The 54,061-nt window shown below is 62.9% G+C and carries 57 protein-coding genes and 2 pseudogenes (1 of these 59 cut by a window edge); 27 read left to right on the forward strand and 32 right to left on the reverse strand.

What is annotated here, in order from left to right; all coding sequences use genetic code 11:
* Both dinB and ACZ89F_RS08895 read right to left on the reverse strand, forming a co-directional pair.
* Window positions 1-1,176 carry the 5' portion of a DNA polymerase IV gene (gene dinB / locus ACZ89F_RS08890; RefSeq protein WP_476091348.1) on the reverse strand. 72 nt of this gene lie to the left of the window's left edge, so only the first 1,176 of its 1,248 coding nucleotides appear in the window; its start codon is at window positions 1,174-1,176; its stop codon lies beyond the left edge, outside the window.
* A 123-nt stretch (window positions 1,177-1,299) separates the two neighbouring features.
* Window positions 1,300-1,716 carry a winged helix-turn-helix transcriptional regulator gene (locus ACZ89F_RS08895; RefSeq protein ID WP_476091349.1) on the reverse strand — a complete coding sequence of 139 codons (417 nt, stop codon included), beginning with the start codon at window positions 1,714-1,716 and terminating at the stop codon, window positions 1,300-1,302.
* A gap of 101 nt (window positions 1,717-1,817) precedes the next feature.
* Between ACZ89F_RS08895 and ACZ89F_RS08900 the strand changes: the two genes are divergently transcribed.
* Window positions 1,818-2,405 carry a dihydrofolate reductase family protein gene (locus ACZ89F_RS08900; RefSeq protein WP_476091350.1) on the forward strand — a complete coding sequence of 196 codons (588 nt, stop codon included), beginning with the start codon at window positions 1,818-1,820 and terminating at the stop codon, window positions 2,403-2,405.
* A gap of 15 nt (window positions 2,406-2,420) precedes the next feature.
* Here the strand turns inward: ACZ89F_RS08900 and ACZ89F_RS08905 are convergent, their stop codons facing one another.
* The 4 genes from ACZ89F_RS08905 to ada all read right to left on the reverse strand — a co-directional run bounded on the left by ACZ89F_RS08905 (window position 2,421) and on the right by ada (window position 5,181).
* Window positions 2,421-3,164 (reverse strand): 2OG-Fe(II) oxygenase, encoded by a 744-nt coding sequence (locus ACZ89F_RS08905; RefSeq protein WP_476091351.1) that lies wholly within the window; start codon window positions 3,162-3,164, stop codon window positions 2,421-2,423.
* Complete coding sequence (locus ACZ89F_RS08910) at window positions 3,161-3,715, reverse strand: methylated-DNA--[protein]-cysteine S-methyltransferase (protein WP_476091352.1); 555 nt, start codon at window positions 3,713-3,715, stop codon at window positions 3,161-3,163. Before ACZ89F_RS08910 ends, ACZ89F_RS08905 begins: the two co-directional genes overlap by 4 nt.
* 116 nt (window positions 3,716-3,831) lie before the next feature.
* A complete protein-coding gene (locus ACZ89F_RS08915; protein ID WP_476091353.1) occupies window positions 3,832-4,047 on the reverse strand; it encodes a hypothetical protein in 216 nt (71 codons plus the stop codon).
* A gap of 21 nt (window positions 4,048-4,068) precedes the next feature.
* Entirely contained in the window at window positions 4,069-5,181 is a 1,113-nt protein-coding gene (ada, locus tag ACZ89F_RS08920; RefSeq protein ID WP_476091354.1) for a bifunctional DNA-binding transcriptional regulator/O6-methylguanine-DNA methyltransferase Ada, read from the reverse strand.
* Between ada and ACZ89F_RS08925 the strand changes: the two genes are divergently transcribed.
* Complete coding sequence (locus tag ACZ89F_RS08925) at window positions 5,180-5,440, forward strand: hypothetical protein (protein ID WP_476091355.1); 261 nt, start codon at window positions 5,180-5,182, stop codon at window positions 5,438-5,440. The genes ada and ACZ89F_RS08925 overlap by 2 nt on opposite strands.
* 32 nt (window positions 5,441-5,472) lie before the next feature.
* Here the strand turns inward: ACZ89F_RS08925 and ACZ89F_RS08930 are convergent, their stop codons facing one another.
* Both ACZ89F_RS08930 and ACZ89F_RS08935 read right to left on the reverse strand, forming a co-directional pair.
* Window positions 5,473-6,540: a phosphatase PAP2 family protein gene (locus ACZ89F_RS08930; protein ID WP_476091356.1), complete on the reverse strand. Its 1,068-nt coding sequence runs from the start codon at window positions 6,538-6,540 to the stop codon at window positions 5,473-5,475.
* Window positions 6,541-6,828: 288 nt separating this feature from the next.
* Window positions 6,829-7,278 (reverse strand): ester cyclase, encoded by a 450-nt coding sequence (locus tag ACZ89F_RS08935; protein ID WP_476091357.1) that lies wholly within the window; start codon window positions 7,276-7,278, stop codon window positions 6,829-6,831.
* Window positions 7,279-7,633: 355 nt separating this feature from the next.
* On the opposite strand from ACZ89F_RS08935, the gene ACZ89F_RS08940 reads away from it, so the two are divergent.
* On the forward strand, window positions 7,634-9,730 hold the full coding sequence (locus ACZ89F_RS08940) for an EAL domain-containing protein (RefSeq protein ID WP_476091358.1): 2,097 nt from the start codon (window positions 7,634-7,636) through the stop codon (window positions 9,728-9,730).
* A 57-nt stretch (window positions 9,731-9,787) separates the two neighbouring features.
* Here the strand turns inward: ACZ89F_RS08940 and ACZ89F_RS08945 are convergent, their stop codons facing one another.
* Window positions 9,788-9,982: a hypothetical protein gene (locus ACZ89F_RS08945; protein ID WP_168992273.1), complete on the reverse strand. Its 195-nt coding sequence runs from the start codon at window positions 9,980-9,982 to the stop codon at window positions 9,788-9,790.
* 195 nt (window positions 9,983-10,177) lie between these two features.
* Between ACZ89F_RS08945 and ACZ89F_RS08950 the strand changes: the two are divergent.
* Window positions 10,178-10,603: pseudogene (locus ACZ89F_RS08950) on the forward strand (3-keto-5-aminohexanoate cleavage protein); the annotation flags it as partial.
* Window positions 10,604-10,607: 4 nt separating this feature from the next.
* On the opposite strand, the gene ACZ89F_RS08955 reads toward ACZ89F_RS08950, so the two are convergent.
* A protein-coding gene (locus tag ACZ89F_RS08955) for an IS630 family transposase (RefSeq protein WP_476091359.1) occupies window positions 10,608-11,556 on the reverse strand; the annotation gives its coding sequence in 2 pieces (ribosomal slippage) (window positions 10,608-11,219 and window positions 11,221-11,556; 948 coding nt in all).
* An 85-nt stretch (window positions 11,557-11,641) separates the two neighbouring features.
* Between ACZ89F_RS08955 and ACZ89F_RS08960 the strand changes: the two are divergent.
* A pseudogene (locus ACZ89F_RS08960) lies at window positions 11,642-11,950 on the forward strand (3-keto-5-aminohexanoate cleavage protein); the annotation flags it as partial.
* Here ACZ89F_RS08960 and ACZ89F_RS08965 read toward each other — a convergent pair.
* The 3 genes from ACZ89F_RS08965 to ACZ89F_RS08975 all read right to left on the reverse strand — a co-directional run bounded on the left by ACZ89F_RS08965 (window position 11,947) and on the right by ACZ89F_RS08975 (window position 15,925).
* Window positions 11,947-13,047, reverse strand: coding sequence for a serine hydrolase domain-containing protein (locus tag ACZ89F_RS08965; protein WP_476091360.1), 1,101 nt, complete (start codon window positions 13,045-13,047; stop codon window positions 11,947-11,949). The pseudogene ACZ89F_RS08960 and the gene ACZ89F_RS08965 sit on opposite strands and share 4 nt — an antisense overlap.
* Before the next feature lie 84 nt (window positions 13,048-13,131).
* Entirely contained in the window at window positions 13,132-14,736 is a 1,605-nt protein-coding gene (locus ACZ89F_RS08970; protein WP_476091361.1) for an ABC transporter substrate-binding protein, read from the reverse strand.
* 55 nt (window positions 14,737-14,791) lie between these two features.
* Window positions 14,792-15,925 (reverse strand): NAD(P)/FAD-dependent oxidoreductase, encoded by a 1,134-nt coding sequence (locus tag ACZ89F_RS08975; RefSeq protein WP_476091362.1) that lies wholly within the window; start codon window positions 15,923-15,925, stop codon window positions 14,792-14,794.
* A 133-nt stretch (window positions 15,926-16,058) separates the two neighbouring features.
* Between ACZ89F_RS08975 and ACZ89F_RS08980 the strand changes: the two genes are divergently transcribed.
* The 3 genes from ACZ89F_RS08980 to ACZ89F_RS08990 all read left to right on the forward strand — a co-directional run bounded on the left by ACZ89F_RS08980 (window position 16,059) and on the right by ACZ89F_RS08990 (window position 20,419).
* Window positions 16,059-16,676 (forward strand): helix-turn-helix domain-containing protein, encoded by a 618-nt coding sequence (locus ACZ89F_RS08980; RefSeq protein WP_476091363.1) that lies wholly within the window; start codon window positions 16,059-16,061, stop codon window positions 16,674-16,676.
* Between the two features lie 304 nt (window positions 16,677-16,980).
* Window positions 16,981-19,668 (forward strand): hypothetical protein, encoded by a 2,688-nt coding sequence (locus ACZ89F_RS08985; protein ID WP_476091364.1) that lies wholly within the window; start codon window positions 16,981-16,983, stop codon window positions 19,666-19,668.
* Between the two features lie 7 nt (window positions 19,669-19,675).
* On the forward strand, window positions 19,676-20,419 hold the full coding sequence (locus ACZ89F_RS08990) for a hypothetical protein (protein WP_476091365.1): 744 nt from the start codon (window positions 19,676-19,678) through the stop codon (window positions 20,417-20,419).
* A gap of 63 nt (window positions 20,420-20,482) precedes the next feature.
* Here the strand turns inward: ACZ89F_RS08990 and gcvA are convergent, their stop codons facing one another.
* Window positions 20,483-21,382, reverse strand: a complete 900-nt coding sequence (gene gcvA / locus ACZ89F_RS08995) for a transcriptional regulator GcvA (RefSeq protein WP_476091366.1) — start codon at window positions 21,380-21,382, stop codon at window positions 20,483-20,485.
* A gap of 127 nt (window positions 21,383-21,509) precedes the next feature.
* Here gcvA and ACZ89F_RS09000 point away from each other — a divergent pair, with 127 nt between their 5' ends.
* Window positions 21,510-22,214, forward strand: a complete 705-nt coding sequence (locus ACZ89F_RS09000; RefSeq protein WP_476091367.1) for an SDR family oxidoreductase — start codon at window positions 21,510-21,512, stop codon at window positions 22,212-22,214.
* 49 nt (window positions 22,215-22,263) lie between these two features.
* Window positions 22,264-23,322 carry a Gfo/Idh/MocA family protein gene (locus ACZ89F_RS09005; RefSeq protein ID WP_476091368.1) on the forward strand — a complete coding sequence of 353 codons (1,059 nt, stop codon included), beginning with the start codon at window positions 22,264-22,266 and terminating at the stop codon, window positions 23,320-23,322.
* A gap of 187 nt (window positions 23,323-23,509) precedes the next feature.
* On the opposite strand, the gene ACZ89F_RS09010 is transcribed toward ACZ89F_RS09005, so the two are convergent.
* On the reverse strand, window positions 23,510-24,115 hold the full coding sequence (locus ACZ89F_RS09010; RefSeq protein WP_476091369.1) for a DUF922 domain-containing Zn-dependent protease: 606 nt from the start codon (window positions 24,113-24,115) through the stop codon (window positions 23,510-23,512).
* A 126-nt stretch (window positions 24,116-24,241) separates the two neighbouring features.
* On the opposite strand from ACZ89F_RS09010, the gene ACZ89F_RS09015 reads away from it, so the two are divergent.
* Window positions 24,242-24,736, forward strand: a complete 495-nt coding sequence (locus tag ACZ89F_RS09015; RefSeq protein ID WP_476091370.1) for a hypothetical protein — start codon at window positions 24,242-24,244, stop codon at window positions 24,734-24,736.
* A 36-nt stretch (window positions 24,737-24,772) separates the two neighbouring features.
* Here ACZ89F_RS09015 and ACZ89F_RS09020 read toward each other — a convergent pair whose 3' ends face one another.
* The 3 genes from ACZ89F_RS09020 to ACZ89F_RS09030 form a co-directional block, all read right to left on the reverse strand.
* Window positions 24,773-24,967 (reverse strand): YjiS-like domain-containing protein, encoded by a 195-nt coding sequence (locus tag ACZ89F_RS09020; protein WP_476091371.1) that lies wholly within the window; start codon window positions 24,965-24,967, stop codon window positions 24,773-24,775.
* Between the two features lie 61 nt (window positions 24,968-25,028).
* On the reverse strand, window positions 25,029-25,565 hold the full coding sequence (locus tag ACZ89F_RS09025) for a hypothetical protein (RefSeq protein WP_476091372.1): 537 nt from the start codon (window positions 25,563-25,565) through the stop codon (window positions 25,029-25,031).
* An 85-nt stretch (window positions 25,566-25,650) separates the two neighbouring features.
* Entirely contained in the window at window positions 25,651-25,926 is a 276-nt protein-coding gene (locus ACZ89F_RS09030; protein ID WP_476091373.1) for a DUF4242 domain-containing protein, read from the reverse strand.
* Between the two features lie 148 nt (window positions 25,927-26,074).
* Here ACZ89F_RS09030 and ACZ89F_RS09035 point away from each other — a divergent pair, with 148 nt between their 5' ends.
* Window positions 26,075-27,799: a BTAD domain-containing putative transcriptional regulator gene (locus ACZ89F_RS09035; RefSeq protein ID WP_476091374.1), complete on the forward strand. Its 1,725-nt coding sequence runs from the start codon at window positions 26,075-26,077 to the stop codon at window positions 27,797-27,799.
* A 2-nt stretch (window positions 27,800-27,801) separates the two neighbouring features.
* Here ACZ89F_RS09035 and pdxR read toward each other — a convergent pair whose 3' ends face one another.
* Window positions 27,802-29,244, reverse strand: a complete 1,443-nt coding sequence (gene pdxR / locus ACZ89F_RS09040; protein WP_476091375.1) for a MocR-like pyridoxine biosynthesis transcription factor PdxR — start codon at window positions 29,242-29,244, stop codon at window positions 27,802-27,804.
* Between the two features lie 5 nt (window positions 29,245-29,249).
* Here pdxR and ACZ89F_RS09045 point away from each other — a divergent pair, with 5 nt between their 5' ends.
* From ACZ89F_RS09045 to ACZ89F_RS09055, 3 genes are all read left to right on the forward strand, one after another.
* On the forward strand, window positions 29,250-30,002 hold the full coding sequence (locus ACZ89F_RS09045) for a pyridoxamine 5'-phosphate oxidase family protein (protein ID WP_476091376.1): 753 nt from the start codon (window positions 29,250-29,252) through the stop codon (window positions 30,000-30,002).
* Window positions 30,003-30,289: 287 nt separating this feature from the next.
* Entirely contained in the window at window positions 30,290-30,742 is a 453-nt protein-coding gene (locus ACZ89F_RS09050) for an N-acetyltransferase family protein (RefSeq protein ID WP_476091377.1), read from the forward strand.
* Window positions 30,743-30,927: 185 nt separating this feature from the next.
* Window positions 30,928-32,127 carry an aminotransferase-like domain-containing protein gene (locus ACZ89F_RS09055; RefSeq protein WP_476097251.1) on the forward strand — a complete coding sequence of 400 codons (1,200 nt, stop codon included), beginning with the start codon at window positions 30,928-30,930 and terminating at the stop codon, window positions 32,125-32,127.
* Between the two features lie 16 nt (window positions 32,128-32,143).
* Here the strand turns inward: ACZ89F_RS09055 and ACZ89F_RS09060 are convergent, their stop codons facing one another.
* A complete protein-coding gene (locus ACZ89F_RS09060; RefSeq protein ID WP_476091378.1) occupies window positions 32,144-32,398 on the reverse strand; it encodes a hypothetical protein in 255 nt (84 codons plus the stop codon).
* Window positions 32,399-32,779: 381 nt separating this feature from the next.
* Between ACZ89F_RS09060 and ACZ89F_RS09065 the strand changes: the two genes are divergently transcribed.
* From ACZ89F_RS09065 to ACZ89F_RS09105, 9 genes are all read left to right on the forward strand, one after another.
* Window positions 32,780-33,208 carry a VOC family protein gene (locus ACZ89F_RS09065; protein ID WP_476091379.1) on the forward strand — a complete coding sequence of 143 codons (429 nt, stop codon included), beginning with the start codon at window positions 32,780-32,782 and terminating at the stop codon, window positions 33,206-33,208.
* Window positions 33,209-33,311: 103 nt separating this feature from the next.
* A complete protein-coding gene (locus ACZ89F_RS09070; protein ID WP_476091380.1) occupies window positions 33,312-33,929 on the forward strand; it encodes a C39 family peptidase in 618 nt (205 codons plus the stop codon).
* 24 nt (window positions 33,930-33,953) lie between these two features.
* Window positions 33,954-35,027, forward strand: a complete 1,074-nt coding sequence (locus tag ACZ89F_RS09075; protein WP_476091381.1) for a D-alanine--D-alanine ligase family protein — start codon at window positions 33,954-33,956, stop codon at window positions 35,025-35,027.
* 165 nt (window positions 35,028-35,192) lie between these two features.
* The gene (locus ACZ89F_RS09080; protein WP_476091382.1) at window positions 35,193-35,546 is read left to right on the forward strand and encodes an SPW repeat protein; all 354 of its coding nucleotides are present in this window, start codon (window positions 35,193-35,195) and stop codon (window positions 35,544-35,546) included.
* A 164-nt stretch (window positions 35,547-35,710) separates the two neighbouring features.
* Window positions 35,711-37,081 carry an NfeD family protein gene (locus tag ACZ89F_RS09085; protein ID WP_476091383.1) on the forward strand — a complete coding sequence of 457 codons (1,371 nt, stop codon included), beginning with the start codon at window positions 35,711-35,713 and terminating at the stop codon, window positions 37,079-37,081.
* Entirely contained in the window at window positions 37,078-37,842 is a 765-nt protein-coding gene (locus tag ACZ89F_RS09090) for a slipin family protein (protein ID WP_476091384.1), read from the forward strand. The genes ACZ89F_RS09085 and ACZ89F_RS09090 overlap by 4 nt, the downstream gene beginning before the upstream one ends.
* A gap of 137 nt (window positions 37,843-37,979) precedes the next feature.
* Window positions 37,980-38,414, forward strand: coding sequence for a hypothetical protein (locus ACZ89F_RS09095; RefSeq protein ID WP_476091385.1), 435 nt, complete (start codon window positions 37,980-37,982; stop codon window positions 38,412-38,414).
* A complete protein-coding gene (locus ACZ89F_RS09100) occupies window positions 38,414-38,680 on the forward strand; it encodes a hypothetical protein (RefSeq protein WP_476091386.1) in 267 nt (88 codons plus the stop codon). Before ACZ89F_RS09095 ends, ACZ89F_RS09100 begins: the two co-directional genes overlap by 1 nt.
* Before the next feature lie 67 nt (window positions 38,681-38,747).
* On the forward strand, window positions 38,748-40,736 hold the full coding sequence (locus ACZ89F_RS09105; RefSeq protein WP_476091387.1) for an AI-2E family transporter: 1,989 nt from the start codon (window positions 38,748-38,750) through the stop codon (window positions 40,734-40,736).
* A 94-nt stretch (window positions 40,737-40,830) separates the two neighbouring features.
* On the opposite strand, the gene ACZ89F_RS09110 is transcribed toward ACZ89F_RS09105, so the two are convergent.
* Both ACZ89F_RS09110 and ACZ89F_RS09115 read right to left on the reverse strand, forming a co-directional pair.
* A complete protein-coding gene (locus tag ACZ89F_RS09110) occupies window positions 40,831-41,412 on the reverse strand; it encodes a TetR/AcrR family transcriptional regulator (RefSeq protein ID WP_476091388.1) in 582 nt (193 codons plus the stop codon).
* 180 nt (window positions 41,413-41,592) lie between these two features.
* Complete coding sequence (locus ACZ89F_RS09115; RefSeq protein ID WP_476091389.1) at window positions 41,593-42,180, reverse strand: DUF308 domain-containing protein; 588 nt, start codon at window positions 42,178-42,180, stop codon at window positions 41,593-41,595.
* 235 nt (window positions 42,181-42,415) lie between these two features.
* Here ACZ89F_RS09115 and ACZ89F_RS09120 point away from each other — a divergent pair, with 235 nt between their 5' ends.
* Window positions 42,416-44,407 (forward strand): ABC transporter ATP-binding protein/permease, encoded by a 1,992-nt coding sequence (locus tag ACZ89F_RS09120; RefSeq protein WP_476091390.1) that lies wholly within the window; start codon window positions 42,416-42,418, stop codon window positions 44,405-44,407.
* A gap of 257 nt (window positions 44,408-44,664) precedes the next feature.
* Here ACZ89F_RS09120 and ACZ89F_RS09125 read toward each other — a convergent pair whose 3' ends face one another.
* From ACZ89F_RS09125 to ACZ89F_RS09135, 3 genes are all read right to left on the reverse strand, one after another.
* Window positions 44,665-45,099: an FKBP-type peptidyl-prolyl cis-trans isomerase gene (locus tag ACZ89F_RS09125; RefSeq protein ID WP_476091391.1), complete on the reverse strand. Its 435-nt coding sequence runs from the start codon at window positions 45,097-45,099 to the stop codon at window positions 44,665-44,667.
* A gap of 365 nt (window positions 45,100-45,464) precedes the next feature.
* Window positions 45,465-46,808, reverse strand: a complete 1,344-nt coding sequence (locus ACZ89F_RS09130) for a hypothetical protein (protein ID WP_476091392.1) — start codon at window positions 46,806-46,808, stop codon at window positions 45,465-45,467.
* Window positions 46,809-47,011: 203 nt separating this feature from the next.
* Window positions 47,012-47,422, reverse strand: a complete 411-nt coding sequence (locus tag ACZ89F_RS09135) for a hypothetical protein (RefSeq protein ID WP_476091393.1) — start codon at window positions 47,420-47,422, stop codon at window positions 47,012-47,014.
* An 864-nt stretch (window positions 47,423-48,286) separates the two neighbouring features.
* On the opposite strand from ACZ89F_RS09135, the gene ACZ89F_RS09140 reads away from it, so the two are divergent.
* On the forward strand, window positions 48,287-49,474 hold the full coding sequence (locus ACZ89F_RS09140) for a helix-turn-helix transcriptional regulator (protein WP_476091394.1): 1,188 nt from the start codon (window positions 48,287-48,289) through the stop codon (window positions 49,472-49,474).
* A gap of 159 nt (window positions 49,475-49,633) precedes the next feature.
* On the opposite strand, the gene ACZ89F_RS09145 is transcribed toward ACZ89F_RS09140, so the two are convergent.
* The 5 genes from ACZ89F_RS09145 to ACZ89F_RS09165 form a co-directional block, all read right to left on the reverse strand.
* Window positions 49,634-50,635 carry an aldo/keto reductase gene (locus ACZ89F_RS09145; protein ID WP_476091395.1) on the reverse strand — a complete coding sequence of 334 codons (1,002 nt, stop codon included), beginning with the start codon at window positions 50,633-50,635 and terminating at the stop codon, window positions 49,634-49,636.
* 174 nt (window positions 50,636-50,809) lie between these two features.
* Window positions 50,810-51,112, reverse strand: a complete 303-nt coding sequence (locus ACZ89F_RS09150) for a DUF982 domain-containing protein (protein ID WP_476091396.1) — start codon at window positions 51,110-51,112, stop codon at window positions 50,810-50,812.
* Between the two features lie 114 nt (window positions 51,113-51,226).
* On the reverse strand, window positions 51,227-51,562 hold the full coding sequence (locus tag ACZ89F_RS09155; protein WP_476091397.1) for a DUF982 domain-containing protein: 336 nt from the start codon (window positions 51,560-51,562) through the stop codon (window positions 51,227-51,229).
* Between the two features lie 50 nt (window positions 51,563-51,612).
* Window positions 51,613-51,798 (reverse strand): hypothetical protein, encoded by a 186-nt coding sequence (locus ACZ89F_RS09160; RefSeq protein ID WP_476091398.1) that lies wholly within the window; start codon window positions 51,796-51,798, stop codon window positions 51,613-51,615.
* Window positions 51,799-51,916: 118 nt separating this feature from the next.
* On the reverse strand, window positions 51,917-52,216 hold the full coding sequence (locus tag ACZ89F_RS09165; RefSeq protein ID WP_476091399.1) for a hypothetical protein: 300 nt from the start codon (window positions 52,214-52,216) through the stop codon (window positions 51,917-51,919).
* Window positions 52,217-52,487: 271 nt separating this feature from the next.
* Between ACZ89F_RS09165 and ACZ89F_RS09170 the strand changes: the two genes are divergently transcribed.
* On the forward strand, window positions 52,488-52,727 hold the full coding sequence (locus ACZ89F_RS09170; RefSeq protein ID WP_476091400.1) for a hypothetical protein: 240 nt from the start codon (window positions 52,488-52,490) through the stop codon (window positions 52,725-52,727).
* Window positions 52,728-52,799: 72 nt separating this feature from the next.
* On the opposite strand, the gene ACZ89F_RS09175 is transcribed toward ACZ89F_RS09170, so the two are convergent.
* Window positions 52,800-53,006, reverse strand: coding sequence for a hypothetical protein (locus ACZ89F_RS09175; protein WP_136621472.1), 207 nt, complete (start codon window positions 53,004-53,006; stop codon window positions 52,800-52,802).
* A gap of 673 nt (window positions 53,007-53,679) precedes the next feature.
* Complete coding sequence (locus ACZ89F_RS09180; protein WP_476091401.1) at window positions 53,680-53,844, reverse strand: hypothetical protein; 165 nt, start codon at window positions 53,842-53,844, stop codon at window positions 53,680-53,682.
* Between the last annotated feature and the right edge of the window lie 217 nt (window positions 53,845-54,061).

Here is a 54,061-nt window from a genome sequence, read left to right on the forward strand (position 1 = left end):
GTAGCCGACGGCCTGTTTGCCGAAGCGCTCGCGGATCTTGTCGATGGCGCGGTCGGCGTCGAAGCGTGCCAGGCCTTTCCTGGTGCCGGGGCGGCGCTTCTCATCGGCGAGGCCGAGCGGCAGGTCGAGCTGCAGCTCGAAGCTTTCCTCGAGATGCGACACCGAGATCGCCAGCAGCGAGATCGTCTTCTCCTGGCGGTGGTCGGCAAGCACGCCGCTGACCAGATCGCCGGCGATCTCGGCCAGCATCGTGGTCGCCGAGATCGGCTGGTCAAGAGTGATCGAGCGGGTGACGGCGCTGAGATCGGCAAAGCGTACCCGCACCGTCACCGTGCGGCCGGGCCGCGCCTTGGCGCGCAGCCGGCTGGCGACGCGGTCGGCCAGGTGCAGCAGCGTGGGCACGATGACATCAGCCATGGCGGCCTTCTGGCCGAGCGCCGATTGCGCGCCGGCGGAATGCGCGCGGCGCTTTGTCTCCAGCTTGCGCGGGTCGCGGTTCCAGGACAATGCGGCGAGCTTTTCGCCGGCGGCGGGACCGAGCAGTCGCGTCAGCGCGCCACTGTGGGTCCTGGCCAGCTGGCCGATGGTCTCGACGCCGATTTCGGCCAGCCTCGCTCTGGTCGCCGGGCCAACGCCCCACATCAGGCCTACCGGCAAGTCGTGCAGGAAGGCGATCTCCGTGCCGGGCTCGACGACGACCAGCCCGTCGGGCTTGGCGACCTGCGAGGCGATCTTGGCCAGATGCTTGGTGCGTGCCACGCCGATCGAGATCGGCAGGCCGAGTTCGGCCCGCACGCGGCGGCGGATCGTCGTCGCGATCTCCTGCGGCTGCCCGAACAGATGCATGCAGCCGGCGACGTCAGCAAAGGCCTCGTCGATGGAGATGCGTTCGACCAGCGGGGTGAAATCGTCGAGCACCTTGATCGCCGCGTCGCCCAGCCGCTGGTAGTGGCTGAAATTGCCGCCGACGAAGATCAACTGCGGGCAGAGCTCGCGCGCCTTGCGCCCCGGCATGCCGCCGCGCACGCCAAAGGCGCGCGCCTCATAGGAGGCAGCAAGCACCACGCCACCGCCCACCGCGATCGGCTTGCCGCGCAGCGACGGGTCGAGCAATTGCTCGACCGAGGCATAGAAGGCGTCGAGATCGGCATGCAGGATGGTGGCTGTCGTTTCCATCCCGACCGCACATCCGCAGTTGCTGATAGATATGAACAAATAGAGAACAAAGACAGATCATTGTCAAGTGGAGAGCGATTTGTGCAGCAGAGGGCAGTGCGGGTGCGGCTTGAGTGCCACCGCCTAGACAATATGTTCCGCCCGCAGCGCCGTTTTCATCCGTTCCAACGCCGCCTCGCCACCGACCGCCAGTTCATCGGCGATCCGGGCCAGATGATCGTCGGCCTTGCGGTGCTTGCTGCCCCAGGCGCCGAGCGTCGCCAGCACGGGCAACAGGTCGATGCCGGCTTCGGTCAGCCGGTAAACCGTCTTTAGCCCATGCGTCGGGTCGTCGCTTCTGGTGAGGATGCCTTCGTCCTGAAGGGTCTGCAGCCGCTCGGCCAACGTGCGCGACGAGATGCCTTCGTCGGATTGCAGGAATTCGCGAAAATGCCTTTTCCCGGCGAAGACCAGGTCGCGGATGATGAGCAGCGTCCAGCGGTCGCCGACGAGTTCGAGCGACAGGTTGATCGGGCAGCCGGATCTTTCGCGCGTCGACATCTATGGTTCCATTTTTAAATCACTTTACTATTGATACTGTTTCCATCTGATGTCAACGGTTCCAAAAGTAAACCATTTTCCGCTGGCCAAGGAGAACGATGATGAGAAAGCTGATCCTTCAGATGCAGATGTCGGTCGACGGCTTTGTCGGCGCCAACGAGGACCATCCCTGGCAGCTCTGGGAATGGGGTGACGACAGCGCTTGGGACGCGGAGCTGAAGCGGGACTTCAACGCCGTCTTCGCCGGCATCGACACCATTCTGCTCAGCCGCAAGATGGCGCAGGAGGGTTATCTCACCCATTGGGGCAACGCGGCGGAGAAATTTCCGCGCGATCCGTTCTATGCCTTTGCGCAGCGCGTCGTCGATGCGCACAAGGTGGTGCTGAGCGACAAGCTCAAGGCTTCGCGATGGGAGCGCACTACGGTGTCCAGCGGCGACCTGCCGCGCGAAATCAACGCGCTGAAGGCAGGCGAGGGTGGCGACATGGCGGTGTTCGGCGGCGCCGGTTTCGCCTCGGCGCTGATCGCGGCCGGGCTGGTCGACGCGTTCCAGCTGTTCATCAACCCGGCGGTGCTGGGTGCCGGCCGCCGCATCTTCGACCAGGGCGGTTTCCAAAACCTGGCGCTGCTCGGCTCGAAGGCCTATGCCTGCGGCATGGTGGTCAACCGTTACGCGCCGGTGGGGTGAGGCGCCTCACCATGCTCACTTGGCATCATGAAAAATGATGCCGACGGTGTGGCGCATGCCTGAGCGCAGGCGGCTGACGCCGTGGCGCAGATTGACGCGGTAATTGCCTTTGGTTCCCTGCACCGGCCGGTTGTGAACGGCGAAGACAACGGCATCGCCCTGGCGCAGCGGCACCACCTCGACCCGGCTCTGCATGCGCGGCCGCTGTTCGGTCAGCGCGAACTCGCCGCCGGTGAAGTCCTGGCCCGGTTCGGACAGCAGGATCGCCACCTGCAGGGGAAAGGCGAGGTCGCCATAGAGGTCCTGGTGCAGGCAGTTGAAATCGCCAGGCACATATTGCAGCAACAGGGGGGTTGGCCGCGTCTGGCCGGCGGCATGGCACTGTTCGAGAAATGCGGCATGCGTCGCGGGATAGCGCTTGGCCTGCCCCATGCGCTCGTTCCACCGATTGGCGACCTCGGCCAGCCTGGGATAAAGCGCGCTGCGCAGGCCGCCGAGCAGGTCCGGCAAGGGATAGCGGAAGTAGCGGTACTCGCCCTTGCCGAAGCCGTGCCTGGCCATATGGATGTGGCTGCGGAAATGCTTCTCATCCGGATAGAGGCCGGCGATCTGCCGGCATTCTTCGGGTGAGAGCAGCTTCTCGATTACCGCGCAGCCGAAGCCGTCGAGTCCGACGGCAAGGGCCGGCCAGTCGTAACCGGCAACACGCGTCTGAGCGGCTTCGACCACCGATGCGGCAACCTTGGCATGGGCGTTCATATAGCAGCCTCCTTGTTGATCAGGGCGCGCTTGCGTTCGACGCCCCAGCGATAGCCCGACAGCGTGCCGTCGGCGCGGACAACGCGGTGGCAGGGAATGCCAAGCGCAATCGCGTTGGCCGCACAGGCCGTCGCTACGGCGCGGGCGCCGTTCGGCTGGCCGAGGCGGCGTGCCAGTGCGGTGTAGGTGATGGTGGCGCCGCACGGGATGGTGCGCAGCACGTCCCAAACCTGCTGCTGGAATGGCGTGCCGTGGTGCATGTCGAGCGGCAGGTCGAGACCGGAGCTGGGCGTTTCGATGAAGCGCGCGATTGCCGCGAGATCGTCGCGCAACCCGGCCTCGTCCTCGACCAGCACCTTGCCGGGGAAGCGGTCGCCAAGGTCCTGCTCCAGCGCCTCGGCTTCCGAGCCGATCAGGATGGCGCAGACGCCGATGTGGCTGCGCGCCGCCAGGATGTTGCCGATCGCGGATTCGCCGATGGCGTAGGCGATGGTGTCGAGGGCGGCTGCGTTGGAGGCTGTCGCCGGCATATTTGCGTGCATGAGGTTCATTGCCTTCACTCCTTTGTCTGTGCCTGAACCCTACAGACACGGCTTCTCGCGCTCACTCCGGTGCTTGCTTTCAAATTCGAATCTCCAAGGCAGGTGCTCTACGGCGCTGATGGTGCTCATTCGACGCGTGTGACGAACATCTCTCCGAGCAGAAACACCTCACCGGTCAACAGCCGCAGCTCAATCTCGCCGGTCGCGGTACGGCTCCACACGGCTCTGCCGTCATCGACCATCTGGCCGATGGCGGTCAGCACTCGCGATTTCGCGTCAGGGGCGCGCCGGCCGGCGGCTTGGGTCTGGCTGGTCGCATCGGTGGTGGGAGACCTTGCCATCGCGCGCATTGCCGGTCCTCGTCAGGCCCGCACCGACCGGTTGGCGTTGTCGGACGCCGCCTCGCGGTCGAGCAGCGCGCGCTTGCGCTCCGCGCCCCAGGCGTAGCCGGACAGGGCGCCGTCCTTGCGGATCACGCGATGGCAGGGAATGGCGACGGCAAGGCTGTTGGCGGCGCAGGCGGCGGCGATGGCGCGGGTCGCCTTCGGTGCGCCGATGCGCTGCGCGATCTCGGCATAGGAAACCGTGCGGCCGACGGGGATGTTCTGCAAGGCTTGCCAGACGCGTTGATGGAAGGCGGTGCCGCGCACGTCGAGCGGCAGGTCGAGGCCGAGCGCTGGCGCTTCGACGAAACCGACGACGCGGGCGACCAGCGCCTCATAGTCGCGGTCGCCGCCGATCAACCGTGCCCTGGGGAAACGGTCCTGCAGGTCGCGCACCAGCGCGTCGGGATCGTCGCCGAGCAGGATCGAGGCGACGCCCTTTTGGCTGGAGGCGACCAGTATGGATCCGAGTGAGGATTCGCCGACGGCAAAGCGGATCTCCTCATGGGCGCCGCCGGCGCGATAGCGCGTCGGCGTCATGCCGAGCATGAATGTGGATTTCTCGTAAAAACGCCCGCTCGAATTGAAGCCGGCGTCGTAGATCGCCGTCGTCACGCTGGCGCCGTCTTCCAGGCCCTGGCGGACCTTGGCGGCGCGGTGCGCGGCGGCATAGTCCTTCGGCGTCAGCCCGGTGACGGCCTTGAAGATGCGGTGGAAATAGCCGGCGCTGCGGCCGGCGGCATCAGCCAGTTCACCGAGCGACGGTTCTTCCTCGCTCTGCTCGATCCTGCGGCAGGCAGCGGCGACCATCACCGCGTTGCCGGCCTCGAGCGACGGGCCATCCGGGTTGCAGCGCCGGCACGGGCGAAAGCCGGTTGCCCTGGCCTGATCGAGCGTGCCGTGCAGCTGCACATTCCTGGGGTTGGCGCGTCGCGACGGGCAGGAAGGCCGGCAATAGACGCCGGTCGTCGCCACCGAATACCAGAACTCGCCGTCGGCCGACTTGTCGCGGGCAACGATGCGCGCCCAGCGCGGATCGTCGGCAACCGGCAGCGGCGCGGATTTCAGATTCTTGGCCAGGGTGATGAACATGGCTGCATTGAAGCCGCCAAAAGCCCGCCTCGCCACCCGTTTCCTGACAAGCGTCAGGAAAGTGCAAGCCTGTTCGTCGTCACGCACAAGGAGTATGACAAGATTTATCCGGAGAAGGTGTGATGGAAAACACGCGACCCATTGGACCGAAGCCGATTACCATTGGGCGATCGCCGAAATCACCAGCTATTTTGAGAGCGAGCCGGAGCTTGGCACTCCCGATGGTGACCGCTTCGACGTTCTCGCAACTCTGATCTAGGCTTATGAGGAAAAGCGCTACCCGATCGGTCTTTATGCCGCCTGATCCGGGATCGCCAATCCCACTTCGCTGATATCCTGGCTCGCTCGCGGCAAGACGAAGCGTCCCGTCACGTACCAGAGCAGGGACACGACAACGATCGAGAGATAGCCATCCACGGCATAGTGCCAGCCGGTGTAAACCGAGCCGAACAGGATGAAGGCCGTGAAGGACCAGCCGGCGATTGCCCACCGACGACCGAAGCTGGCCAGGAAGAGTGCGTTGAGCGTGGCGATGGCGACATGCATGCTTGGCATGGCGGAGATGCCGCCGCCCAGTTCCGGGCGGCCACTCTGGTAGGCCACAAGCAGATAGTCGGCATAGACATGGACCGACGCGGCGTAGCGGTTCTGCGCCAGGGCGGTTTGCAGCGCGGCAAACCGGTCACCGCCGTAGAACTGGTCGTGGAATATCGGGCCGGTGGACGACAGCAGGGTCGCAAGAACGGTGCCGCACAGGATCGTGGTCAGCGCGAACGCCCATAGGTAGCGCAAGCGGCTGGCCGGATTGTTCCAGAAGGCGACGAAGAGCACGGTGCCGAACCATTGCACGAGCCAGCCATATCCATAGCCGGCGAAAATGGCGGCCGAGACCGGTTCGGGGACGATGCTGTGCGCCCATGTCCAGGGATCAATGCCATGCAGCCGAAGGTCAAGCTCCGCCAGGGCACGGTCGGCGTAGAACGGCACCGTGTCCGGGATGGCCACCTTCAAGGTGGTGAAGGCGGTGATGCCGAGAAAGAACAGAAGGATAACGGGCGCGGCTGTCAGCCAACGCTGCCCGAGTATGTCGAGGATGAACCTCGTCGGGGTATGTCGGGCAAATGCCAGCCCCGCCACGCCAAGGCCAGCCGCCAGAAGCGCGGGCAGGAAGAAGGCGAACGGCTCGGCATAGGATTGCGCCAGATGCAGGTAGCGATCTGGCTGCAGGCAAAGAGCGGTCACGGCATAGGTCAGACACAAGGCAACCAGCAGCCAGCCGCTCCTGGTTGTCGCGATGTCCAGGTCAAGGATTGCAGCTGGGCGGCGATTGTCGCCGCGCTGACCGGTATGCTCATTCATCGAGGGACATCCCGCCAGCTGCCCAAAAGACTGTTGTGGAGTATCTTGCAGATCAAGTATTACCATCCAGTTACACTGTAGTGCAAGTAGAGTTTTCTAAATTAGATGGTTATAATGCGTAATTTGTTGGCAAGGATTCATTGACGAAGATGTTGCACCGCAGCCCCGGCATCACGTTTGCGCGCTGGTTTCACCCGTTGCAGCCTTCCGTGTCATGAGGCTTCGGTCACGATTGAAACAGGGCCATCGCCTGGGTGGCGACGGCCCCCTTTCAATCATGCGGCTCGATCAGGCGGCCTTGATCAGGCCGAGCTGGGTGAGGGCGGCAACGCCGTCATCGAGGCCGATCTCCTCGACGATCCTGCCGTCGACCACCTTCAGCACGGTGGTGCCGGTGAAGCGCATGGTGCGGCCGGTGGCGGCCGGCAGCGAGCCGGCGAGGAAATCGCCGAAGGCCGGGCCGGTATGCGTGCCGCCGCCCGCCCACTGGCCGACGACATAGTCGCCCTCGGCGATCAGGTCAGCCGTGGCCCAGAAGTTGAGGTCCGGGAAGGCGGCGCGGAAGTCGCTCATGAAGGCCTTGATGTCGTCGCGGCCGCGGCGCGGCTCGTGCAGTGAGTATTTCAGCAGCATGTCGGGTGCCGCGATGTCGTCGACGACGGACAGATCGCAGGTTTCACCCCAGAAGTCGGTGAACCATCTGACGACGACGGCCTTGTTGTCTTCTTGCTTGGTCATTGGGAGGTCCTTGTTGTTGTCGCGCATGCCGTTTTCCCAAACCGCGGGGCACTTTGGGCGGCATGCTTTTGCCGGGGATCACCGGTCTTCGCCGATGACCTGATGCAAGCACTAGGACGATCCGGCAGGCACAAAACTCCGGTTCTTGCCGGCCAATCGAAAGGCGGGAGGGCACCGGCGTGATAACAGACTGGGCGGATTGTTTTTGCCGCGATTCAGGCGCAGTTCGGCGAGCACCACGAATGACTAAACAACGGCCGCGCCGCGCGGATCATCCCGCGTCCCCACGCGGTAACTGTTTCTTCTCTGGTTTTGCTGCAGATTGCCGCGTAGCGGGGGATGAGCGAAACCAACGATGGCTGGTCGAGACAAGAAAAATCGCAATGGAACGTTCTGGGAAAAAGCCCTGGCGCGCGCCCATCTTGGCGTCTGGGATTGGGATCTTGCGACCGGCGAGTGCTTCTATTCCGCGACCTGGGCGCGGATGCTGGGCTATGATGAAAGCGAACTTGCCAACACCAGCGACCTGTGGCTGCAACTGACCCATCCCGACGATCGGGAGCGGGCGCTGGCCAGCGGCGACCGGCACATTGCCGGCCTCACCGACGCCATCGAGACCGAACTCAGGCTGAAGCACAAGCAGGGCCACTGGGTGTGGGTGCTCGATCGCGGCGGCATCGTCGAACGCGACGCGATGGGAAAACCGCTCAGGCTGATGGGCGTGCAGACCGACATCACCAAGCAGAAGGCCGCTGAAGCCGAACTCGAACAGGTCAATGTGCGCTTCCGCCTGGCGCTCGCCGCCAGCGGCACCGGCATCTGGCATTATGACCTCGCCACCAACAAGAGCTATTGGGACGCCCGCACCAGGGACATATTCGGCCTCGTCGCCGATATCGACGAGGTGACCGCCGATCTCTGGCATACTTTCCTTCATCCCGACGACAGGGAAGCCACCGAGCAGGCGCATTTGCCGACCCCCGGCTCGGACGCAGTCACCGCCTCGCAGTACCGCATCATCAAGCGCGACGGCGTCATCCGCCACGTCGAATCGCTGGTGCGCTTCATCGCCGCCGCCGGTGCGGCTGGCCAGGTCCTTGGCACCGTGCGCGACATCACCGAGGACAAGCTGCGTGAGCAGGAGCTCGCCTATGCCGCCCGTCACGACGCGCTCACCGGCCTGTGGAACCGCTCCGCCTTCGACCGGCTGCTCGCCGACCATATCGCGTCAGGTGCGCCGCTGGCGGTGTTCTATGTCGATCTCGACTACTTCAAGGCGCTCAACGACTTTGCCGGCCACGCCGCCGGCGACCTGGCGCTGAAGAGCGTTGCCGCCGGCATTCGCGGCTGCCTGCCGCCGGCCGCGCATGCGGCGCGGCTGGGCGGCGACGAATTCGCGCTGCTGGTGCCGCATTGCGATGCCGCACAGGCCGAGCGCATCGCCACCGCGGTGCTCGGCGCTGTGCGTGAGGCCGATCTCGGACTGGCCGCGTCGACGCGCAAGCTGGCGGCCTCGATAGGTATTGCCTTCATCGACGACGCCAACACCACGGTGGCCGACGCGTTGGCCTGCGCCGACGACGCCTGCTACGCGGCCAAGGCTGCCGGCCGCAACCGTTTCGCGGTGTTCTCCGCGGCGGCGGAAGCAGGATCAGGCGGGCTGAATGCCGCGCGCGTCGCCGCCGACACCGTCGATGCCATGGAAGACGGGCGGCTGAAACTGTTCGGCCAGGAAATCCACCTGCTGGGCCGGCCCTGGCAGGAAAGCCGCCATGTCGAAGTGCTGGCCAGGCTGGTCGCACGCAACGGCCGGCTGGTGCCGCCCGGCGAGTTCATTCCGGTGGCCGAGCGCTTCGGTATAGCGTCGCGGCTCGACCGCTGGATCATCCGCACCGCGCTGTCGCGCCATGGTGCTGCCTTGCGCTCGGGCGCGTTGACGCTAGGCTTCAACCTGTCGGCGCAGACGCTGAGCGATCCGCAGCTATGGGACTTCGTCGACAGCGTCATCGAGGAAACCGGGGCGCCGCATTCGGGCATCGGCTTCGAGATCACCGAAACCGCCGCCGTCACCAATTTCGACGCCGCAGAACAATTCGTGCGCAAGGCGCGCGAGCGGCACTGCCGGGTCAGCCTCGACGATTTCGGTGCCGGCATGAGCTCGTTCGAATATCTCAGGCGTTTCCCCGTCGACACGATCAAGATCGACGGTTCTTTCATCGAGCACATCACGCAAAGCCGCTTCGACCGCGAGATCGTGCTGGCCATCACCAGCATCGCCCGCAGTCTCGGCTGCGACGTGGTCGGCGAGAAGATCGAACGGCAGGACACGCTGGCGATGCTCAGCGACATGGGCGTCGCCTACGGCCAGGGATTTTTGCTGCATCGGCCGGAGCCGCTGGAGCAGATTGTCGAGCGTGCAACCGGGGTGGTGGCGGCCCGCAAGGCATCGTGATCCGGGGTGTCGAGATTCAGGCCGGGCCGGCCGGCCTGACCTGAATCTCAACATATTCTATCCGGTTCGCCGCGCCGTCGATTGCGGAAACTCCAGTACCCCAGCTTCGGATGGCCTGTGCTGCGCTTCCGCCACGGTTTCGATCAACAGATCGAGGGCGTCACAGGCCGTGCGGCTCGCCTCGTCATTGCCCTGCAGATAGTGATAGGCGCGTTCGAGGTGGATGCGGGCGGCTGAAAAATCGCTGGTCAATGGTCTCTCCATTATCCCACCCGAAAATACCTTGCCGGAGGCGAGGGAACGGGGGGTAAATATCCACAGGCGGCTTTTATTCAAATGCCACGGAAGGAGGGCGCGGCAGATGCGCCGTCAGGAGTGACGCCGCCCTACCCTTTGCCATGCCGTGCCGCGCGGCTAGACTGCGCCTCCCTTTCCGAGGTGAGATCGATGATCGTCCAGGCCTGCATCAACGGCGCGCGTCCGCGCGATTTTCATCCCCGGTTGCCGTTGAATGCCGAGGCGATGGCGAGCGACGCGGCCGCCTGCGTCGCCGCAGGTGCGGCCGAACTGCACATCCATCCGCGCGGCATTGACGGGCGTGAAAGCCTGGCGGCGGTAGACGCGACCGTGCCGGGGGTGCGCCAGGCCTGCCCGGGCACGCTGGTCGGCGTGTCGACGGGCGCCTGGATCGAGAACGACGTCGAGCGGACCCGCGCGGCGATCGTCGGCTGGCGAGAGCTACCCGACTATGCCTCGGTCAACCTGTCGGAGGCAGACGCCCCTCACGTGATGGATCTGCTGCGCCAGCGCGGCATCGGTATCGAGGCGGGACTTGCCTCCGTTGCCGATACCGAGCGCTTCGTCAGCCTAGAGCGTTTCACGTTTTGACGGAAGCGTATCCCGCATTTACGAAGTAGTTCTTGCATTCGGCTGCCTCGATGGTTTCGACGAGGTGGCCGATGTGGCGCCAAGTTTCCTCGACAGTGCGTTTCTGAGCCTGGCGCATCCAGTGTTTGATCTTGGCGAAGGCCTGCTCGATGGGATTGAGATCCGGAGAGTAAGGCGGCAGGTACCAAAGCCTGGCGCCGGCAGCCTTGATCATCTGCCTGATGGCGGCCGACTTATGACTTCCCAGATTGTCCATGACGACGATGTCGCCGGGCTTCAGAACGGTGACGAGCTGCTGCTCGACATAGGCCCGGAAGCATTGGCCGTTGATCGGTCCGTCGAAGACACAAGGTGCCGCGAGCCGATCCCAGCGCAGCGCGCCAAGGAAGGTCAACGTGCGCCAATGGCCGTGCGGAGCCAATCCGCGCAGCCGCTTGCCCTTCGGCCCCCAACCGCGCAGCGGAGCCATGTTGGTCTTGATCCAGGTCTCATCGATGAAGACCAGGCACTGTGGATCGAGACCCGCCTGCCAGGACCGCCATCGCTGACGCCTGCGGGCAATATCAGCGCGGGCCTGCTCAAGGCCGAACAGTGTTTTTTTTGAAGCTCAGGCCCTCGCGGCGCAGGAACATCCAGATCGTATTGTGCGAGACCTTGACCCCGCGCGCTTCCAACTCGTCTTTCAGCCTATGCAAACTCAGCTCAGAGGTCTGATTGATCCGCTCCACGATGAAGGCACGATGCGGCTCAAGAATGCGCTTGCGATGTCCGCCCATCTTGCCCGGCGCCACCGAGCCGGTCGCTCGATAGCGCTGCGACCACTTCACGACAGAGGAAACTGCAACGCCAAAGCGCGATGCCACGGTACGGCAATTCTCGCCTGCGCCAACTGCTTCAACAACACGCTCACGAAGATCGTTTGAAAGCGCTCGCGTCATTAGATGCTGGCCTCCAACCCAGCCTGCATCTTGAATCACAAACAGCCTGATTTGGGAATCCTACGATTCTCTCAAAGTAGGAAACGCTCTAGCCGACCACGTCCGTGTGCTTCGCATCCTGATCGAGATCGATATCCAGGACCTGTCGGGCGCGCTGGACGAGGCGCACGGCATCGCCGAGGTGCTCGAACGCGCCGGGGTGCGGCGGCCGATCCTGCTGCATGGCGTCGACGTCACCGTCTGGCCGTTCGTCGAGTTTGCGCACCGCAAGCGCTGGTCGACGCGGGTCGGGCTGGAAGACGGCAAGACGCTCGCCGACGGAACGACAGCGAAGGACAATGCGGAAATCGTCGCTGCGGCCGTGGCGATTTTTCGCGGCGATGTCAGGAACTAATTTTCCAGAATGATCCTGATCGCCTCGTCCATTACCGGATGCAGCCCACTGGCCTGGAAGGACAGCCGGTTGCCGGAGCCGACATTGCTGGTCATGGCGATGGTCAACCCCGAGATAGGGTCGTGCAGCATGACGGCGACGTAGCCGGGGATGCTGCCCTGGTGGCCGTAGAAGGCGCGGTCGGCGTAGGCGCTTTGGAACATGCCGGCACCGGTCTCGCGCATGCGGGTGCCGGGGAAACTCGCCGGCACGCGGTGTTCGAACATCTCGACGAAGAAGGGCTGATACAGCAGCCTGCCGGAAAACAGGCCACGCATGAAGCTCACCATGTCGGACGGCGTCGACACCATGTCGCCGCAGCCATAGGCGGCGCCGAACGGGAAGGAATCGGACGAATCCTGCAAGTCGTCGGAGTAGGACAGCACACCGTCCATACGCCACATCTCGCCGCCCGAGGCGATGTCGGTGGGCGCATTCGCTGGCGGCGGCGGCCGGTGGTAATAGCCGCGCACCATCGACTTTTCCGGAAAGGCTTCGGTGGCCGGCGACCAGGTATTTTCCAGGCCGAGCGGCTGCAGCACGGCGCTTCTGACGTAGCCGCCCAACGACTGGCCTGAGACCGCCTCGATCACCATGCCGGCCAGCACATAGCCGGTGTTGTTGTAGACGGCGGGTCCGCCCGGCGCCTTCTGCTTGTCGGAGGCGAAGGCGATGTCGACCAGCTGTTGCGGCGTCCACTGCCGGCTCGGGTCCATCGGAATGTAGTATTCGAACTCGGGCAGGCCGCTGCGGTGGTTGATCAGCTGGAGCACCGAAATGGCGCCGGCGCCCGGCAGGTCGGGAAACCAGCCGGAGATCGGCGCGCCAAGGTCGAGCTTGCCGTCCTGGGCGAGCTTGATCAGGGCCGCGGCAACGAAGGTCTTGGTGCAACTGCCGATCTTGAACAAGCGGTCGGACGAGACAGCAGCGCCATGCTCCCGGTCGGCGAGACCGGCGGTGACGGCGGTTGGTGCGGCGCCTGTCGAGTAGGCGAGCGAGGCGCCAACCGCACCGTCGGCGAGGTAGGTCTTGAGGAGGGCGTTCAGGTCTTCACGCATGGATTCTGCTTTCGCCTCTAAATCGCTGGTTTTAAACATGTCGGTACGCCCTCGGGCCGAACCCGAGGGCAGCGTCGCCGCACCTCACTCCGCCATATCGACCGCGGCAAAATTCTGCCGGCCGAAGGGGTCGAGCACGTAGTTGAGCACGCTCTTGCGGATCGGGATCGCCACCACCGAATGGGCGATCGGCGCCACCGGCACCTCGACCTTCAGGATCGCCTGCGCCCTGGCGTAGATGTCGGCGCGCTGCTTGGGATTGGCGGCGACGCGGCCGTCCTGAAGCAGCTTCTCGAAGGCCGGATCGCACCAGCGCGAGCGGTTGGAGCCGCCCTTCACGCCGTCGCAGGAAAGCAGGTAGCTCAGCATGTTGTCGGGGTCGCCATTGTCGCTGCTGCCGCCGAGCAGGTAGGCGTCCTGTTCGCCTCCAGCCGTGCGCTTGAGATATTCGCCCCATTCGAAGCTGACGATCTCGGCCTTGACGCCGACTTTCGCCCAGTCGGCCTGGATCATCTCGGCCATGCGCTTGGCGTTGGGGTTGTAGGGCCGCGACACCGGCATCGCCCACAGGCTGATTTTCAGGTCGCTCTCGTGGCCGGCTTCCTTCAGCAGCTTCTTCGCGCCGTCCGGGTCATAGTCGATGCCGGCGTCGGTGACGGCGCCGATCTGCGCCGGCGGCACGACGCTGCCGGCCACCGTGCCGGCGCCGGCATAGACGGCGTCGACGATCGCCTTGCGGTCGACGGCCTTGGCCAGCGCCATGCGCACGCGCACGTCGCCGAGCGGCTGGTGTTCGACGTTGAAGCCGAGGATGCCGATGTTCTGGCCCTTGAGGTCGAGCACGGTGATATCGGGATCGGTGCGCAAACCGGCGACCGCACTTGGTGGGGGCGGGGCGGCGACCTGACACTCATTGGCCTTGAGGCGCTCGACGCGGGTGGTCGGCTCGGGCGTGATGGCGAAGACCAGCGTGTCGATCTTCGGCGCGCCGCGCCAGTAGTCCTTGTTGGCGGCGTAGCGGATCTGGCTGTCGGGCACATAGGCCTGCAGCACGAATGGGCCGGTGCCGACGGGTTCCGAGTCGATCAGCTCCGGCGTGCCGGCGGCGACCATCTTTTCGGTCTGCTCCAGCGACAGGATGGAGAGATAGTCGAGCGCGATGCCGGGCAGGAAGGTGACATTGGCCGCCGTCAGCGTGAAGCGCACTGTGTAGTCGTCGACCTTGTCTATCTTGTCGATCAGCGTGCCCATGCCCAGCGCATTGAAGTACTCGTAAGCGCCGCCGCCGAGCTTGTGGTAGGGATTGTTGGCGTCGCGCTGGCGGTTGAAGGTGTAGAGCACGTCGTCGGCGTTGAGATCGCGCGAGGGCGTAAAGTGGTCGTTCGACTGGAATTTCACGCCGTGCCTGAGATGGAAGGTGTAGGTCTTGCCGTCGGCTGAGACCTCCCAGCTTTCGGCCAGCGCCGGACCGACTTCGGTCGTGCCCGGCTTGAACTCGACCAGCCGGTTGAAAATCGTCTTGGCGGCGGCGTCCATGGTGGAATCGGCGATGCCGATCGCCGGGTTGAAGGTCTCGGGATTGGCTTCCGAGCAATAGACCAGGGTTTTGGCATGGGCCTGCCCGCCGAGAAGGACGGATGAGGCCAGCAGGGACGAGGTAAGCACTGCGCGCAGAACGGTGGATTTCATCGCAAACGCTCCTGATGACACTTTACGGGTTGAGGGAAGGGCAGGCCGGTGAAGTTCATGGCGTCGCCGCCGGAGTGAGGAAACGGTCGGGCGCCAGCGCGGCAGAAGTGACGCCGCGTGCCGCGAGATCGTCGGGCAGGGGTTGGCCGCGCAGCAGCGCCGAACCCAACCGCGCCAGCGTCAGCGAGACCTGGAAACCGTAGCCACCCTGGCCGCCGAGCCAGAAGAAGCCGGACAGGCGCGGGTCGAAGCCGACGACCGGAGTGCGGTCGGGCGAAAAGGTGCGCAGGCCCGCCCAGGGCGTCGACGGACGGCCGATGCGCAGCGACGTCGCCTGTTCGATGCGGTCGACGGCGATGGCGACGTCGATGTCTTCCGGATAGGCATCGCAAGGCTCGGTATCGGTTTCGTCGGCGAGCGAGCCGATCAGCCTGCCGGCATCGGGCTTGAAGTAGAACTGTTCGTGCAGGTCGACCACCAGCGGCCAGGCGCTGATGTCCGTGCCGGCGGGCGGATCGAACAGGAAGGCGGTGCGGCGCTTGGGCCGGAAGCCGAGGCCGGAGAGACCGGCCAGCCCGGCGACGACATCGACCCAGGCGCCGGCGGCGTTGACGACGGTGTCGGCCTCGTAGGCGCCAGCATTGGTGGTGACGCTGAAGCCGGCTGCCGTGCGCGCGATCTCACGAACCTCTTCGCCTGTGCGGATCACGCCGCCGCCCGTCTTGAGTGTGGAGGCTGAAGCCGCAAGCATCTTTCCGGTGTCGACATCGAGCGCGCCGGGTTCATGCACGCCGCCGCAGGTGGATTCGGTGGCGATGACCGGGACCAGTGCGTTGACTTCCGCAGCCGACAGGCGCCGCACGCTGGGCACCAGTGCCTGCATCTCCGCCGCCATGCGGTCGACGGCAGCATCGTCCTCGACGCCGCCGACATGTAGCGCGCCGCGTCGGTGAGCGGCAAAGCCGCCATCGACGATTTGTGGCCGGCTGGCCAGCGACAGCGCCCGCACCAACGCATTGCCGTAGGTTTCGGAAAACAGTGCCGCCGAGCGGCCGCTGGCGTGATAGCCGAGATGCGGCTCGCGCTCGAGCACGGTGACCTCGGCCCAGGGCCGCACGGCTGCCGCCAGCGAGAGGCCGGCAATGCCGCCGCCGATGACGACGATTTTTTGAGGAGGCTTTGACTGCATCCTCTAGGGGTAGAAATAATTTCATATACAGTCAATATTTAGCGTATAAGAAAATTGTTGGTGTTGTTGATGGCGACGGGGGTTTCGACTACCTAAGTGGAGAAGCGGTTCGACCGCCGCCATGGAGCTGACGATGTCGGAGCAACCGAACCTCGGTGATTGCCTGCGCGGTCTGAGGAAGACGCATGGCTGGACCTTGCAGGAGGTCAGCACGCTGACCGGCGTCGCGGTGTCGACGCTGTCCAAGGTCGAGAACGACCAGATGTCGCTGAGCTACGACAAGCTGCTGCAGATCTGCGAGGGGCTTGGCATTCATGTCACCGAGCTGCTCAGCGGCGACCGCAAGCAGCCGGCGGCGCGAACCCGGCGTTCGGTGACCTCGCAGTCCAACACGCTGCGCCAGCTGACCCGCAACTATGACTACCACTATCTGGCCACCGATCTGGTGCGCAAGCGCATGGTGCCGATCCACGCCTATGCGCGTGCCCGCACGCCGCAGGAGTTCGGCCCGCTGACCAAACATGCCGGCGAGGAATTCCTGATCGTGCTCAAGGGCGAGATCGAGCTGCACACCGACCAGTACGCGCCGGTGCGGCTGAAACAGGGCGAAAGCGTCTACATCGATTCCACCATGGGCCATGCTTATTTGTCGGTCGGCGAGGGCGACGCCGAGGTGCTCTGCGTCTGCTCCGGCGACGAGCCTGATATGGAAGGCACGTTGCTGAGCGTGCTGGAGACGGTGGAGGGGTAGGGAGCGGGAAGGTCTCGTCCCCGACTCCCCGACCATCTCGGCGCCCAACGATCCGGCATTGCGTCGCCCTCATCTGGCACACCACATGTGCGGAGTTTCAAAACGTTATGGTTCGGTCCGGTGACTGAAACTAGATACATTGCCGATGTAGTCATTTTTCTTCCTGCCCTTGCCAGTTGGGGAAGGAAAACAGACGAGTGCAGAAAATAGCACAGTGACTCGCCGACGACAAAGATACGACTTGCTTCCTCTCATGCGTTAATATTGGATAGGAAAGACACGTTCGCGGTCTCTGGGGGGAGAAATGCGTATTGGGAAGGTCGCTGGAATCAGCGCGGCTATATTGGTCGTGCTGGGTGTCTTGGTTTGGATTTTTCTACCAATGATTGCAAGATGGCAGCTTCAAAGCCATCTTGGTTCGCGAACATATACTGAAACGCTTCGAAAAGCCGAGCAGGCCAACCAGAGCGCGTTGTCTTCTATCAAGGACGCCCAGGTGCTGGTGGACGTACCCAGCTCGTCGGTCGTGCCAGTTCTCAAGACCGAGTTGGGCAAGGCGCTCGCCAAAGTCGATACAAAAGGCGAATGGACTATCACCGAGAACGGCGATACGAGCGTAGACTTTCTTCCGCACGCCATAAGAGCTGGCCAACCTCTAAGACTTGTCAGTCCGAAATGGGGCAGCGTTGATCTCAGGGTGCTGGTCGATGCGGTGCCCCGTCTTGATAATGGCAGTCTTGCTGTCGACACAGCGTTGGCCGATGTACGCGTCGATGCGCTCAAGCCGCTCGGTCTTTCCGTTCCCGGCGCGATTACATCCCAGATCGAAACTGCTGTCATCGCCAGCATCGACAGCCTCAACACGCTGATGCCCTCGCTTAGTGTGCCGATTGCCTTGCCGCCGGCGCTTTTGAATGCCGATATGGCGCAGCCTGCTATCCTGGTTACGACGGATACCATCTCGGTGATGCTTGGCAGCAAGGGCGATGCCGCGGCCCCGACGGACACGTATACGAAGCGTTTCCTCGCCGTCGCGCGACGCCTGATGCCAGACTACAAGCCCGGTTCGGGCATTATCGCGGCGGTAGATCATTCCCAGGATTTTGTTGCCGCCAGCGAGCAGATGCGGGCTCAAGCGACGGCAGCGAATCTTGGTGCCGCGGAAGCATTACTTGGTCTTGCCGCCGACGCTGATCCTGCCAAGATAGGACTGGACGCCACGGCCCGCTCGATCCTGCTGTCAGCCTCATCAGAATGGCTCGCGGGCCGCCTGCACCAGTTGGCGCTGGATGCGATTGCCAAATTGGATGATTCCGAAATAGGCATCGACGTTCCATCCGACAAACTTGTGGTCAAGATAATCGACGGTGCCGCCGAAGTGACGGTGGAAGGCAAGGCGAGCTTCCTGAAAGGCGCGGTCTCCGTGCGGTTTTTCGCGACTGCATGGGCGGTGCTGCAGCCCGGTTCGAGTGGCCTGACGGCTCGCTATGCCTTGCGCGAGTTGCGTATCAGGAATCTGTCGATCAATTGGGAGGGCAGGGAAGCTGGCTTTCAGGTTCCCTACGAAAGCGCCCTTGGAAGCCTGGCTGCGAAGTTCATCGGCGAATTGCCGATATCCGAATTGAAGGTGCCCGACTTGCCGATCAAGCTCGGCACGGAATCGGACAAACAGTTCCGTATCGTCGTCAGCGACACTGCCCAGCCGACTGTTCAATTCGACGGTCGCGCGGTGCTGCTTTCACCTGGCCGCGTGATGGTGCTGGCTTCACCCAGGATAGGCGGCCAGCCGGCCGAGGTCAGCTCGCCGTCGCAGGTGACCGTCGATCAATATGAACGATTGAGGACATTAATGACTTCCGCGGAAAAGCTGCTCAATGGGGCAAGCGGGGACCGGAAGCTCGTTCTTCTGGCAGCCAAGCCGGCGTTGGCGGCTACGCTTCAGAGTGTCTTTGCGGCCTACAACCCGCATGTAGAGGCAAATGTCACTTCGAGCGAGACCTTTGATGCAGGGGAGATAAAGGCTATCCCCGGCGATGCCTCATGCGGCAATCCATGCGCGGACGTTTCCTCATGCGGTAGCCTGAACGGCTGCAAGATACAGGTCTGTTCGACTTATGTGGATCACGTCTGCAGCAGCATCTGCCCCAGATTCTTGGGCTTTTGCAGAGATATCTGCAACGATGTGGCGAGAGACGTCTGCCATGAGGACACGGACAACAATTGCTTGTCGAAAGTGAACAACTGCACCGGCGCAATCAGCCAGTGCGTCGCCTCCTGGGGATCCGGATTGCAGGTCGCCTGCGAGGCTGCCATGGCCGCTATCAAGGCGACGGATTTCACCGGGCTGGCCAAGGTCGCGGGTGATGTGTCGCTGAACGCTTCCGGTCAGACCTATGCCGATGCGCAGCTCAATGTGGCGGCTGACCTCGGCACGCTCGATCTGTCGCTGGTGGCCAGTGCGCACGCCACGGCGGATGCGAATGTCGACATCACATGGACCGATTTCGGCAATTTCTTCCTGTGTCCAAGCGGAAGGCTCTCAGGCCATTTCGACCTTGCAGCCGATCCGCAGACAACAGCGTTGCATGCGGGCGTTATCTGGAGCGGCGGCGGCGAAACGCCTTTGATCGCCAAGGTCACGCCGGACGATATGACGGTCAATGTTCATGCATCCGAGCCACCGATACAGACTCTTGTGAAAAGCAACCCCGCATTGCTGAGCTGTTCGCTTGGCAGGGCCATTGTCGGTCTCGGTGTGCTGACGCTGCCGCGCGTCACCCAGGACCTTCTATCGGATGCCCTTCGCAAGGTGATAGGCAAGAAGAACGGCCCCCTGGCGGCTGCGATCGTCGATGGCCAATATACATACAAAGGCGCGGCCTCAGCCTTTTCCTTCGAGATTCCCGGGAGCACACTCGACCTGCTCGGCGAAATCGTTACGGTCAGCCCAGCGATGACGTCCTCCTCCATGACCTACGGGACCAAGGACTGAGTGGGTCATGGCGGACAGCAAAAGTGGAACGACCCAGGCGGGACTGCAACGGGACCTCAAGCGTTTCGAAGATAGCGCGGCGGCTTTCGAGAAGACGGCACTGCTCTTTGGATTCTTGAACCTTTTCGTTGCCATATGGGTGAGATCACCTGGCCTGCAGATGAATCCCGGCTCCGTGACGGGCCTTTCGATCGTCGGTTTCAATGTTGGTCACGGCATCGTGTTAGGCCCACTGATCGCGATGCTTTCGATGGCCGTCCTTGTCTCGTCGCTGTACCGGTGTAACGCATTGCGTCAAGCTGTTGGCAGGAGTCTTGCCTTGTCGAACGAGCAGCTCTCACCTGGCGATCGCCTTGTCCTTGGCACTTTTGGAGACGCGCGGTTCAACCGCTTGGAGAGGTTCACCGACAGTGCATGGCGTACATTCTGGTATTTCTTGATCCCGGCAATCTCGGCGTTCTTGGCGCTGCGGCGATATTGCGATTTCGTTCCGAACGAGGCGGCTAAAGCATGGTCACTTATGGGAAGGATCGAGTTCCTGTTTTTCGGGATCGGCGGCTGGGAAATTCGTCCTATCCTTCCGGCTCGCGAGCTAGAAAGTGCGAATTTGATGATGAACCTGCCATACATCTATGCGCCTTTGCAAAGCTGGATCGAACTCGGCCTTTTTGCTGCCACGTGCTTGTTGGCATGGCAAGCTTGGCGGCAATATTATTCCGGGCTATCGTCTCCAATGCAACAGCCGCGCTGAGCGAGCGATCTGGATCGCAACACGGCCGGCTGGATGTTCAGCACCACCATTGACCGCGACGCTTCATGTCGGCGCCTCTCGTCCCGCATCCAGCAGCCATTGCCGCACGGCCTGCGTCGGCTCGGGGTGCCGCTGCTTTCTCGGCATCACGACATAAAAATCCTGCGTGCCGCGCATTTCACCGCTGACCGGCTGGATCAGCCGGCCCGCGGCGAGGTCGGCGGCGACGAGAAAGCGGCTGGCCAGCGCTATGCCCTGGCCGGCGATGGCTGCATCTATGGCGAGGCCGGTCTGGTTGAAACGCATGCGTTTGAGCTCGGTCGTCATCTTCAGGCCGACCGCCTTTTCCATGAACTCCGGCCACAGATTGTGCGCATCGTGCAGCAGGACGTGATGCTGGATTTCGGTCGCCGCGATTTCGGTTGTGCCGGCCGGCAGCAAGACCGGGCTGCAGACGGCGACGATCTGCTGGGGAAACAACAGGTCGACCATCAGGCCAGCGCCGAAGGGCGGGCGGCCTTGCCGCACCGCGATATCGACGCCATCGGCCTGAAAGCTCGACAGGCTCTCGCTGGCCAGGACGCGCAGGTCGACCAGCGGATTGTGCGTCACAAAATCCTGCAACCGGGGGATCAGCCATTTGGTGGCGAAGCTCGGCGTCACGCTGATCGTCAGCCGCGCCGGCTCGGGACGAAGCAGCAGCGTCGCCTCCGAGATCAGGTCGAAGGCGCGGCGGATGTTGGGGACATAGGCGCGACCCTCATCGGTCAGCGCCAGGCCGCGCGGCAGCCGCTCGAACAGTTTTGTGCCGAGGTCGGCCTCCAGCCCGCGAATGTGCTGGGCCACCGCCCCTTGCGTGACGTTGAGCTCTTCGGCGGCGATGCGGAAGTTGAGATGACGCGCCGACGCTTCGAAGGCGCGCAGCGCATTCAACGGCGGCAGGCTGAGGAAGGCTTCGGGCATGCAGGAGTTTTTCTACAGGTTGATTTCAGGCATTCTGGTTCGAACCAGAGGAGAAAACCAGCTATATCAACGCTCAACTCCCGAAAACACCGCCTGCGGTGCCCGCCAACCCTGAGAGGAAAATCCAATGAGTGTAGAAAAAGTAGCTGTGGTCGTGGCCGGCGGCAGCGGCATGGGTGCGGCGGCGGCGAAGCGCCTGGCGGCGGATGGCTTCAAGCTTGCCATCCTGTCCTCCTCCGGCAAGGGCGAGGCGCTGGCCAAGGAACTGGGCGGGCTCGGCGTCACCGGCTCCAACCAGTCGAACGACGATCTGCAGCGCCTGGTCGACCTGACGCTCGAGCGCTATGGCCGCATCGACGTACTGGTCAACAGCGGCGGCCACGGGCCGCGGGCGCCGATCCTGGAAATCACCGACGAGCAGTGGCACACGGGGATGGACGTCTATCTCTTGAACGTCATCCGGCCGGTGCGCATCGTGGCGCCGCAGATGGTCAAGCAGAAGGGCGGCGCCATCATCAACATCTCGACGGCCTGGGTGGTCGAGCCGAGCCCGATGTTCCCGACTTCCGCCGTGTTCCGCGCCGGTCTTGCCGCCTACACCAAGATCTTCTCCAACACCTATGCAGCCGACAATGTGCGCATGAACAATGTGCTGCCCGGCTGGATTGACAGCCTGCCGGCCACCGAGGAACGCCGCGACAGCGTGCCGATGCAGCGCTACGGCACCTCAGAAGAGATCGCCGCGACCATCGCCTTCCTGGCGTCGGAAGGCGCCGGCTACATCACCGGCCAGAACATTCGGGTCGACGGCGGCATTATCCGCGCTATCTGAAGGCGTCGACCGGGAGGGGAATTCTGGCATCCCGACCCAAGGAGCAAAAATGCGGCTTTTGATACTCGGCACCGGCTGGATGGCGCAGGAACATGCCCGTCGCTTCGGCACCATCGAGGGTGTCGACATTGTCGGCGCTGTCGATGTCGATCCGGCGCGCGTCGGCGAATTCGCCGACAGCTTCAACATTCCCAACCGCTTCACCGCGCTGGAGGAGGCGCTGGCGTGGGGTGAGTTCGACGCGGTGGCCAATGTCACGCCAGACCGCATCCATCACCCGACCACCATGGCGCTGATCGCCGCCGGCAAGCCGGTGCTGTGCGAGAAGCCGCTGGCCGAAAACTTCGCCAAGGCGACCGAGATGGCCGATGCCGCCGAGGCTGCCGGCATCGTCAACATGGTGAACCTGACCTATCGCAATGTCGCCGCACTGCAGAGGGCCCGCCAGATGGTGCTGGCAGGCGAAATCGGCACGGTCAGGCATGTCGAGGCGTCCTATCTGCAAAGCTGGCTGGTGTCGAAGTTCTGGGGCGACTGGCGCACCGATCCGAAATGGCTGTGGCGGCTGTCGCGCGGCCACGGATCGAACGGCGTGCTCGGCGATGTCGGCATCCACATCCTCGATTTCGCCAGCTACGGTGCGGCGCTCGACATCGACCATGTCTTCTGCCGGCTGCGCGCCTTCGACAAGGCGCCCGGCAACCGCATCGGCGACTACGGGCTCGACGCCAATGACAGCTTCGCCATGACGCTGGATTTTTCCAACGGTGCCTTCGGCGTGGTGCATGCCAGCCGCTGGGCATCGGGCCATCTCAACGAACTGCGCCTGCGCATCTATGGCGACAGAGGCGGCATCGAGGTGGTGCACAATCTCGACGGCTCGGCGCTCAAGGCCTGCGTCGGCGAGAATGTCGAGAGCGCCAAATGGGAAGAGTTCGACCCCGGCACGGTGGCGACCAATTATCAGCGTTTCACTGACGCGGTGCGAACCGGCGTGCAGGCCGAACCGTCCTTCCGCCATGCCGCCGAGTTGCAGAAGGTGCTCGATCTGGCAGTGGTGTCGGACGAGAAGCGCGCGGAGCTACGGGCGAGCGCCGACACGCAGTAGGGGCGCTTGCCTGGCTTGCTTGGGGCCTCGATAGCGCGCGCGCCGAGTTCCTTCGCGCCCCCCTCTCCGTTGCTCGCTGCGTCAGCCGCCGATGGGCGACCTGAGCGCGGCGCTCGACCTCTGCCGATAGGGCCAGGGGGCCAGCTTCAGATTCTGCCGCCGCCTCGCAACGGCGCGGTGGCCTGTCTCAAGAGCCGGTCACCAAGGCGAAAACCAGTTTCTGCAAATTGCCGCCGGACCCAAATTCGACGCGGTCGAAATCGCGGCTTGCCTGCACACGGGCCTTCGAGATCGCGTCGAGCCGACGAACCACCTCGGCCCTGGTCTTGCTGCATTTGGGATCATCGGCAATGGTCAGGCCGTCCGTCGCCGCTTCGATATCGTGGACCATCTGCACCATGCTGGCGCCATGCACCTTCTCGTGGGCGCTGACGCCTGCGATGAACACATCCCAGTTTTTCTGGACGGCCGGCGGCAGGGAGCCGGAGGGTTCTGGCAAGGTGTAGGTGATGATCAGCTTCGGCCGCCCCACCGTCAGCACGCAGTCCTTGCCCCTGGGCCTGTAGTCCCTGCCGCTCCAGGTCAGCTTGAAATTGGTGTAGGCCATGGTGCGCGTCTTGGCGCCGCGGATCAGCGGCCCTTTCTCGCCGATCGAGCGGTAGAGCTCGGCGCCGGACTGGCCCGAAATGGCGTAGGGTTCGACCTTCTCAACCGGCTTCCACTCGGCATGGGCGGCTAGCGGCAAGGCCAGCAGGACGGTCAGCAGAAGACACAGACGAACACAGGCTCTCAACACCGCTCTCCGCGAAATCGGGACTGGGCGACATCGCCGCGACGGGCAATGCCACAGGACAGCTTTTCCTATAGAATGCCTGCTGGTGCTGCAAATGTCCTAGAGGCAGTCAATTGGGGGGAAGTCATGAGAACGAGATATCTTGTTGTCGTCGGCGTCTTGGCGATCTTGCAGGCCGCGCAACCGGCGTTTGCCGCGTCCTGCGGCGGCTGGAGCGCGAAGATGGAGGAAGACGAGGGCGGCAGCGTGCTGACCGCCTCGGTCTGCGGCGGGCCAAAGGGCGATGCGCATCTGATGCTGATCTGTTTCGACACGCCGGTGCTGAGCTACGATCTGGGTGCTGCCGGCCAGCAACTGGAGCCCGGCCTCAGCGGTTCGTTCGAGTTCAAGGCCGATGGCAAGACATTGACCAAAACGCTGCAGCTCGAGGCCATGTACAATTACTTCGTGGTCAATCTGGTGAAAGCCGATCCGCTGCTGGACCTGCTGCGCGGGAAAGGCGAGATCAACGTCAGCGCAGCCAAATACGGCCAGGCCAGCTTTCCGCTGAAAGGCTCGAGCGCCGCCATCGGCAAGGTGCTGGCGCAGTGCGGCAAGGCCGAGCCTGCGGATGGGGATTGATAGGGATCCTTCGCCACAGCTGGCATGACGCGGTCTCTACGTCTCGCCATGTGCCGCGACATAGTCGATCTCGGACCGGCTGATGCCGATGTCCTTGAGCATGAAGTCCGGCATCGTCTCCAGATGGCGCCGGTCGCGACGGTGACGCCAGCGACGCAGCAGGCGTGCCAGCAGGATTGACGGCATGCGCCATTCGCGGGCGCTGATCAGGACGCGTTTGGTTTCAGTCATGGCTTCCTCGGAAACAGGCGAAGCTCTTGCCGGCGGCGCGCCGGCAAGAGCTGACGAGACCTCAATCGGCCATCTTCATCGCGTCGCAGGACACGTCGGGGTTCATGTCGGCGAAGGTGCCGGTCGGGTTCTTCTTCCAGGCCCAGACGTGCAGCTCGTAGAAGGCGCCCAGGCCATAGCGATTGGGTGCGCTGTTGAAGTTGAACAGCTGCCCCTCGAGCGAGGCCGGGCCTTTCGAGGTGATGTATTCGACCGCCACCAGTTTCAGCTTTCCGCCGGCCATCGGCTCGTACATCACAGCCTCGGGCTTGGAGAGATCGACGATATCGTCCTTCAGGTAGGCCGCGTTGACATAGTGGATGCCCATGGCGCCGCCGGTGATGCCGCTGGCGCAGGGGATGGGCGCGTAACCCTCGGCGGTGGCCGTGGCCACGGTCTCGAACCGGCCGTTGGCCGTGCGCACCTTTTGCGCCAGGACATTGGCTTCACCGGCGCTATGGGTCGCGGCGTCATGGGCATGCACCACCGTCGCCGCGACGGCGAGAGCGGACAGGAGGAGCGGGGCGGCAAGGCGTCTGGTCCAGGGCAGGAATGTCATGTTGACTCCATAGGTTTGCTGTCGCGCAGCGGCCATCCCGGTCCGAGCGCGTTGGTTGCGGGAGAGGCGCGTCCCGATCGCGGTGTCAGGCTCCGGCGGTCCGCGGGCCGATGAAGGCGGCGATCTCCGTCACCTTGTTGGCGGGGAAGCCGCCTTCGCGGGCATGCCGCTCGATCATTTCGGCGCTTTCGGCCTCATGAATGCAGTAGATCTTGTCGCCGGCGACATAGGAGGTGAGCCATTTGTAGGGCGCGCCGAGCCCGGCCACGACCTCATTGGACTTGGCCGAGATTTCCTTGAGCTCATTGGGGCTCAGCCTGTCGGCGCCGGCGATTTCGCGTTCGATGATGAATGTCGGCATTGTCGGTCTCCGTTGTTGTTGACGGCCCGATAAATCCGATCGACGTTGGACCCGGTGTGCCGCCCGCGAAAGAAACAAGGCGGGAGCGGTCACACGCTTTGTCCCACGGCGGTGGTGCAAGCCGCATGTGAGGATGGGGCAGGCGAGCATGGCGGCGGAAAAAGTGGGCGGTACGATCAGGCTTCTTGGCGAACCCGCCATCCTCGATGCGGATGGGCAAAGCCAACCCGTGCGCGGCCATCAGGCCTGGGCGCTGCTGGCCCGCGTGATTCTGGCGCGCGCGCCGCTCGACCGCCGCGCGCTAGCGGCGGAGCTGTTTCCCGAAACCGTCGATCCGCTGGGTTCGCTGCGCTGGTGCCTGGCCTCGCTGCGCAAAGCGCTCAACAGTACAGACTGCCTTTACGGCGACCCGGTCGAGGGGCGCTTTGCCGACGATCTGGACATCGACGCGCTGCGGCTCGACCGCGATGATTTCGACATCGAGGCCGCCGGGCCGCTGCTCGGCACGCTGGAGCCCCGTTGCAGCCCGGAATTCGCCACCTGGCTGCTGGTTGAGCGCGAGCGCATCGCCGGCATCGTCGAAGCCCGCATCCGCCAGGAAACCATCCGCGCCATGTCCGTCGAGGATCATGGCCGCGCGACGCGGCTGGCCGAACTTGGCGTCCGTCGCAACCCCTATGACGAGGGCGCGCACATATTGCTGGTGAAGAGCCTGGCATTGGCCGGACGCTACCAGGCGGCCCTCGATCATGTCGAAGCGACCGAGGCGGTGTTTGTGGCGGAGCTCGGCGAGAAGCCGTCGGCGGCCTTGCGCAGTGCCGCTCGCCGCACCATCTCGTCGCCGCCCAGCGGAATCTCACGCCAGGCCTTCGTCACCTCGCTGATGCAGTCGGGCCTGGCCGCGCTTTCTGCGGGCGCCGTGGATGCCGGCATCGATTGCCTGCGCCGCGCCGTGCGCGACGCGGAGAAACACAAGGACGCGCAACTGACGGCGCGCGCCATGTTCGAGCTTGGCACAGCACTTGTGCATTCGGTCAAAGGCTATGATGACGAAGGCTCGGTGCTGCTGCGCCAGAGCACGGAACTGGCGCGCCAGGCGGGCAGCGCGGCCATCGCCTCGGCGGGGTTTCGCGAACTCGGCTATGTCGAGGCGCTGGCGGGGCGGCGACCCTCGGCCGCCACCTATCTTTCGCAGGCGCTGGACCTGGCCGCCGGTGGCGAAAACCTGGCCGGCATTCATGGCGTCATCGGTTTCAACCTGGTCGACTGGGGCCGGGTCGGCGAGGGGCTCGATCACTATGCGCTGTCGCTGGAGCATGCGCGCTCGGCCGGCAACCGCCGTCGCGAGATCTGGTCGCTTGGGCTCGGCGGCTGGGGGCTGATCGCCGCCGACCGGCTGGAGGAGGCTGATCGCTGGCTGGAAGACTGCCTGGCGCTGGTCGAGGAACAACGCTGGATGTCGTTTCGACCATGGCCTGTGGCGGTGCTGAGCGAATCCCGCACCCGCCAGCGGGCGCGCCCCGATGATTTGCGTCCCCGCTTGGAGGAAGCCTTCGCGCTGAGCTGCCAGATGAACGATCCCTGCTGGGAAGGGGCCGTCGCACGCGCGCTGGCGCTGACCTATGCGGCGCAAGACGCATTCGTGCCGGCCATGGAATGGCTGGGCGAGGCGCGCCGGCGCTGCATGCGCGACACCGACAGCTATGCCGGGCTGCAGGTGGAGATCCTGGCGAGCCAGGTGGACGTCAATCTGAAGCTGGACCGGCCTGAAACGGCCGACGCTATCGCGCGCGAATGGCTGGCGTTGGCGGCGCGCACGCATCGCGATGCTCATGTCGTGCGCGCCGCCGCGTTTATCGCCCAACGCAACTGACGCTACCGCAACAGTTTGCCCAGCCTGACGGTCGCGGCCATCAACGCCTCGTCCGAAAAGCCGGAAAAACCCAGCACCAGGCCTTGCCGGGGCGGGCCGTCGATGAACATCGAGGAGAGGGCACGCGCACCGACGCCCACCGCTTTCGCCGCCTCGACGATCGCGGTGTCCGGCCCGGTGCGGTTCAGCGTCGCCATCAGGTGCAGCCCCTGTTCGGGTACGGTCACGTCGAGGGCATCGCCGCAATGCGCCTCAAGGCCGGCGACCAGCACGTCGCGCGCGGCCTGGACGCGGCGGCGCACGCGCCTGAGATGCGCGGCGAAATGGCCTTCGTTCAACAGGTCGGTCAGCGCGCCTTCGGCCAACGTCGAGGGAAAGCGGTCAGAGCGCGCCCTGACCGCCATGACGGCATCGAGCAGCGCCTCCGGCACCACGATGTAACCGATGCGCAGGCCGGGGAAGAGCACCTTGGAGAAGGTGCCGAGATAGGCGACACGGCCAGAGCCGTCCATGCCTTGCAGCGAGGTCAGCGGCGGGCCGGCATAGCGGAACTCGCTGTCGTAATCGTCCTCGATGATCCAGGCATCGTTGTGCCGCGCCCAGTCGAGCAAAGCCAGGCGGCGGCGCATCGTCATCGTCACGCCGAGCGGATATTGATGCGAGGGCGTGACATAGGCCGCGCGGGCTTTCGGGCACAGGCTTTCGCCGATCTCGGGATCGAGCCCTTCCGCGTCGACCGGCACGCCAAAAACCCTGGCGCCGCTGCCAGCCAGCACGGCGTGCGCCATCGAGTAACAGGGGTTTTCGATCCAGACGTCTTCGCCGGGGCGAAGAGCGGCGCGCACCAGGAGGTCGAGCCCTTGCTGCGTGCCCGAAGTCAGCACGATCTGGCCGGCATCGCAGCGCACGCCGCGCGCGGTCCTGAGGTAGGTTGATATTGCCGTGCGCAGAGGCAGGCCGCCGCGCGGGTCGCCATAGCGGAAATGCTCCGGCCCGGGCCGTGCGAGGTGGCGCGACAGAAGGATGCGAAACAAATCAAGCGTACGCGGATCGGACACCGCCACGCCAAGGCCGCAAGGCAGCGAGGTGGCCGCGTCGATCTCCGGCGGACGTGGCTTGACCAGTGTTGTCGGCAGATGCGGCACGTCAGGCGCGACGAAGGTTCCGGCGCCCACCCTGGCGACGGCGAAACCTTCCGAGATCAGCATCTCGAAACAGGCGACCGCCGCCGAACGCGACAGGCCGAAGCGCGCCGAGAGATCGCGGGTGGTCGGCAGCTTGGCGCCTGCGGCGAGCGCACCGGTCTCGATCAGCCGTCGCAGTGCCGTGTAGAGCTCGCGGCTGCGCGGGCCGTCGCCCGGCAGGACCGGGATCAGCGCCGACCAATCCGGCGGATTGGTCTGAATTTTATCGCCATGATTGGTTCTTTTATCGACCAATGCCATGGCGCATGGTTGGCAGACAACCGACAAGGATGCAAGCCGTGAACGATAGCGTCGCCAGCTTTCCGACCACCAGGCGCAACCGGGTGAAGCGCCGGCATGACCGTGGCAGCTACGACCATGCGGCTGTCTTCGCGGTGCTGGATGCCGGGCTGCTGTGCCATGTCGCCTATACGTTCGACGGCCAGCCCTATTGCACGCCGACCATCCACTGGCGCGAGGAGGACTGGCTCTACTGGCACGGCTCGTCGGCCAGCCGCATGCTGCGCCATCTGCGCGGCGGCACGCCTGCGTGTCTGACGGTGTCGCATCTCGACGGGCTGGTGCTGGCACGCTCGGGCTTCAACCACTCGGCCAACTACCGCTCGGCGATGTGCTTCGGCACGGCGCGGATCATCGATGAGCCGCAGGAAAAGCTGAAGGCGCTGGCCGGCGTGGTCGACCGTTTCTATCCCGGCCGATCCGAGACCTTGCGGCCGATCTCGGCGCAGGAGGCCAAGGCGACGACGGTGATCGGCATGCGCATCGAAGAGGCGTCGGCCAAGGTGCGCGCCAAGGGCGTCGCCGACGACGAGGAGGATTACGGGCACCCCGTGTGGGCCGGCGTCATCCCGGTGCGGATGGTGGTCGGCGCCGCCGAGCCGTGTCCGAGGCTGCTGCCTGACATGGAGCGGCCGCGGAACCTGGCGGGCTATGCGGAAGGTGAGCGGCTCGATCAGGCGCTGACGCAGGCGCAGAGGGTGTATGAGGGTGAGGGGTAATTGGCGAGGTTGGCGCCGCCCCTCATCTGCCTGCCGGCATCTTCTCCCCGTATAGTGACGGGGAGAAGGACGCGGTCGCCAATGATTTCGCCAATCGCCAACGTTACGGAAAAGGCGCCGGCGTTGCGGCGACCCCTTTCGCCCCGTTTACGGGGAGAAATGTCCGGCAGGACAATGAGGGGCGGCGCCGGCCTTTGTCAATTTATCCACTATCGAGCTTTCGCTGTTCGAAGGCTCTGACTCAATACCACGTTGCCGCCACCACGGCCCCGCGCTATTCCGGCGCAATGATCACCTTCCGCCGTGCGCAAGCCTCCGACCTGCATGACATCGTCGCCATGCTGGCCGACGATCCGCTTGGCGCGGGCCGCGAGGACGCCTCCTTGCCGCTCGCGCAAGGCTATGCCGATGCCTTCAAGGCCATCGATTCCGATCCCAACCAACTGCTGGCGGTGGCCGTCGAGGGCGCCGAGGTGGTCGGCACCTTGCAGATCTCTTTCCTTGCCGGTCTCTCGCGCAAGGGCGCGTGGCGTGGGCAGATCGAGGCGGTTCGGGTTACCGGCCACAGGCGCTCCGGCGGCATCGGCAGGCAGATGATCGAATGGGCGATCGATGAATGCCGCGCGCGCGGCTGTGGCCTCGTCCAGTTGACCACCGACAGGTCGCGCGCGGACGCGCACCGCTTTTATGAAAGCCTCGGCTTCACCGGCAGCCATCTCGGCTACAAGAAGAGCCTCTAGGCACAATTCCGGACGGAAAACCGCTGCATACTTTTCGTGGAATTGCTCGCGGCGTTCGTGCATTGCGCCAGCGCTGGCGCATTCGGGAAATCGTTCAGGCACACTTCAATTCGCGGGCAAGAGAGGATATAGGTCAGGCAAGTTGACCTATATTACAGCGTCTGGGGAGGCGTGACTTGACCCTTATGAACCTGTTGGCTTCGCGCTCGTCGCGCATGAAGGCGTCCGAAATCCGCGAGCTCCTGAAGTTGCTCGACCAGCCCGACATCATCTCGTTCGCGGGTGGCATTCCCGATCCGGCGCTGTTTCCGGCCGAGGCGATCCGCGACGCCTATGCCGATGTGCTGGGTGGTGCAGAGGCAGGGGCGGCTCTGCAGTACCAGGTCTCGGAGGGCTATCTGCCGTTGCGGCGCTGGCTGGCCGGGCAGATGGGCAAGCTCGGCGTCGCCTGCGACGAGGCCAACATCTTCATCACCTCCGGCTCGCAGCAGGCGCTGGATTATCTGGGAAAGCTGTTCCTGTCGCCGGGCGATACCGCGCTGGTGACATGGCCGACCTATCTCGGTGCCTTGCAGGCCTTCAACGCCTATGAGCCGCGCTATGAGCGGCTGACGGTGGACGGCGGCAACATGACGCCCGCTGCCTATCGCGCGGCGGCGACTGCTAATGGCGGTCAGGCCAAGTTCGCCTATCTGGTGCCGGATTTCGCCAACCCGACCGGCGAGACCTTGAACCGCCAGCAGCGCGAGGCGGTGCTCGACCTTGCCGGAGAACTCGACATCGCCGTCATCGAGGATGCCGCCTATCGCGCGCTGCGCTATGACGGCGAAGGCGTGCCGCCGATCCTGGCGCTCGACTGCATCAGGTCCGGCGGCATCGACAAGGCGCGCACACTCTATTGCGGCTCGTTCTCGAAGATCCTGTCGCCGGGCATGCGCGTCGGCTGGGTCTGTGCGCCGCGCCATGTGGTCGAGAAGCTGGTGCTGATGAAGCAGGCCTCCGACCTGCACAGCCCGTCGATCAACCAGGTGGTGATGCATCGTGTGGCCGAAGCGGTGTTCGACGGCCAGGTGGAAAAGCTCATCGGCGCCTATCGCGAGCGCCGCGACGGGCTGCTGGCAGCCCTCGAAGCCAACATGCCGGAAGGCGTGAGCTGGAGCCGTCCGGAAGGCGGCATGTTCGTCTGGGCGACGCTGCCCGAGGGGTCCGATGCCACGGCACTTCTGGCTCGGTCGGTGAAGGAAGCGAGGGTGGCGTTCGTGCCGGGCAGCGCTTTTTATGCCGATGGCAGCGGGCGCAACACGCTGCGGCTATCCTTTACGCTCGCCGACCGCCGCGCGGTGACCGAAGGCATACCGCGGCTGGCGGCCATCCTGAAGGGATAGGCCAGGCGCCAGCTTCCTACGCTGCTACGTTCGCCAAGTGCTGGAGCTTCGAAAGCCTGGCGCGAGCCAGCTTGCCCAGTGATTTCCGGAACCCTTGCTCGCCGGTCTCGACGACGAAGACCAATGTCTTGAAGTCTAGCATGAACTCGTCGATCGCCGCCGTGAGCGCCTGCGACCTGCCGTTGAACCGGCGCAGCAAAGCGTTCGCTTCTTCGATGCCGCTGATGCCGGCGCTATCGATCAGCGCTTCGAGCCTTTGAAAACAGTCCAAGCGAAATTCCTCCCAGCCGCGCCACAAAACCCGGTTGGGGGCGGAAGGTTCCAGTCGGGAGGGATCCCGCGAAAAGAAATCGCCTTCGCCGCTAGAAATTCCTGGATTCGACGGCCCGTGGGAAATCTTTTTGTTCGGGTGGAACCTCCGCGGCCAATAAAAGTTCTTACCCTGTCTGATCCCCCGTCAGACATCTGAAAGCTTGAATATCAGCTTTCCAAAGGCCCGCTGGATCCCCCCTCCTGGCGGGCTTTTTGTTTGCAAGACTGACTGGGTATATGGGGCCGGGCCTGCGGCAGGGGTTGGCAGTTGGAAAGCGTGCCCACATTGACGGCGTCCTGTCCGAACCTAAATTCGAAAGCCTCACGAGGAGGCGTTTTCATGGAAACCCAGGAATTGCATCGCGGCCGGCTCATCGACCATATCCAGCTGGTGGTCAGGGATCTTGCCGCCAGCAAGCGTTTCTACGAGGCGATCTTCCGGGTGCTCGATGTTCCGATCGGAGGTGCCGGCGAGGATTATTTCTGGGCCGATGAACTGTTCATCTCCAGCGCCGACAGCCCGGCGGCGTTGGGAAAACTCACTGGCCGCCATCATCTGGCCTTCCAGGCAAGGGACCATGCCATGGTCGAGGCCTTCTACAAGGCCGGGCTCGCCGGCGGGGGCGAGGACAATGGCGCGCCGGGCGAACGACCCTATCACCCCGGCTATTACGCTGCCTTTCTGCTCGATCCAGATGGCAACAACATCGAGGCCGTCTATCACGGTCCACACAAGCGCAGCGTCCCTTCGGTGAAGATCACCTTCTAGGAAGCAAACGTTATCCTGATCAGAGCGAAACAGCCCTCTGAGCGGCTTTTCATCCATCTCGTATCCCCGTATACGAGATGGAGTTCGCTGCCCGAGGAGTCGCATGAGCCCGCTGCCTGAAACCGTGCCGTTTTTCAGCCAGTGGGAAACGCCGGACATGACCATGGCCGTGCTTGCCGACGGCGCCAAGGTGGCGCTGCGGCGCGATCCGCTGTGGCAGGGGTCGGGGGCCAAGACGCTGGACGAGTATGCGGTCTGGGCCGCCAACATTTGCGGCATGGCCTGCCTGAAGATGATCCTGGCGACCCGCGGCGAGATCGTGCCGACGATCGAACTGGCCAGGCGCTGCACTGGATATGGCGGCTATGTCGTCAACGAGGGGTCGATCAAGGGGCTGATCTACGCGCCCTTCGTCCGTTTCGTGAAGGAGGTTTTTGGACTCCGGGCCGAGGTGATGACCAATGTCGCGACATCAGACATTCCGGCGATCCTGGAGCGGTCGCGCTTCTTCATCGCTTCGGTCAGCAGTTCGATCCGCTGGCCAGAGCGCGAGCCGCCATCGAAGGGCGGCCATCTGGTGCTGGTCACCGCGGCGTCGGACAAGGGTTTCCGCTTTCACAATCCGTCCGGCCATACCAGCGCCACACAGGCAAACGCAGTGTTGGCGCAGGCTGATTTCGACCGCTTCTTTGCCAATCGCGGCATTGCCGTCGCCATTTAATTTTTTGAGAGTTGAGGGATTTCGATGACCGGTAAGACAAGAGTGGCCATCCTCTATGGCGGGCGTTCGGCCGAGCATGACGTGTCGCGCCTTTCGGCCGCCAATGTGCTGAAGGCGATCGACCGGATGCGCTACGACATCGTGCCGATCGCCATTTCCAAAAGCGGCAGATGGCTGCTGCAACAGTCGGCCGCCAGCGACGGGGCAGGGGCGCCGGCATCCGAGGACGAGATCGAGGTCGCCCTGCTGCCCGGCGGCAAGGGCCGGCTGGTCGCCGTGTCGCGGGATGGAACCCAGCCCGACCTGCCGCCGGTCGACGTCGTCTTTCCCGTATTGCACGGGCCGTTCGGCGAGGACGGCTCGGTGCAAGGTTATGCGGAAGTCGCCGATGTCGCCTATGTCGGCTGCGGCATCCTCGCCTCGGCCGCGGCCATGGACAAGGATGCCGCCAAGCGGCTGATGCGCGAGGCGGGACTGGCGGTTGCCCGCTCGCTGACCTTGCGGCGCGGGGAGCCCGTGTCCTTCGAGGACGTCACGGCGAAGCTCGGCCTGCCGGTGTTCGTCAAGCCGGCGCGCCAGGGCTCTTCCTTCGGGGTCAGCAAGGCAACCGACAGCGCTGGCTTCACTGCTGCCGTCGAAGCGGCTTTCCGGCATGACAGCAAGGTTTTGGTGGAGGAATTCGTCGAAGGCCGCGAGATCGAGTTCTCGGTGCTGGAGCGGGCCGACGGCACGCTGACGGTTTCATTGCCCGGCGAGATCATCCCGGCCGGCAAGCACGGCTTCTACACCTATGAGGCCAAATATCTCGATGCCGACGGCGCGGTGGTCAAGGTGCCCGCCGACGTCCCGGAAGCTGTTGCCGACAGGGCCAGGGAGATGGCGCGGCAGGCTTTTCGGGCGCTCGGTTGCGAAGCCATGGCGCGCGTCGATTTCTTCCTGCGCGCCGACGGCAGCCTGCTGGTCAACGAGGTCAACACCATTCCCGGCTTCACCGACATTTCGATGTACGCCAAGGCGCTTGCGGCGTCAGGCATCGGCTACAGCCAGACCATCGACGTGCTGATCGAGCACGCGCTGGCCAGGCATGCGGCGCGTTGATCCTGTTCGGGAGCGGAGTGGCGCAGGGAAGTGGGCCCACGCCAAGCCAGGGCTCGTCTATTAGCCAGCTCTTGAAGGCCATGTGAAGCGTAGTTACATCAATGATCAAGCGTGCATCGCACGCGAACTTAACGCTTTGGTCAAGCTTCATCTATGGAGGTTGTCATGGCTAATACACTCATGGAAGGAAAGAAGGGCCAGGACTGGCTTAATCTGGTCCTTGCCATCTGCCTGTTCATCTCACCTTGGATAATCGGCTTCGCTGCTGAAACCGCTCCCGCATGGAACGCCTGGATTGTTGGCGCCGTGCTGGGCGTCATGGCTCTGGCGGCGCTTGCCGCATTCGCCGAGTGGGAGGAATGGGTTAGTATCGTTCTCGGGCTCTGGCTGATCGTTTCGCCCTGGCTGCTCGGCTTCGTGGCGAACGCGATGGCCACCCACGTCATTCTCGGCGTGCTGGTGGTTGCCGCATCGGGTTGGGCCGTCTGGGACTTCCGTCACCCACACGCGCATGCGTGACCGGTAAACGGTGGGGGCGCGGCGCGCGAGCGGTGGGCTCCTCCGGATTTGAATACGTCCATGCGTTTGTCGTCCAGGCCGCGCAGGCCGGGTTGCCGGCTTGCAATCCTGCGACCGCGCCGTGGATTTCGGTGGGATTGGGTCCTGCCCAGGGAGCTTTGAGCGTGACCTTCGCGCGGGTGGCCCTTATTGCCGTGGCCTTCGTCGCCGCAGCTGCCTTTTCTCCCTTCTCTTCGGCCGGGAGCGAGAGGGTCGCGCTGAGCGTCGCCATCGACGGCGCCATCGGACCAGCAAGCACCAGGCAGCTCGAGGACGCGCTTGATGCAGCCACCACGCGGGGCGCCGAAGTTCTCATCCTTCAGCTCGATACCCCAGGCGGACTGGTCACCTCGATGCGCGAGATGATCGCCGATATCCTCGCTTCGCCGGTGCCTGTCATCGGCTATGTCGCGCCAGCCGGTGGCCATGCCGCCAGCGCTGGAACCTATATCCTCTACGCCACCCATGTCGCGGCGATGGCGCCCGGCACCAATCTGGGTGCGGCGACGCCGATTGAGATGGGTGGGCTGCCGTCGCTTCCCGGCGGCGACAAGGACAAGGACGAGAAGGACGCCACCGGGCGGCCGGCGGGCGACGCGATGATGGCCAAGGTGACCAATGACGCGGTCGCCCTGATCCGCTCGCTCGCGGAACTGCGCGGGCGCAATGGCGACTGGGGCGAGAAAGCCGTGCGCGAAGCTGCGAGCCTGTCGGCCAATGCGGCGCTGCAGGAACATGTTATCGATTTCGTCGCCGGCGATACCACCGAGCTGCTGCAACTGGCCGATGGGCGCACCGTCGACGTGGGCGGCAAGAAGCGAGTGCTGGCGACGAAAGGGCTGCCGGTCGAGGCGCTGGAGCCCGGCTGGTTCATCCGGCTGCTCTCCGTCATCACCGATCCGAACGTCGCCATCATCCTGATGCTGATCGGCGTCTATGGCATCATCTTCGAGTTCACCAGCCCCGGCGCGGTGGCGCCCGGCGTCATCGGCATCATTTGCGTGGTGCTCGGCCTCTATGCGCTCAATCTCTTGCCGATCAACTATGCCGGCTTTGCCCTGATGCTGCTCGGCATCGCCTTCCTCGTCATCGAGGCCTTCAATCCCACCGTCGTGCTTGGGCTCAGCGGTGTGGCCGCCTTTCTGCTCGGCTCCACCATGCTGCTCAAGACCCAAGGTCCGGGCTTCGAGGTGTCGTGGGCCGTGACCGGCGCCGCCGCCACCGTCACGCTCGGCCTGGCATTGCTCACCGGCACCTATCTCTGGGCGGCGCGCAGGAGCCTGCCGCGCGTCGGCGGCGAGGCGATGCGCGGCTTGCCGGCCGAGATCCTCGACTGGCAGGGCGGTGAGGGCCATGTGCTGGCCCAGGGAGAGCGCTGGCGGGCGAAGGCCGACGAACCCGTCGCACTGGGTGACAGCGTCGAGGTGACCGACATCAGGGACCTCGTGCTGACGGTGCGGCGGCGCGATGCGGGAAGGAATGGAGCAAGACAATGATGATTGGTTATGTGGCCTATCTGATCGTTGCGCTGGTCGTGATCATGTTCCTGTCCGCGGCCATTCGCATCCTCAGGGAATATCAGCGCGGTGTGGTCTTCACGCTCGGCCGCTTCACCGGGGTCAAGGGTCCCGGTCTCATCATCCTCGTCCCCTTCATCCAGCAGATGGTGAAGGTCGATCTGCGGGTGGTGGTGCAGGACGTGCCGCCGCAGGACGTGATTTCGCGCGACAACGTCTCGGTGAAGGTCAACGCGGTGCTCTATTTCCGCATCGTCGACGCCGAGCGGGCGATCATCCAGGTCGAGGACTTCATGGCCGCCACCAACCAGCTGGCGCAGACCACATTGCGCTCGGTGCTCGGCAAGCACGAACTCGACGAGATGCTGGCCGAGCGCGACAAGTTGAACAGCGACATCCAGGAGATCCTCGACCAGCGGACCGATGCCTGGGGCATCAAGGTCTCCAATGTCGAGATCAAGCATGTCGACCTGAACGAGAGCATGGTCCGCGCCATCGCCAAGCAGGCCGAGGCCGAGCGGCTGCGGCGCGCCAAGGTGATCAATGCCGATGGCGAGCAGCAGGCTGCGGCAAAGCTGGTCGAGGCAGGCAAGATGCTGGCGCAGGAGCCGCAGGCCATGCAGTTGCGCTATTTCGAGGCGCTGCACGATATCGCCGGCGAGCGCTCGTCGACGGTGGTGTTTCCGCTGCCGATGGACCTGCTGACGATCTTCACCAAAAAGCCGGACGGAGCCAAGTGAACTGGCCTCGTGCGGCGAGCAGCCACGCCGCCCAAAATGAATCGTCGTTGCGTGCATTTCCGGCTCTTGCCGACCTCACGGAGCGCCATAATTCCATTCAAGGCTGAGCGAATTCAGCTGCTGAATAGGAGGCGTCCGTGAAGCATCAAACCGTTGACCAACTGCATGCCGTTGCCGACGTCCACGCCGAGGCAACCTATCTTGTCGCGACTCGAGGCGAACGCCTCGAACGCTGGGCGCAGCTTCTGGAGCAAAATCCCAACAGGTGCCTGGGGGCGCTGACGGGGACCGAGTACCAATCCGTGGAGACGCGCGAAAGAATGCGTTCCGCGGGATCACCGATCACAGTTGCTTTCGAAGATCCGATCTTTCGCGCGCTGGGCTTGAAGGAGGATACCTACGGTGAGGCCAAGCGCTTCTTCGAGCTGACCGATTGGCAGCTCCACGACATTGTCTGTCATTGCCATGTCGGCGCCACGATGCCGGCACGATGGGCCGCGTCCCGTGTCCGCGCGGCAATGTCGGGAAGATCCGGTTTCTTCGCATGGCTGCGAGGAGCGTTTCTGCACTGATGGCCGATGCTCCGGCTGGTAAACATCGCGCACGGTGTCGGCTGAGCGACTGCTTGAAGATCGATGAGGCGGCAGCGAGGCTCTCCGCCTCCTGTCGATTGTTCTGGATGGTGCCGCTTGTAGGTTGCCAGCGGTCGATCGAACACTATGTCGAGCGAGCCGATCTCATCGCGTCGAACATGGGAACGCTGACAACAGCATCCGATCTCGCCATCCCGGCGCAGGCATGGGATGCGTTTCCTCGAGCGGGCGGCGCGGCCAGCTGATGGACTGAGAGAGTTGCACGCCGGCTCAATATGCCAGATCATGGCGGCTGGCAGGGGGAGACATCGAGTGGCGGCCAATCATCGAAACGGCACGGCGTCTCCGGCTGATGGGTCGGAGGACATGCTTTCGGCCGCCGCGCCCCGCCCACGAACCGCGTTGCCCAACGTGGCAACCACCGTCACCACGGTGGCGGCGCTGTATTTCGGGCGCGAGGTTTTCCTGCCGATCGCGATCGCGCTGTTGCTGACCTTTGCGCTGGCTCCGCTTGTCTCGGCGCTCAAGAAGGTCGGCATACCCCGGATTGCCGCCGTCATCGCCAGCGTGCTCGGCGCCTTCGCGGCGCTTGGCCTGTTCTCCTTCATTGTCGCCACGCAGGTCAGCGAACTGGCGCAGAACATCCCGGTCTACCAGACCAACATCCTGACCAAGATCCGTTCGCTCAAGGAAACCGGGGTCGGGGGAGGGATCATTGCCCGATTGAGCCAGGTGGTCGAGCGTGTCGGACAGGAGATCGACAGGCAGGATGCCTCGCTGCCGGCCGCCACCCCGGAAAAGCCGCCGCGCGAGCCGGTGCCCGTCGAGATCGTCTCGCGTGAAAGGCCGCTCCAGGTCCTGCAGAACATCGTCGGGCCGCTGATCAGCCCGCTCGGTTCGGCCGGGCTGATCATCGTCGTCGTCATCTTCATGCTGCTCGAGCGGGAGGATCTGCGCGACCGCTTCATCCGGCTTGTCGGTTACGGCGACCTCCACCGCACCACCGAGGCGCTTCGGGATGCCGGCAAGCGGGTAGGCCGCTATCTCTTGATGCAGTTGGTCGTCAACATCGTCTACGCCATACCGATCGCGATCGGGCTCTGGATCCTCGGCATTCCGAATGCCTTGCTGTGGGGGCTGCTGGCGCTGGCGCTGCGTTTCGTTCCCTATATCGGCCCGATCATCGGCATGCTGCTGCCGCTATTCCTGGCGCTGGCCGTGGCGCCGGGCTGGTCGCTCGTCCTGTGGACGGCCGCCCTGTTCGTGGTGATGGAACTGATCACCGGCAACGTCATCGAACCCTGGCTTTACGGTTCGCGGACGGGGCTGTCGCCGCTGGCGATCATCGTCGCGGCGATCTTCTGGACGTGGCTCTGGGGGCCGCTCGGGCTGATCCTGTCGACGCCGCTCACCGTCTGCCTGGTGGTGCTGGGCAGGCATGTGCCGCAGTTTGAATTCCTCGACGTGCTGTTCGGCAACGAGCCCGTGCTCGAACCTCATGCGCGCCTCTACCAGCGGCTGCTGGCCGGTGATCCCGAAGAAGCCACCGACCATGCCGAGGAGATGCTGGAGGAGAAATACCTCGTCGAATTCTACGACAAGGTTGCCATACCGGCACTGCTGCTGGGTGAGCGCGACCGGGTGCGCGGCGTCATGGGCGACCTGCAAAGACGGCAGGTGGCGGCCAGTGCCCTGACGCTGGTGGCCAACCTCGATGACAGCGCGCAGGAGGAAGCGGGCGCGGAGGAGGAACCGCACGTGGCCGCAGAAGCGGGTAACGATAGCGATTCCGGCGGCGAGGACGAGACCGAGTTGCCCGATGGCACCGGCCTAACAGTGCTTTGCGCCGGCGGGCGCGGCGAGCTCGACGATGCGACTGCCGCGATGCTGGCGCAGGTGCTTGAGGTCCAGGGCGCGACAGTGTCGAGGGCTGGCTTTGCCGATATGGAACCGTCAAGCATTCGTCACCTCGACCTCGGCACCGTCGACACCGTCGTGGTCGGCTTCCTGAACCGGGATTCCTTCAAGCACGCCCGCTTTCTGGTTCGCCGGCTGAAGCGCGCGAAGGCCGCACTGCGGGTCGGAATCGTGTTCTGGTCGGAGACCGCTGCTGAGGACAAGGAAACGGCGGCCAAACTGGCCCAGGACATGAACGCCGATTTCGTGGCGCATGGCATGGTCGACGCCGTGCTGGGCGCGCTGTCAAACGAGCCGCCGGTTGCCCTCAAGCTGATCGCCAAACGCCGCATGCGCCGACAGCGGGCGGCCCCCAAGAAGGTTGCGGCAGCGGCGGCGAGTTAGGTCGAAACTCGGAATAATCGAGTTCAGCCCCGAAACAGATCCTCAGAGGTGGAAGGCGCGCATGGCTTACGCCTCGAAGCCGCCATTGGCATCGTCAGGTGCGGATGCGACGAAAAAGCGTTTCTACGATCACGTTGAACCGCTCCGGGTCATCAAACGCCCGGGCGGCAAGCATGGCTCCGTATACGGTCGCCATGAAAGCTTGCGCCTCGACCTCGGGGGATGCCTCGAGATGCACAGCCCCCTGCTTTACACCGAGTTCCAACAGCCGCTCCAGCCATTTGCCGAGGTCGACGAAATGACCGCGGACCGAAACTGCCACCTCTTCGGGCAGGCCGGGCAATTCGGCCGCCAGCACGGCAGCCAGGCAGAAGGGCGCGGACTGATCCTTGATACAGCGTTCCCAATAGCCTGTATAAAACCGCAGCTGATCCAGTGCGACCGGCGAGCCTTCCTCCAGCACCGCACTCTGGGCTCGGATACCGGTGCGCGCTTGTTCAACGACTGCCACGACCAAATCGACCTTGGAGGGGAAGTGATGGTGAATGCTGGCCTTGCGGATACCAAAGCGTTCCGACAGGTCGGCATAGCTGAAGCCGTTGTAGCCGACACGCATGATCAGCTGGGCGGCTCCGCCAACCAGTTTGCCTGCGGTGTCACTCAGTGCAGCGTTCATTGTCACCCTTCCGGTAGTTGAGGTAGGAAATTTTGCCGATCCTCGCAAGGTTTGTCCGAGCCAGCGGAACAGGAGCGCGGCTTGACCGCCAATCCTTGTGAAAGGAGATGCGCCGTCCTCCAGGAAGACGGCGCATCGGGCTTCACGTCAGGATATCGGACAGGTCTTCAAGGAGCGCATCTAGCTGGCGATCCGCGGTGACTTCCGAAGGATGTCGCTGACCGTCAGCCAGACAGCCGAGACCAGGAAATAGAAAGCGCCGAACGCAGCGTAGGGTGCGACATTCGTGATGCCGATATCTTCAATGCCGCCGGCCATCTTCACAAAAAAGATGCCGGCCAGTGCCGATTGAGCGCCGCTCAGGATCATCGCCCACTGCGCGCCGCTGGTCTTCCAGCGCCGCAGCGCGGTAATCAGTTGAAACAGGCCAGATAGAGCAGCCCAGACGCCGTAGACCGCGAGCACTGCGTTCATACTGCTGGTCAGCGCGACAGCGACCGCCAGGGTGGCAAGCACGCTGACGACAAAATTCAGCAACTGCGACTTATTGCGGTTCAATCCGCCGGTGCGCTGGGCATCGACGACATTCGCAAGGGCGTCCCAGGCAGGATACGCCACCAGCATGATCGCGGCCAACGGCGGCATGGTCTTGGCGAGGGTAAAGGCTAGTGCGACCCATGCCGCGGAAACGCCGAACCGGACAAAATAATAGCTTTTGAGCCATGTGTTCGAAGCTTGGGCGAGGATGTCAGTGTTTTGAACAGGCATATCGGTTTCCAATGTTGGTTGATGAGCGATCTACCTACTAGAAGGTAGTTTAACTTTGGTCAACCGATTTCACCGCTCATCGAGTAAGTTTGGCTGAGGGCGAGGGCTGGCCGTGGCCAGAGGCCGGGCGCCCCTGGGCGAGACTGCGCGGCACCGCAACGCCAGAAGAGCCGTGGCTGCTGGATCTCGATCGGACGTCATGCAACCTTTTGATTTTTAAGCCGTTACCGCCCTTATGTCAGGGGTTGCATCCAAGCCGAAACGGGCCGACGGCGCCAAACCACGCGGTGCTGAAAAGTCGCGCCAGGAAAAGGCATCGGCTGTCGAAGCCGCGCCTGAGGTCGACGGCCAGGCCGCGCCGCCACCCGATGCCGTCGAACCCGATCCAGAACTGACGCCCGAGGAGGCGGAGCAGGCGCGCAAGCGATACTTGCTGCGGCGTTTCTGGATCAGCGCCCGCGATTTCTGGAGCCGGCGCGGCGACCGGCTGGCGTGGCCTTTTACGACCGGACTGCTGATGCTGATATGCATCAATATCGGCTTCCAGTATGGGATCAATCGCTGGAACCGCGCGATTTTCGACGCCCTCGAGCAACGCGATGCCCATAACGTATATTTCCTGAGCGCAGTTTTCGTGCCGCTCGTGCTCGCAAGCGGAAGCCTTGTCGTTGTACAAGTCTTCCTTCGCATGACGATTCAGCGCCGCTGGCGTTCCTGGCTCACCACCGCGGTCATCGCGCGTTGGCTGGCAAGCGGCCGCTACTATCAGTTGAACCTCGTCGGCGGCGATCACCAGAACCCCGAAGCCCGCATCACGGAGGATTTGCGGATTGCCACCGAATCCCCGGTCGACTTCACCGCCGGTGTCATCAACGCGTTTCTGTCGGCCTCGACCTTCATCGTGGTGCTGTGGACGATCGGCGGGGCCCTGACCCTGACGATCGCAGGTTCGACCATCACTGTTCCCGGCTTCCTCGTCATCACGGCAATCATCTATGCCGCGATCACGTCCACCTCGATGGCGGTCATCGGCCGCCATTTCGTCCACCTCTCCGAGGAGAAAAATCAGGCGGAAGCCGAATTCCGCTACACGCTGACGCGCGTGCGGGAAAACGGCGAGAGCATCGCATTGCTCGGCGGCGAGGAGGAGGAGCGTAACGGCATAGACAAGAATTTCGCCCATGTGCTCAGGCAATGGGCGCTTCTTACAGGCCAGCATATGCGCACGGCGCTGGTGTCGCAGGGCTCGAGCCTGTTTGCGCCGGTCGTGCCGATTTTGCTTTGCGCGCCAAAGTTCCTCGAAGGCTCGATGACGCTTGGACAGGTCATGCAGGCTGCCTCTGCCTTCGCCATCGTGCAGGGCGCGTTCGGATGGCTGGTCGACAACTATCCCCGTCTTGCCGACTGGAACGCCTCCGCGCGGCGCATAGCCTCGCTGATGATGTCGCTCGACGGGCTTGAGCGCGCCGAACAGAGCGATGCGCTCGGGCGTATCAACCGAGGCAAAACCAAAGACGGCGCGATGCTCAGCCTGGACAATCTCTCGGTGACGCTCGACGACGGCACTTCCGTGGTCAAGGAAACCGAGGTCGTGATCGAACCGGGCGAGCGGGTGCTGGTGGCGGGCGAATCCGGTTCGGGCAAATCGACGCTGGTGCGGGCCATTGCGGGCCTGTGGCCGTGGGGCGGCGGCGGCGTCAATTTCCACGCCGGCAGGCGTCTGTTCATGCTGCCGCAACGCCCCTACATCCCCTCGGGGACCCTGCGCCGCGCGGTAGCCTATCCTGCGGCGGCGGATAAGTGGACGATCAAACAGATCAAGGCCGGACTCGACAAGGTGGGCCTTGGCTATCTTGCCGACAGGATCAAGGAAGAAGCGCCATGGGACCAGACGCTGTCGGGCGGCGAAAAGCAACGCCTCGCCTTCGCGCGCCTGCTGCTGCATCGCCCCGACATTGTCGTGCTGGATGAAGCGACCTCGGCGCTCGACGAAAAGAGCCAGGACAAGATGATGGAGACTGTGATCCGCGAATTGCCTGATGTCACCATCATAAGCGTGGCGCATCGCGCCGAACTGGAGGCCTTCCATAGCCGCAAGATCACATTGGAGCGGCGCAAGGGCGGGGCAAAGCTTGTCAGCGATATCGATCTGGGCCAGCGCAAGGGCAGGCGGAACCTGCTCGGGCGCGCCCTGTGGGGCTCCGGCGCTCGCAACAGAAGGCAATAGTGAGCTTCACTAGAGCGGAAGAGCGGACCTCGGACGTGGTCACGCCAGCCGATAAGGTTGCGCCACCGAGCCGCCTGGAAAGGCCTTCGAACTGACCAGCTTGAGCAGCCTCTCCGCGGGCAGGCCGGAGAAGGTCGGCACGATTTTGGCGATCGCCTAAGCGCGGAAAGCAGGGCGCGGGCGACGCATTGCCGAAACCTCCGGCGGAAGCGCGTCACCCGAACTCATAGCCACCGCGGCCTTGGCCGCATGGATAGCTACGCCGCCTGAACGATCTCAACCAGTTCGACCTCGAACACCAGATCCTGTCCGGCCAACGGATGATTGCCGTCGAGCTTGACCTTGGCGTCGTCCACTTCGACGACTGTTACCGGCATGGGGCGCCCGTCGCGGGTTCTGACCTGCAATCGAGCGCCGATATCAACGTTGATGTTGTCCGGCACCTTGGCGCGGTCGATGGTCACGACCGCTTCGGGGCGGTGGGGGCCATAGGCGGCTTCAGCGGGAACGGTGACGGTGCTTTTCGCGCCCACCTCCATGCCCTCGACATGGGTTTCAAGACCGGGGATCACTTGTCCGTCACCCAGCGTGAATTGCAGCGGTTCGCTGCCGGAAGAATCGAATTGAGTGCCGTCGGCTAGGCGTCCATTGTAGTTGATGCGCACGGTGTCGCCATTCTTGGCCTGTGTCATGGCAGCCATCCTTTCGGAAGTTTTTGAGGGACCGGCTAGAGTTCACGGTCCCGTTCTCGGTCATACCTGCACTCAGGTGCACGGCGCGAAACCCCAAAACTAGGTGCCTGGCTGCCGATGTAAACCCCGATCGAACCACGCGGGGTATGATCCGAAGGTGCCGACCCCCCAAAGGCATTTCAACATCGGTAGGTTCAAATGCATGACGTGCGCCTTGCCTGCGCTCGGGCCCTCGGAAAGCGCTGAGATGCCGACATGCACTTTGTAAGCGGCGCCAGACTGATCCGAAAGTGGCTGTGATCGTTGCCGGCTCGCGCCGAGGGGCCTTGTACGCCGAGGTGATTTGGAAGACAGGTGACCCTAGCCTAGAGTATGAGTTTTTTCGCCCTCGCGAAGAAGCCATGTTGATCAATGTAATCGACGTAGGCCCGATATTTGGGATCAGGCATTAAGGCGATTTCCTCGCCTTTTGCGCGCAGGTAATAAACTCCATTCAAGACGAGCATGAGCATGCACCCCCTGATGGCCGTCAAAGGGCCATCCGTCACAATGAATGGGGCTGACATAAGCCAGAACCCAATATTCTTGAATAGATACGCCGGGTGTTTGAACCAGGCATAGGGACCGGACGTCATGATGCCCCGATGAGCAATATTGGAAAAGCGGAGTCCGAATACAATATTCGCAAACGTGTTCATTCCAACAGAAAACAAAATTGCGATCATGAAAGCTATACCTACGGCTGAGTCCATAGGTACTAATGAATACCAATTTGCTCCGGAATAATAACCTCCAGAATATAGAAGCGTTGAATTTATTGGACTATAGCAAATTAGCGTTATCGCCCATATCCATGCCTCAGTATATACATATCTGATATGTGAGTTTAGAATGCGAAGCGTAAAAACATAACCAATAGATCCAAAGATAACATCTACCATCCATATCTTGTCAAATATGTAATAAAAATACGCCAATGAGTATTTTAAATCGGACGTCGAAATTTGATTGGACGTCTCAAGATATGACGTTATTGCTGGAATCAGCATTGGCAGAAAGATGCCCTTCAATGCGTAGCCAAGTACATGGCACTTGGCCCGATTGAGGTCTGTGCTGCCGTACCTTCCGCGAAGCAGGAAGTTGCCGAAATGCCAAGCGTCATCTCTAGGTTCTGTTTGATAGCGATCTAATAGAAACAAATAGGCAGGTACAGCCAAAGCCATCCAGGGAAGGCATATCCAGAGGGTCTCGAAATAGACCTGATAAAATGGTGCACGGTATTCAGGTATCGTCCAATAAATGAGTGCGATTGCGCCCCAGCATGCCCAGTGAGCGATCAGCTTTACGGCACTCCGATTCAGGCGGACTATCAGTTCGGGTCGCGGACAACCAAAGTCGAGGCCTGCAGACGGCTGCCGGTGCTCCTTCAGAATCGCGATGTCAAATACACCCATTGCAAGAGCCGGCAGGGCTATAACCCAAATAGTCGCCAGCCCGCTGGTAAGTTGCAACATTTCAATCGCGATCAGGGACAGTATGACGGACGCCAGGCCGACCAGGCTCGTTGCGATATGAATATCGCTAGCCGGCCGCACTTCCGTGCGACGTCCAGCCCCTTGCAGTTCCATGTTCACTGCCATCCGCGCCAAGGGATCGTGCATTTTTTTGATTGGACGAAACTGGCCGGGGCCGCAGAGGTGCTTGACCATTTCGCAAATATGGAACGGCTACCGATCCTGACTGTGCCGCACACTGCCTCCCCATCGGAGGCGAGCGTGATGGCAAGGCCGACCGAAAAGCCCAACGCCGCCGTCAGTACTGATAGGATAAGAAAGCGCAAAGATGGCCCTTCTGGAAATTCCTGTTGCCATTGCGACGATAATCGGAGCCGCGCGGAGACTCGGCCCTTCGGTCAATTTCCGTTGATCATCCAGAGGGGCAATCTTCCTGGTGTGTAGGAAGCGTTGTTACCGCCACCATTATTATTGCCGCCGCCGTTGCCGCCGCCGTTCCCATTGCCGCCGCCGTTATTATTACCGCCGCCGTTGCCGTTGCCGTTGCCGCCGCCATTGCCATTGCCGGTCCCATTATTGCCGCCGGTCCCATTGGCGCCGCCGTTGGTGCTGCCGCCGTTCGCGCCACCTTTGCCGTGATCGCTATGGCTACCATCTCCATTTCCTGCCCAAGGCTGACGCCCCGGGCAACTAGACTGCTCAGGATAGCACGGCGAGTTTGGAACGCTCGCAGTGTACTGCAGAAGCGACCCCGCCAGAGCACCGCCTATCAATGCTGCGGGTAGAAGGAATAACGTCTTTCTTGCCATCGAAGGTTGGAGCCTTTCGGGTCGTGGAACGGTGGGTGAAATCAACTCAACAACACAGGGCGAGGCTGCCAACCCTTACGGTCAGTTGCCCTGAAGAGCGTTTTCGCAACCAGGAAGCCTTGGATTGGCCTGACACAGACATGTAGGCGTCTGGGCGTTGGCCGGATCCGAGCATGATATGCTCGACGACGAATTGGAATGAGGGCGCACGGCATTGGCGATGAGGCCGCCTGTGACCCCTCCCGTAACGCCAGCGACTGCCGCGCCGACGACTACGGTGCCGAGACCAGCGCCGGAGCCTGTCCCATCCGCAACAAGAGCAGCGCCTCCCCGCTCGCCAATCCTGAATGTCTTGACGTGCGTCACTACTGGTGCCGTGCCAGTCTTGTCGGCGCCTATCGTCACAACGTCCTGAAGCCTTGTGCCATCCGCCAATCGATAAGGTGCTAACACTTGGGTGCCAGAAACCGCGCAGCCCGTGAGCAGAATCAGGCTTGCCGCCAAGAGCGTTCTGCCCCTCGTTCGGGGTCGCGGGACAACGCAGGAATAATCAGAAACAAGTGAATCGGACATAGGTCCCCAGGCGGCGCCGGTCGGTGTCAATAAACTCGGTGCCAACGCTAACAGGGTGAATATTGTCCGCATCCCCCAAACGAGGGATGTCAGACCGTCCGAAATGGGCAAATGGGGCAAGTCCAGATCGACGCTGGCAGCCAACCAATGTTTGTGCAAATGTACTGGACTGCGGTTGGTGGGGGCCAAGAGAGTGATTGGGGCGGAAGGGCTGGCGGAATTTGCCAGAATAGATCGACTTTTGTGGACGCGTTGCCCTAAGGAATCTGGGCAGTCACTATTTGATCGACCATGATCTCAAGTGAAAAGCGTTTGTCGTCCGACATCGCGGACCTCAATACAATCATAAACGCCGCAGCCTGTGACGTGAATCGTTGGACAGACGTCGCCGAATTGCTGCAGCGTTTCATCCCAGGATCAAAGATATTGTTTCAAGTGGTGGAGAAAGAAAGCACAACCGTACATCAGGTTGTCTATTCTGGCTTCAGCGACAGAACCATTCAGGCCTACGGGGACCACTATTGGAAGGTTAACCCTTGGACGAAGGGCGTGAATGAGATGAGCATGTCAGCGTTCAAAGGATCGTCAGAACTATACCCGGACCGATTGCTTAGGAAGACGGAATTCTTCACTGACCTTGTGAACCCGGAGCGTGAATGCGATGGGGCGACGGCTTTGAAATTCGCCGCGCATAGAGATCGATACGCGGTGTTAGCCGTGCACCATGATTTTAGGCATCACGAACAGATTCATGCTCGCGGTCAGACCTTACTGCGCACCGTTGTCCCTGCCTTTCGAGCTGCACTCGAAGTAAACCGGCTTACCAACCCAACGTTTCATCTGCCGGGGGGGCGCGGATTAATTGATCAGCTCGTTGACGCAGCTATTTTGGTTGATGAGAACTGCCGCCTGCTCGCTTCAAATTCCGCCGCAAACGAACTTTTGACAGACGCCGGCCTTATTTTGGTTCGGGGGCAGGATATCGTCCAGATCAATAATTCGGAAGCAAACGCAGCTTTTGCAAGACTTGTGCGAAACAGCTGTACGCTCGGGAGCGGTCGGGCCAGGCTGAACGATCTGATCGTCAATGCCGAATCCGGAAATTATGTCGTTACATGTGTCCCCGTCGCGATCGATCAAACGAATGCCTTGCCGGTCGGGCTTCTATCGATCTTTACTCCAAAGACCGTTTCACTGGTCATTGTTCGCCCGCGTGCAGGGGAAGACCTAGCCGCGCTGATGGGAAATCTGCGCCATCATTTTGGATTGACGAAAGCGGAAGCCGGCCTGATCCTGGAGTTGGAGCGCGGCGGCACATTGTCAGAAATCGCCAATCGCGTTGGTGTTTCGCGCTCGACTATCCAATCGCACCTTAAATCGATCTTCGCCAAAACCGGCACCTCCAAGCAGCGGGATGTCATTACGCTGGTCACGCGCCATCGAGCTTCTGACAGGCTGTTTTTTCTCGACGACTTTTGAAAGCCACCTGCTAACTGCTGTTTTCCTTGGCTGTTGACGGCAGTCAGCTGATCGAGTGTCGATCTTCCTCCTTCCCGATTGAAACAGGATGGGCTCGTTCTTCTTGTTTGGGTGTGACTTCTCCGAAAGCCGGTTCCCACCTTCTGCTCGGCGTGCGTCCTACCGGTCGACCATCGCCATGGCGCGCTCGGTGTAGCGGGGGCCGGAGATTTTTCCTGGCGCGAGTGCCTCGTCGAGCGCGGCCATTTCGGCGGCGTCGAGGTTCAGCGATGCGGCGGCGACGTTCTCCTCCAGATAGCTGATCCGCTTGGTGCCAGGGATTGGCACGATGTCGACACCAAAGCCGTTGCCCTTCGCCAGCAGCCAGGCCAATGCGATCTGGCCGGGCTTGACGCGGCGGGCCGTCGCGATGTCGCGCACCTTGGCGGCTGCCTCGACATTGGCATCGTAGTTTTCGCCCTGGTAGCGCGGGTCGTTGCGGCGGTAGTCGCCCTCGGGATAGTCCTCCGCACGCTTGACCGCACCGGTCAGAAAACCGCGGCCGAGCGGCGAGAATGGCACCAGGCCGATGCCGAGTTGCCCAAGCAGCGGGATGATCTCCGGCTCGAGATTGCGCTCCCACAGCGAATACTCGCTCTGCACCGCCGACACCGGATGCACGGCATGCGCCCGGCGGATGTTGGCCGCACCCGCCTCCGACAGGCCGAAGAAGCGCACCTTGCCTTGCGCGACAAGTTCGCCGACAGCGCCCGCGACATCCTCCATCGGCACCGCCGGGTCGACGCGGTGCTGGTAGATGAGGTCGATATGGTCAGTGGCGAGCCGGCCGAGCGAGGCTTCCACGGCCTCGCTTATGTGCTCGGGCCGGCTATCGGTTCCGACCTGCTTGCCGTTTTCGATGCGGAAACCGAATTTGGTGGCAATGGTCACCTGGTCGCGCTTGCCCTTCAGCGCCCGGCCGAGCAGGGCCTCGTTGGTGTAAGGACCATAGACCTCGGCGGTGTCGAGGAAGGTGCAGCCGAGCTCGATGGCGCGATGCAGCGTGGCGATGGATTCGGCCTCGTCGGCAGGGCCGTAGGACTGGCTCATGCCCATGCAGCCGAGGCCGATGGCCGAGACCCGCAGCCCCTGGCTGCCGAGCTTGCGTGTTTTCAGGGTCATTGGTGCGCTCTCCGGTGGCGGCTCGCCACGACTATAGGCGCGCCCGCTCCATTCTCAACAGGCGTACTGCTGCATGGGACCATGGAGCCTCGGCCTGGCCGCCAGGGTCGGCGGCCAAGGCCTATCCTGGCGCCTCCAACAAGGTTCGCCGGCGGTATTCTTGAAGCCAGCCGCTCAGGCCGGAATACCGCCGCGCCCGGATCGCTGCCCGGTCATCCAGGGCAGGACGTTCGAGACATCCTCCAGGATGCGCGCCGATCTTGCCCAGCCGGCGAAGGCTTCCCGGGCAACCGACGGCGGCAACAGCCCGTCAAAGGCGCGATGGCAGGCGCGCCGGGCGGTATCGAAGATTGGGCCGCGGCGGTTGCTCGGCCACTCGTCGAGAAAGTCGAGGGCCTCGTCGAGGCAGGTGATTTCCTGGACGATCATCCGACCGTCCTTGACGAAAACGGGGTGGTTGAAACGCCTGTCGTTCATCACTTCCTCCAATCGCTTGAACGATGCTTTGAACTGGCCGGCAACGTGGCTCCGGCCATCGAAAAATATGCGAGGGCCGGGTTTCCGTGTCAAGAACAGACACGAGCGGCCAGACTACTCGACAAGGATATGCGCCTCGCGGGCGGCCTCGACGAAAGCCTCCCGGGCGATGTCGGAGGACCCGTCACCACTCGTCGCCCGGCGGCAGGCGCGCAATGCCGATTGATGTTTTGGGCTGCCGGCGTCACGCCAATGTGTCGTGAGCAATTCAATGGCTTGCTGCGTGTTGGATAGATGGCGGATGGAACCGGTGACACCGACAGACACCGCCACGGGTTTGGAGAACCATGCAGTTTGCATCGGAACCTCGATTGCGCTGAAGCTATAAACGCCTTTGGCAGTCCAAGGTTTCGTCACTCCGGCGTGAAGTTCCGAAAGGGCGTTCTTCAACGAACCATCCATATCGGGAGACGCCCGGTGTGTTCGCCTTTCGCCGTTACTCACATGTTCGAGGCGACGTCGCGGGTGGGCGGTGGTTTGGGCTTGTGGGCAGCACGCTGCCTTGTCATTTGTTCGGCGAGGCGGGGCGCGGCCTTGACCGTGTTTACGGTATTGGGCGCTTGCGTCTTGCGGCGCTTGAGCCAGCTGGATGACAGTTCGGCAAGGAGACTGCGCAGGTCTTTCACGACGTCCTCCTCTTGTAAGGCGACAGGATAATTTCCGTCATTCCAACTTGTTCCACCGGGAAGACTTGTTCGCCGAAAAGATGAAAGGACCCGGGCGTATCCGCCGGCGTTTGCCTGACTATTGGATCGAAGCCGGGCGCGGCAGATCGAGCGGGGCGATCGCGCGCCCGCCGTCCTCGTCAGCCAGGCCATTCACGAACAGACCGGCCAGGCCGTCGAATTCGATTGCCGCACCGATGAGTTGCGCCGCCTGCAGGACCAGGTGCTCGATATCCTCGAGGGCGACGTTCTCGGCCAGGTTCCTGACCCTGATCTGTTCCGCCACCGCCGTTATGTTGACGATACCTGCCGTCTTGAAGGCCATCTGGACCGCTGAACTGACGTCATCGCGCAGTTGCGTCGAGTAATCATACCGCATCGAAACCTCCCAAAGGGATGGGTTTTCTCTTCAGATTCCACCATGCACCGGGTGCTGCGCGCGAGCAAGTAACAATATAAATATTATCCAAATAAATCAATCAGTTAGCATAGTTACACAAATGCGCGTCCGGCGCCGAATTCGCATCATGTGTGGGATGCTCCGTTCACCCATAGCAGGGTCTTGACGCATTATGCGAGCTATCCTAATTATACGCCAAGTGAGCTAGATACTAACTCAACGTATTCTTGGTCCTGAGCGAGGAAGCGCCATGGCTGAACTGGAACGCCCCGAACGACTGCAAATCATGCTGACATCAGACGAACTGGCGGCGCTGGAAAACTGGCGCTACGACAAGCGCATGCCGAGCCGCTCGGCCGCGGTCAGGGAGTTGCTGCGACGCGGCTTGGCCTCGGATGGGTTCCTGACGGCGGAGCAGGGGGCGAAGTCGCAGGATTTTGGCATCCTGCCTGCGGACGGCAACGGGATTGCCGAGGGCGGCAAGGAATAGGCGGGCCGCCCGTCTACCGGTCGCGACCGGCGGCAGGCGCCGGCTCGTATGCCGAACCTGACTGCTCCGACCCTACAGGATGTTGGTCGTCACTTCGACGACGATCGCGGCACCTTCCAGCGTGCCATTGGTTACATGCACGACTCGCGATACCCGCAGATCCTGCGTCGTTCCGTCGATCGACAGTGAAACGCTTTCGCCAATCCGGGGAACTGCCTGGAAAACGGCATCGGCTGCTTCCGGACGGTTGTCGATGGATATGCGGCAGTTGACGGTCATGAGATGTCTCCTGTGTCGGGCCCCCGTCGTCAACGCAGGCTCTGCGAAATGGTTTCAGGAGCGCCGGATGCAACTTGGTGGCGCTCGAATTCGTACAGCAGGAATTGCTCCATTGTCATCGTAGCGGAGCAACAGGCTCGCTGGGATGGCGTTGGGGCTGCCCCGGCGAGCTCCTCGTGCCATCGGTGTCGCGCCAGCAAGACCAGCGTCAGTGATGGCCAAGCGGGGCAGGAGGCTTCGGCGTGCTGCCTCTGCTCATTTCGTCGCCCGCGGCACGAGATAGCTCGTTGCGGCGCCGTTCCCAATGCCTCGCGTGACCACGACCGTGGTGTAGTCGGCCGGTAGTGAAGCAGTGACGGTCGGATCAATTGACCGGCACCTTCCGACAATTTGCCCATTGGGCGAACTTGCCAGCCTGTCCGTCAGCGAAGCCCGGCATTGATCAAGCGAGGCATACAGTGTCGGCGCCATATCGGCCGGTTTGCATATTGATGCCGCGCCCGGGCTGCAGGAGAGCAAAAGCATCACTGCCTGGGTTGCCGGATCCATCTTTTGAGTTCCCATGTTGAACGAGCCTCAACGTGGAAATGCGACCTTGGTTTCGCCGTCGCTAAAATATGGATTCGTGTTGCCTCGCAAGTTCAGATGGTGCGGCCGTCAGGGTGGGCGAGGCTCACGACGGCTTGTCGGGAATATTGCGCTTCAGCAGGTCGCCCAGCACCATGGCTGTTTCGCGCAGGAGCGCGGCAACGTCTTCCGGCTTCATCTTTTCCAGATAGTCGGCGGCAGTCACAAGCTCATAAACCAGTTCGACGCCGCGTTGATGAAGCTGGGGCATTGCGGTCCTCCATTCGCTTTCCGACGGCGGAGCAAATCGCCCTTCGGTCCTCAATAAAAAATGAGGTGGCAGCCCAATTTCTTTGCTGGAACATTTCCGCAGGTTGCTACTTTTTGAGCTGTTGGAACAGAGGAGGCTGTCGTGAAACGAAAGGTTGATCGCGAAAAGATCGAGAGAGCGGACCGTGAGAGCAAAATGGTCTTGGACGCTGAACGTC

The organism is Mesorhizobium sp. USDA 3734, from assembly GCF_056279665.1.

Coding starts and splice junctions, on each gene's coding strand:
- ACZ89F_RS08895 (WP_476091349.1), bottom strand. CDS start 1,716: ATGTCGACGCGCGAAAGATCCGGCTGCCCGATCAACCTGTCGCTCGAA.
- ACZ89F_RS08900 (WP_476091350.1), top strand. CDS start 1,818: ATGAGAAAGCTGATCCTTCAGATGCAGATGTCGGTCGACGGCTTTGTC.
- ACZ89F_RS08905 (WP_476091351.1), bottom strand. CDS start 3,164: ATGAACGCCCATGCCAAGGTTGCCGCATCGGTGGTCGAAGCCGCTCAG.
- ACZ89F_RS08910 (WP_476091352.1), bottom strand. CDS start 3,715: ATGAACCTCATGCACGCAAATATGCCGGCGACAGCCTCCAACGCAGCC.
- ACZ89F_RS08915 (WP_476091353.1), bottom strand. CDS start 4,047: ATGGCAAGGTCTCCCACCACCGATGCGACCAGCCAGACCCAAGCCGCC.
- ACZ89F_RS08925 (WP_476091355.1), top strand. CDS start 5,180: ATGGCTGCATTGAAGCCGCCAAAAGCCCGCCTCGCCACCCGTTTCCTG.
- ada (WP_476091354.1), bottom strand. CDS start 5,181: ATGTTCATCACCCTGGCCAAGAATCTGAAATCCGCGCCGCTGCCGGTT.
- ACZ89F_RS08930 (WP_476091356.1), bottom strand. CDS start 6,540: ATGAATGAGCATACCGGTCAGCGCGGCGACAATCGCCGCCCAGCTGCA.
- ACZ89F_RS08935 (WP_476091357.1), bottom strand. CDS start 7,278: ATGACCAAGCAAGAAGACAACAAGGCCGTCGTCGTCAGATGGTTCACC.
- ACZ89F_RS08940 (WP_476091358.1), top strand. CDS start 7,634: ATGGCTGGTCGAGACAAGAAAAATCGCAATGGAACGTTCTGGGAAAAA.
- ACZ89F_RS08965 (WP_476091360.1), bottom strand. CDS start 13,047: ATGCGTGAAGACCTGAACGCCCTCCTCAAGACCTACCTCGCCGACGGT.
- ACZ89F_RS08970 (WP_476091361.1), bottom strand. CDS start 14,736: ATGAAATCCACCGTTCTGCGCGCAGTGCTTACCTCGTCCCTGCTGGCC.
- ACZ89F_RS08975 (WP_476091362.1), bottom strand. CDS start 15,925: ATGCAGTCAAAGCCTCCTCAAAAAATCGTCGTCATCGGCGGCGGCATT.
- ACZ89F_RS08980 (WP_476091363.1), top strand. CDS start 16,059: ATGTCGGAGCAACCGAACCTCGGTGATTGCCTGCGCGGTCTGAGGAAG.
- ACZ89F_RS08985 (WP_476091364.1), top strand. CDS start 16,981: ATGCGTATTGGGAAGGTCGCTGGAATCAGCGCGGCTATATTGGTCGTG.
- ACZ89F_RS08990 (WP_476091365.1), top strand. CDS start 19,676: ATGGCGGACAGCAAAAGTGGAACGACCCAGGCGGGACTGCAACGGGAC.
- gcvA (WP_476091366.1), bottom strand. CDS start 21,382: ATGCCCGAAGCCTTCCTCAGCCTGCCGCCGTTGAATGCGCTGCGCGCC.
- ACZ89F_RS09000 (WP_476091367.1), top strand. CDS start 21,510: ATGAGTGTAGAAAAAGTAGCTGTGGTCGTGGCCGGCGGCAGCGGCATG.
- ACZ89F_RS09005 (WP_476091368.1), top strand. CDS start 22,264: ATGCGGCTTTTGATACTCGGCACCGGCTGGATGGCGCAGGAACATGCC.
- ACZ89F_RS09015 (WP_476091370.1), top strand. CDS start 24,242: ATGAGAACGAGATATCTTGTTGTCGTCGGCGTCTTGGCGATCTTGCAG.
- ACZ89F_RS09020 (WP_476091371.1), bottom strand. CDS start 24,967: ATGACTGAAACCAAACGCGTCCTGATCAGCGCCCGCGAATGGCGCATG.
- ACZ89F_RS09025 (WP_476091372.1), bottom strand. CDS start 25,565: ATGACATTCCTGCCCTGGACCAGACGCCTTGCCGCCCCGCTCCTCCTG.
- ACZ89F_RS09030 (WP_476091373.1), bottom strand. CDS start 25,926: ATGCCGACATTCATCATCGAACGCGAAATCGCCGGCGCCGACAGGCTG.
- ACZ89F_RS09035 (WP_476091374.1), top strand. CDS start 26,075: ATGGCGGCGGAAAAAGTGGGCGGTACGATCAGGCTTCTTGGCGAACCC.
- pdxR (WP_476091375.1), bottom strand. CDS start 29,244: ATGGCATTGGTCGATAAAAGAACCAATCATGGCGATAAAATTCAGACC.
- ACZ89F_RS09045 (WP_476091376.1), top strand. CDS start 29,250: ATGGTTGGCAGACAACCGACAAGGATGCAAGCCGTGAACGATAGCGTC.
- ACZ89F_RS09050 (WP_476091377.1), top strand. CDS start 30,290: ATGATCACCTTCCGCCGTGCGCAAGCCTCCGACCTGCATGACATCGTC.
- ACZ89F_RS09055 (WP_476097251.1), top strand. CDS start 30,928: ATGAACCTGTTGGCTTCGCGCTCGTCGCGCATGAAGGCGTCCGAAATC.
- ACZ89F_RS09065 (WP_476091379.1), top strand. CDS start 32,780: ATGGAAACCCAGGAATTGCATCGCGGCCGGCTCATCGACCATATCCAG.
- ACZ89F_RS09070 (WP_476091380.1), top strand. CDS start 33,312: ATGAGCCCGCTGCCTGAAACCGTGCCGTTTTTCAGCCAGTGGGAAACG.
- ACZ89F_RS09075 (WP_476091381.1), top strand. CDS start 33,954: ATGACCGGTAAGACAAGAGTGGCCATCCTCTATGGCGGGCGTTCGGCC.
- ACZ89F_RS09080 (WP_476091382.1), top strand. CDS start 35,193: ATGGCTAATACACTCATGGAAGGAAAGAAGGGCCAGGACTGGCTTAAT.
- ACZ89F_RS09090 (WP_476091384.1), top strand. CDS start 37,078: ATGATGATTGGTTATGTGGCCTATCTGATCGTTGCGCTGGTCGTGATC.
- ACZ89F_RS09100 (WP_476091386.1), top strand. CDS start 38,414: ATGGCCGATGCTCCGGCTGGTAAACATCGCGCACGGTGTCGGCTGAGC.
- ACZ89F_RS09110 (WP_476091388.1), bottom strand. CDS start 41,412: ATGAACGCTGCACTGAGTGACACCGCAGGCAAACTGGTTGGCGGAGCC.
- ACZ89F_RS09115 (WP_476091389.1), bottom strand. CDS start 42,180: ATGCCTGTTCAAAACACTGACATCCTCGCCCAAGCTTCGAACACATGG.
- ACZ89F_RS09120 (WP_476091390.1), top strand. CDS start 42,416: ATGTCAGGGGTTGCATCCAAGCCGAAACGGGCCGACGGCGCCAAACCA.
- ACZ89F_RS09125 (WP_476091391.1), bottom strand. CDS start 45,099: ATGACACAGGCCAAGAATGGCGACACCGTGCGCATCAACTACAATGGA.
- ACZ89F_RS09130 (WP_476091392.1), bottom strand. CDS start 46,808: ATGGTCAAGCACCTCTGCGGCCCCGGCCAGTTTCGTCCAATCAAAAAA.
- ACZ89F_RS09135 (WP_476091393.1), bottom strand. CDS start 47,422: ATGGCAAGAAAGACGTTATTCCTTCTACCCGCAGCATTGATAGGCGGT.
- ACZ89F_RS09140 (WP_476091394.1), top strand. CDS start 48,287: ATGATCTCAAGTGAAAAGCGTTTGTCGTCCGACATCGCGGACCTCAAT.
- ACZ89F_RS09145 (WP_476091395.1), bottom strand. CDS start 50,635: ATGACCCTGAAAACACGCAAGCTCGGCAGCCAGGGGCTGCGGGTCTCG.
- ACZ89F_RS09150 (WP_476091396.1), bottom strand. CDS start 51,112: ATGAACGACAGGCGTTTCAACCACCCCGTTTTCGTCAAGGACGGTCGG.
- ACZ89F_RS09165 (WP_476091399.1), bottom strand. CDS start 52,216: ATGCGGTATGATTACTCGACGCAACTGCGCGATGACGTCAGTTCAGCG.
- ACZ89F_RS09170 (WP_476091400.1), top strand. CDS start 52,488: ATGGCTGAACTGGAACGCCCCGAACGACTGCAAATCATGCTGACATCA.
- ACZ89F_RS09175 (WP_136621472.1), bottom strand. CDS start 53,006: ATGACCGTCAACTGCCGCATATCCATCGACAACCGTCCGGAAGCAGCC.
- ACZ89F_RS09180 (WP_476091401.1), bottom strand. CDS start 53,844: ATGCCCCAGCTTCATCAACGCGGCGTCGAACTGGTTTATGAGCTTGTG.